This is a genomic window from Amycolatopsis deserti (genome assembly GCF_014653945.1).
GTDB classification, from domain to species: domain Bacteria; phylum Actinomycetota; class Actinomycetes; order Mycobacteriales; family Pseudonocardiaceae; genus Amycolatopsis_E; species Amycolatopsis_E deserti.
Genome location: NZ_BNAU01000004.1, coordinates 564,209 through 620,769, shown reverse-complemented (window position 1 = coordinate 620,769; position 56,561 = coordinate 564,209). Strand labels below are relative to the sequence as shown.

Here is a 56,561-nt window from a genome sequence, read left to right as displayed (position 1 = left end):
GCGCGGCCCGTCGGGACGTAGGAGTCGCGAGCTGGCCTATCGCCCTTGCCAAGTCAGGCACCATGATCGGCATGGCTGTCGTGGTGGAACCCGTCGTGACCCGCGAGAAGCTGCTCGCGTTGCTGGCCGAGCAGCACGAGCAGTCCGCGCTGGACTACAAGACCTCGCTCAATCTCGGCAAGGGACACGCTCGCGACGTTGTCGAGCTGGCCAAGGACTGCGCTGCGATGCGAGCAGAACCGCTCGGCGGCTACATCCTCATCGGCCGGACGACCACGGCAACCCTGTGCCTGACCTGACCCCTGAGCTAGCTCGCCATCTTGACGAGGCGGTCCTGCGCCCCAAGCTGGCGAAGTACATAGACGCTTCCGGCCTGCGCAGCGCTCGCCACGAGGTTGACGGCACGCAGCTGGTGCTGATCTACGTGCCACCCGCCGAACAAGGCTGGTGCACCTTCCGTGCTCCCGGGGAGTACGAGGACAGCAACGGTAAGAAGCAGTACGTCTTCCGCGTCGGAGATGTCTTCGTGCGCCACGGCACCAGCAGCGAACGTTGGACGGACGACGACGTGACCCGCCTGTTCGACCAGGTCGTCGACCGCCGCAAGGAAGCGTGGCGCCGGGAGATCGCCCACGAACTCGCCGAACAGACCCGGCTCACAGCGACCGTACAAGGCCTGCAGGAGCTGCCGGCTGCGGCGATGACCTGGCGCATCGACGGTGACTCATTCGAACAGCTGGTAACCGAGCTCCTGCGCAGCAACGACGACATCTCGCTTCGCACCCTGCTCACCCAGACCACACGCGATGCGGCCACCCTCATCAGCAACGGTAGCCGCGGCGAGCTCGGTCAGCTGCTGGATCGGGTTGCAGCGCTGGCCGCACTGAGCATCCACCACCAACGCCACGCCTGGTGGCAGCTGGCAGTGGACGCGCTTCAGCGCATCTATGAACTGGGCGTTGACGAGCATGGCAACGCCCGCGGCGCCGAGTCGGCTCGCCTGTGGCTAGACGTCATCACCCGCGTCTATGCGCTCGGTGCACTGGCTGTCCGGCTCAAGGACTGGGCGGTCGTGCGCTCGTTGGCCGAGCGTCGCCCACAGGGTGCGCCCTTCGACTACTTCGGCAGCTGGCTGCGGCACGCGCTGACTATGGCCTCGCGGGCCTACTTGTTCGAGACGGAGGACAGGGCCGGGCTGCTTGCGCGTGCGCACAACGTGGTTCGAGGCGTAGCGGCGTTGCGGCCGGACCGGGCAGCTGATGACCCGGCAATCCTGACCAGTCTCGCTCAGTTCGACGTGTACGGCGCGTTCGTTGTGATCGGCACTCGGGGCGGCGCCGACAGTCAGAACTTCTACACCAATTTCGCCCGTTACTACACGCAACGCAGCGCGCCGGCCTTCGTCACGATGGTCGACGACCCGGAGGTACGTCGCGTCCTCTTCGACGGCGATGACCGGCTGCTCGCGCACGCCATCGCTGAGTTGGACCGTATGGCGCAGAAGGAAGGATTTGAATACGACGGCTGGTCCGGCATCCGAGAGCCTTCTGTCGCCGGGTTTGTCCAGCGCAACCTAGATGCCACGTGAAGCACCACTTTCTACCGGCGGCATGCCGGCTAGTGGGCGTGCTGATCGACAGACGGGGGCATCAAGGCGCCGACTGTCAGAAGTAGCCGTTGAGCTGGTCGGCGACATCTCTCCGGATCTCGCATGTAGCGCGCCTTCATGGACGCCGTGGACCAGCCCATGAGGTCCATCACGGTCCCGTCGGGCACGCCGAGGATGAGCAGGACCGTCGCCGCAGTGTGACGCGCGTCATGGATCCGAGCTTCGCGGACGCCAGCTTCGGCGAGGAGCACCTTCCAATCGCCGTAGTTCGCGCGCGGATCGAGCGGCTTGCCGTTCGGCTGTGTGAAGATCCAGTCGCCCTCATGCCACTCGGTGCCGGCGCGCTCGCGTTCGCGCTCCTGCCGCTCCTTGTGGCGCATCAGCAGGCTGAACAACTCGTCGGGCAGCGGGAACGTGCGGCGGCCCGCCCTCGATTTCACGTCCACCTCAACAGGCGCCCCCTTGGCGGCGTTGGTTGGGGATCTGCTAGTGCTCGAAGCGATCAGCCGTGCCAGCCTTAGCCGCATGTCTCCTGATAGTGATCATTCCTTTGGGTCTGTCGGCAAGCTCGAAACGAACAACTACGACAGCTTCGCCGAGGCGTACGCTGCCGAAACTGAGTCCAACCTCATCAACGGCTACTACGCCCGGCCCGCTGTCCTGGATCTGGCAGGTGATGTGGCTGGGCGCCGGATCCTTGACGCCGGCTGTGGAGCCGGCGCCCTGCACGCGGCGCTGCGCGAGCGCGGCGCCATCGTGACCGGTGTCGACTCGAGCGCCAAGATGCTCGAGTTGGCCCGCAAGCGGCTCGGCGACGATGCGGACCTGCACCTAGCCGACGTGGGCAGCACGCTGCCGTTCCCGGACAAGTCGTTCGACGACATCGTCGCGTGCCTGCTGCTGCACTACTTGGAGGACTGGACGGCGCCGCTGGCCGAACTGAGGCGCGTGCTCGAGCCCGGTGGCCGGCTGATTGTGGCTGTCGACCACCCGCTCGTGCAGAAACTGGCCAATCCCGAGTGTGACTACTTCGCGACCAGCAAGCGGTCCGAGGAGTGGACGTTCGGTGGTCACAGTGCACTGATGAGCTTCTGGCACCGACCGTTGCATGCGATGAGTGATGCCTTCACAGCGGCTGGCTTCCGCATCTCCGTCATCAGCGAACCGCCCCCCGCGCCAGGCGCTCGGGAGCGGTTCCCCGAGAAGCTCGGGCACCGGCCTGCAGGGGCCGCATTCCTGTGCTTCCTGTTCTTCGTTCTCGAGGCCGCTTAGGGCGAGTGGGCGAACGTCGTGTCCTGGCTTCCCTTGACGACGAGACCGTCGTGGTTCCCGTCCGCGTCGGTGGCCTCTGGTTCTACGGTGTAGCAGCGCCAGCCGTACAGCTTCGGCTCATACGCCACCGGCCCCGCCGGACGGCGCGCTCGCGCGGGGAGCGGCGACTCCAGCACGGGTGCCACGAGCGTGACCGGTGGCTTCAGGACCGCCACACCCTCATCCTCAGCCCGCTTGCGCCGCCACGCCGGCAGCAGAATCGAATGAATGTTCGAGTATGTGTCCGCGCTGCCAACCAGGTCGCCGGTTCGACCCCGGCCCTGGCCACCGGTCGATGAACCGCTCCGATACAGATCGGGGCGGTTTTTTCACGTCTTGGGCCGGTTGGAGGTCTCGGCTGCCGGCCGGCTCGCAGGCTGCCCGGGCGGTCATCGTCCGTGGGGGTGCGCCGAGGGGTGCTGGCGGCTGAGTTGGTCGATCCGCTGGATGCGGCCGTCCGCGGCGAGTTGGCCGAACGTGTGGATCTCCGCCTCCATCCGCTGCCGGTCGATCTCGATGCCGTCGTTGCAGTAGACGAAGTCGGGCACGAAGTACCGGTCGAGGATCGCGCCCGGATCCTCCGGCGACAAGGCCATGTCGCGGGTGTAGGTGACCAGGAACTCAGGGACGTCGCGCTCGGAAGCTATCCCATAGGGGTACATCGTACGCCTACCGCGGCTTGGTCAGGAAGTCGCGACGAGGGAGGCCTGATTCTGTGATCCTCATCACTTGCACCGCACATTGATCGTCCGTATTGTGCTTCCTTGGCGCAGTGGATATCGAGCACATTCGACAGGAACTGGCCACCTTCGACAGCACCCGGATCGCCGAGGCGAACGGGGACCTCTTCGCCATCTACGACCCTCGCGGGGACCTTCCGCCGCAGCGTCAGATGCCGTGGGCGACCATCGTCACCTCGGACACCGAGTTCGACAACACCTCGAACCTCGACCGGCCCGGTGTCTTCCGTCTCAACATCGGCCTCACCCGGGACCGCTTCGCCGAAGTCGTGCCGCCGGGGGACTACGACGTCACCGCCCTGGACGTCCTCTTCCCGCACCCCGTGTACGGCGGGCAGCACTGGGTCTGCGTCATCAACCCGGACGAGACGTGGCCGCAAGCCCGGAAACTCCTCGACGAGGCCTACGCGTTCGCCGTGCGGAAGTTCGACAACGCCGAACGACGACGCCGGTAGCCTGCCGGGATGGACGTACGGCGCCGCCGGGTCGCGGCCCAGCTCCTGGACCGCCCGGCCAACCTGGGGCTCGTCGACGCCGTACGTCACCTCCTCGCCGTGCAGGCGCAGGAACCGACCGCCTTCCCGCTGGCGCTGCGCGCGCGGGTCCCCGGCCTGACCGCCGCCGAACTGGACAACGCCCGCCACGACCGGTCGATCGTCCGCTGCTGGGGTCCGCGCGGCACGCTGCACCTCATCGCCCGCGACGACCTGCCCTGGCTGTACCCGCTGGTCAAGCCGAACCCCGCGAACTCCCTGCGCCGCCTCGCGGAACTGGGCGTCAGCAACCCCGACGGCTCAAAAGCAGCGAAGGCCCTCGACGGCCAGGGGCCGCTCACCAAAGCCGAACTCGGCGAGCGAACCGGCACCGAGGGACAGGCGACCGTCCACCTGGCGATGCTCGCCGCCGCGCACGGGCTCGTCGTGCTCGGACCGGAACGCCGGGGCAAGCCCACCTACGTCCACGCCGGCGACTGGCTCGGCGCACCCCTGCCGACCGAACCCGAGGACACCGCCCTCGACCGGCTCGTCGCCCGCTACCGGGCCGCGCACGAACCGGCCGAGCCCGCCGACCTCGCCGCCTGGTCCGGAATCCCCGTCAGCCGCGTCAAACCCGCCTGGCGACCGACCACAGTGGACATCAAGGAAGCCGGCTCCACCGTCCGCCTGATCCCGGCCTTCGACGAGTACCTCCTCGGCTGGCGCACCCGGGACCACGCGGTCGCCCCCGAACACCGCAAGCTCGTCCACCCCGGCGGCGGCATCATCCGGGCGGCGGTGCTCGTCGACGGCCGCGTCGCGGGCACCTGGACCCGCACCGGGAACAGCGTCGAGGTCCAGCCCTTCGAAGAACTGCCCGATCTCACCGCGGAACTCGAAGACCTGCGCCGGTTCGGCGGAAAATGAGTCGATCACCGCGGCGGCGCCCGGTACTCTACGCAGCGTGAACAGCCCCGAGTCGGACAGAGGCCAGCGGATCACCCGCTGACCCCTGTTTCTCCGACTCGGGAGCTTTGTCATGCCCTTTGCCGTCTACCTGCTCGGGCTCGCCGTCTTCGCCCAGAGCACCTCGGAATTCATGCTGTCCGGCCTGGTCCCGGACATCGCGACCGATCTGCACGTCTCGATCGCCGACGCCGGCTACCTGACCTCGGCGTTCGCGGTCGGGATGATCGTCGGCGCGCCGCTGCTCGCCATCCTCGCCGGGCGCTGGCCGCAATGTCGGGCGGTCACCGCGTTCCTCGTCGTGTTCGCCGCCGCGCACGTCCTCGGTGCGCTCACCGACAGCTACGCCGTCCTGCTCGTCACGCGGATCCTCGCGGCACTGGCCAACGCCGGGTTCTGGGCGCTGGCCACCACGGTCGCCGTCGCGCTGGTCGCGTCGGACGCCAAGGGCCGCGCGATGTCCGTGGTGATGGGCGGGGTGACGCTGGCCTGCGTCGCCGGCGTTCCCGGCGGCGCGGTGCTCGGCCAGGCGTGGGGCTGGCGCTCCGCGTTCTGGGCCGTGGCCGCGCTCGCGGTGGCCGCGACCGTCGCCGTGGTGCGCACCATCCCGGTGTCCAAACCGGACACCGAGGCGACCGCCGTCCGGCCGCTCCTGCGTCGTCGCCTGCTGCTCACCTACGCCACCAACGCCCTCGTCCAAGGCGCGACGTTCTGCACGTTCACCTACCTCGCGCCGCTGGTCACCGAGGTGGCCGGGTTGTCCGAGGCGTGGGTGCCGGCCACGCTCGTGCTGTTCGGCGTCGGCGCGTGCGCCGGGATCGTGTTCGGCGGGCGCGTCGCCGACGCCCGGCCCCGCACCGTCCTGCTGACCGGGACGACTGCGCTGACCGTCGGCTGGATCGCGATCGCGCTGAGCGCGTCCAGCCCGGTCGTCACGCTCGTTCTCGTGTTCGTGCAAGGGATGCTGGCCTTCGGACTCGCGCCGGCGCTCACCGCGCGCGTGTTCTACCAGGCCCCGGGCAACGCGCTGGCCGGCGGCTTCACCACGGCCGCGTTCAACGTCGGCAACACGCTCGGCCCCGCGCTGGGCGGGCTCGCGCTCGACGCGGGCCTCGGGTTCCGGTCGCCGGTCGTGGTCAGCGCGCTGCTCATGGTGGTGTCAGTCGCGCAGGTGTACGGCCAGGTCCGACCGGCCCGGCGCGAGATCGGCGCGTAGCACCAGGTTCTCGTCGTACTCGCCGCGGTTCTGGTAGCGGAACGGGATCGGCTCCGCCGTCTCCAGCGTGCGGAGCCGGTCCCGCAGTCCCTCGACCGCCGCGGCGTACCCGGCCTCGTCCAGGCGGTCGGCGCCCAGCACGGCGAACGGGGGCAGCGGCGCGATGCCGGTGTACCAGAAGGTGCCGTGGTGCACGGGGAACAGCAGGTCGTTCAGTTCACCGTGGACACCGCGCGGCCCGATGCTGGACGGCCGCGCGCCGATCGTCGTCACCACCATCGCCCGCTTGCCGGTGAGCTTGCCGTCGCCGTAACGCAGCACCGTGCCGTCCGGCGCGGCGATCCCGTAGCCGAGGCCCTTCACGAAGACCCGGTCGAACCAGCCCTTGAGGATCGCCGGCAACCCGTACCACCACATCGGGAACTGCACGACGATCGCGTCCGCCCAGGCGAGCTTCTCCTGCTCGGCCTGGATGTCCGCGGGCAGGCGGCCGGACTCGTACGCCTCGTGCGACGCCGACGCGACCAGCATCCGCTCACGCGGGTCGTGGGCGAAGTCGTCGTAGTCGACCACCGGGTTCCACTTCATCGCGTACAGGTCCGACACGCGGTAGGAGTGGCCGAACTCCTCCAGCGCCTTCAGGCCCTCGTCGCGCAGGGCGGCGTTGAGCGAGCGTCCCTCGGGGTGAGCGAAGATCCACAACACGTTCATGACCTCCAGGCTCCGCCCGGATGGACGCGCCGACGAGTGGCCCGATGGTCAGCATGTGTCAGGATCGGGCCATGACGGTTTTCGCGAACGACGGTCGGCACCGGGTCGCCGTGCTGGTCCGCGACGGTCTGCTGCCGATCGAGCTGGGGATCGTGCACCGCCTGTTCGGGCAGGCCAGGGCCGACGGCGAGCTGCTGTACGAGGTGCGCACCTGCACCCTCCACCCCGGCGTGCTGCGCACCGACACCGACTTCACGGTCAACGTCGAGCACGGCCTGGACGCCCTCGCCGAGGCCGACACGATCGTCGTCTCCTCCTCGGACAACGACTACGGCCCGCAGCCCGGCGGCCCGCTGCAGGGCCCGCTCGCCGACGCGTTCGCCGCCATCGCGCCGGGCACCCGCATCGCCTCGATCTGCAGCGGCGCCTTCGTGCTCGCCGCCGCCGGGCTGCTCGACGGCCGCCCGGCCACCACGCACTGGCAGTCCGCCGACGACCTGCGCACGCTGTACCCGCGCGTGCAGGTCGACCCGAACGTCCTCTACACCGAATCCGGCAACATCCTGACCTCGGCCGGTGTCGCGTCCGGCATCGACCTGTGCCTGCACATGATCCGCCGCGACCACGGCGCCGCGGTCGCCAACGAGGTCGCGCGCGGCACGATTGTCGCGCCGCACCGCGAGGGCGGCCAGGCCCAGTACATCCCCCGGCCGGTGCCGCAGCCGACGGTGTCCTCGACCGGCAAGGCCCGGGCGTGGGCGCTGGAGAACCTGCACCGGCCGCTGACGCTGCGCCAGCTCGCCGCGCGCGAGTCGATGAGCGTGCGCACCTTCACCCGCCGCTTCCGCGAGGAGGTCGGCCTCTCGCCAGGGCAGTGGCTCACCCAGCAGCGCGTCGAACGCGCCCGCCAGCTGCTCGAGGAAACCGACCTGCCGATCGACCGGGTCGCCGAGGACGCCGGGTTCGGCAGCGCCGGATCGCTGCGCCAGCACCTGCAGGCCGCGCTCGGCGTCTCACCGAGCGGCTACCGCTACACCTTCCGCGGCACCCGGGCCGAGGATCAGGACCACAGCTCCGCGGCAGGCAGCGGCCTGCCCAGGTAGTAGCCCTGCGCCTGGTCGCAGCCGAGCCGCTTGAGGATCTCCAGCTGCTTCGCGTTCTCCACGCCCTCGGCGACGACGGTCAGGTGCACCGCGTGGGCCATCGCGATGATGCTGGTGACGATCACCTCGGCGTCGCCGGACTCGCCCAGCCCGGTGATGAAGGACCGGTCGATCTTCAACGTGTCCAGCGTCAGCCGCTGCAGCTGCGCCAGCGACGAGTACCCGGTGCCGAAGTCGTCGATCGCCAGGCACACGCCGAGGTCCCGCAGGGCGGCGAGCGTCTTGCTGGTGACCGTCGAATCCCGCATCAACGCGCTCTCGGTGATCTCCAGGCACAGCGCCTCCGCGGGCAGCCCGGTCACCGCCAGCGCCTCCTCGACGGCCAGGACCAGCGCCGGGTCGTCCAGCTGGCGGGTGGACAGGTTGATCTTCAGCCCGACCCGGGCGCCCTCCGCGCGCCGCCCGGCGACCTCGCGCGTGGTCTCCCGCAGCATGTGCGAGCCGAGCAGGTTGATCAGATCGCTCTCCTCGGCCAGCGGGATGAACTCCGCCGGTGAGATCGGCCCGTGCACCGGGTGCGTCCAGCGCAGCAGGCCCTCGACCGCGACCATCTCGTCCGTGCGCAGGTCGACCACCGGCTGGTAGGCGGCCCACAGCCGGCCGTGCCGGACGGCGTCGCGCAGGTCCTGCTCCAGCCGCAGCCGCCGCTGCATCCGCATCCGCAGCTCGACGTCGAAGAACTCGTAGCGGCCGCGGCCGAGCGTCTTCGCGTGGTACATCGCCACGTCCGCATCGCGCAGCAGCTCGTCGGCGTCGCGCTGATCGCCGGGGCCGGTCAGCACGATCCCGATGCTCGCGTCGACGTGCAGGCGGCGGCCGTCGACCGAGATCGGCGTGGTCACCGCGTCCCGGATGTGGTTGGTCAGCGCCCGCACGCCGGACTCGTCGTGCACGCCGAACGCGATCACCACGAACTCGTCACCGCCGAGGCGGCCCACCACGTCCCCGGCGCGCACCGCGTGCCGCAGCCGCTCACCGGCGATCTGCAGCACCCGGTCGCCGACCGTGTGGCCCAGCGAGTCGTTGATGACCTTGAACTTGTCCAGGTCGATGAACAGCACCGCGGTGGCGCCGTAGCCCTCCTCGTGCAGGGCCGCGTTGAGCCGCTGCAGCACGAGCGTGCGGTTGGCCAGGCCGGTCAGCGGGTCGTGGGTGGCGTCGTGCGCGAGCCGCTCGCCGATCGCCTTGCGCTCGGTGATGTCGGTGAACGACAGCACGAACGCCGACGACGGCATGTCCTCCGGGTTCATCGCCCGGCACGACACCGACAGCCACACGATCCGGCCGTCGGCGCGCTTGGCGCGCATCACCCGGCCCTGCTGCGGCTCACCGCCCCGGCGCAGCTGCGCCGACGGGTACTCCGACGGGTCGAGCCGCCGCCCGTCCTCGTCGTAGAGCGGCCAGTTGTCCGGCGGCGCGCCGATCAGCTCCGCCTCGGTGGCGCCGAGGATGAGCTCGGCCGCCGGGTTCGCCGACATGACCCGTCCGTTCGGGCCGATCACCAGCACACCCTCGTCGAGCGCCGCGACGACCGTGCTGAACTGGCGTTCCGCGCGGCGGCGGGCGGTCTCGTCCGCGCACACCAGCACGTAGCCGTCGTCCATTTCGGCCGCCGACACCCGCACCGCGAGCGCCGACCCGTCCGCGGCGCGGTGGGTGGCCTGCGCGACGCCGCCGTGGGCGAGCACGTCACCCGGGTCGAGCGGCGCCCCGACCAGCCGTCCGACGTCCTGGCCCAGCGCGTCCGCGGCGCGCCAGCCGTAGATCGTCTCGGCGGCCGGATTCCAGCTGGTCACCCGGCCCCGCGCGTCCGTGGCGATGATCGCGTCGCTGACGTGCTGCACGAGCGCGGCCTGGTAGCGCAGCGCGGCCTCGGCGGCCTTCTGCGCGCTGATGTCACGCATGATCACCTGGAAGGCCGGCTTGCCCTCCCAGGTGGTGCGCACCGACACCGACTCGACGGTGACCTGGCCGCCGTCCAGCCTGGTCAGCACCGCCTCCGCCGGCTCGGACGTGGCGCCCGGCTCGTTCAGCCCGGCGATCCGGCGCAGCATCGACGGCACCGACGGCGGATCGACGAAGTCGGTGATCGGGCGCCCGAGCACCTCGGAGACGGACTTGGCGCCGACGAACCCGAGACCGGCCGGGTTGGCGTAGGTCAGCACGCCGTACTGGTGCACCACGATCCCGTCCGGGCTCAGCTCGACCAGCAGCCGGTAGCGGTCGGCGAGGTCGGCCAGCTCGCGGCGGTCCTCGTGCCGGTCGGTCACGTCCGTGGCGATGCCGAGCAGCCCGCCCTCGAACGTGCGGGCGTGGAAGCGGAGCCAGCGCGCGTCGCCTGCCGGGGTCCGGTAGGGCTGCTCCAGCTCCAGGTCGTGCCAGACCGGCGCGGTGCGCGCGGCCACGACCAGCGGCTCGACCAGCTCGGACAGCGTCTTGCGGACGTCGGCCTCGGGGGCCCCGGGCAGGGCGAGCAGCCGGTCCAGACCGGAGCGCCAGGCCAGGACGTCGCCTTCGAACGCGAACGACCAGATCACCGCGCGGTCGGTGGACAACGCCAGGTCGATCAGCTGTTCGTGATCGACGGACAGGCCAGGGACGCCTTCCCCGTGGTTGGCGTTTGGCTCCATCTTCCGTCCGATCCGCCGAGCATCTTCTGCTGTTCGATTACACCATTCGGCCGGTTTCCCGTAGTCCGTCCGCACCAATCTCCGGTGGCGGACTTCGCTCGGTTATGCCCTTCCGGCCAGCCGACGTTGGCTTGGAACGAGTCCGTCCCTCGGGACGGATCGTAGAGGCAATGACGAAGGAGGGGCGAGTGCGATGGACTCGCGGGAAATGGCAATCTGCGGCATCGGGGCGGTCACCGGCTACGGCTGGGGCCGGGAACACCTGTGGGACGGGCTGACTTCCGGCAAGCCTGCGGCCGGGCTGGAAGCCGGCTACGGGGCCCAGCCGGAGGAGCCCGGCTGGGTCGCGAAGGTGGCCGACGGCGGCAACCCGGTGGACGGGCCGAGCCGGTTCGCGCGGGCGATGCGGGCCGCGGCCCGGGAAGCGATAGCCGATGCGGGGGAGCGCGGCTGGCAGCCCGGGAAGCGGGTCGGGCTGCTGCATGCGGTGGTGCTCGGCGAGGTGGACCTCTGGCGGGAGTTCTACCTCGATCGCGGAGGTGACGTGCGGCCCAGGGAGTACCTGGGCCTGATGCCGTCGACGCCGATGTCGACGTTCATGCAGGAGTACGGGTTCCACGGGCCGGCGATGAACGTGTCGGCGATGTGCGCCTCCGGCAACGCCGGGCTGCTCACCGCGAAGGCGTGGCTGGACGCGGGGATCGTCGACGACGTCGTGTTCGTGGCCACCGACGTGTCGGCGACGCAGGAGAACGTGCGGCACTTCGTGCGGCTCGGCGTGGCCGTCACCGACACCGAACCGCTCGAGGCGTGCCGTCCCTTCCAGGAGGGCAGCCGCGGGTTCCTCGTGGGTGAGGCGGCGGTGGCGTTCGTGCTGTCCCGCAACGCGACTCGTCCCTACGCGATGGCCCTGGGCGGCGCGATGTCGCACGACGGGTACCACGTGACCTCGGTCGACCCGGACCTGCGGCAGGTCCGCGGCTGCTTCCGGGACGCGCTGGCCAACGCCGGGGTGCCCGCGGCGGCGGTGCGCTACCTCAACGCGCACGGGCCGGGGACCAAGCAGTGCGACACGGCCGAGGCGACGATCCTGGAGCAGGAGTTCGGGGCCGCGACCGGGGTGTACTCGGTCAAGCCGCTGGTCGGGCACTGCCAGGGCGCGGCCTCGGCGGTCGAGGTGTCGGTCGCCGCGCTCGGCTACGACCGCGGGTACATCCCGGCGCCGCCCGCGGTGGCGCCCGGGCACCCGCAGCTGCTCACCGGCCGGGTGCCGGTCGGTGACGGGCTGACCGTCAAGTCGTCGCTCGGCATGGGCGGCCACAACTCGGTCGTCGTGCTCGGCCCGCCGGCCTGATCCGCGAGACCTTCCGTCCCGCGGTTGCCGAGGCGGTCGCCGCGGGACGGAAGGCGGGTTGTGCGCGGTGGTGCGGTGGCCGAAGATCGGGGCATGACTGTGCGCACGACACCGCCGTTCCGCGCCGATCACGTGGGCAGCCTGCTGCGGCCCGACGAACTGCACCGGGCCCGCGAGGACTTCGCGCGGGGCGCCATCAGCGCCGAGGACCTGAAGGCCGTGGAGGACAGCGCGATCCGCGACGTCGTCGCGATGCAGCGCGAGGTCGGGCTGCGCTCGGCCACCGACGGCGAGTTCCGCCGCGCCTCCTGGCACATGGACTTCATCTACTCCCTCGACGGCATCTCCCGCAGCGAGGAGAAGCTGCACGTCAAGTTCCACAACGCGGCCGGGGACATCGAGTTCAGCCCGGCCGGCCTGAAGGTGGACGGCAAGGTCGGGTTGTCCGGCACGATCTTCGGCGACCACTTCGCGTTCCTGAAGTCCATTGTGGACCCGTCGCAGACGCCGAAGCAGACCATCCCGTCGCCCAGCATGATCTACTACCGGGGCGGCCGCCGCGCCGTCTCCGAGCGGGTCTACCCCGACCTCGAGGAGTTCTACAGCGACCTCGCCGCGGCCTACGCCAAGGAGATCGCCGGGATGGCCGAGCTGGGCTGCACCTACCTGCAGCTCGACGACACCAGCCTGGCCTACCTCAACGACCCGGCGCAGCGGCAGCTGGTGGCCGAGATGGGCGGCGACCCGGACAAGCAGCACGTGCGCAACATCAAGACGATGAACGCCGCGCTGGCCGGCCGCCCCGCGGGGCTGACCGTGACGACCCACCTGTGCCGCGGCAACTTCCGCTCGTCGTGGGTGGCCTCCGGCGGGTACGACTTCGTCGCCGACGCGTTGTTCAACGAGCTGGAGGTGGACGGCTACTTCCTGGAGTTCGACGACGAGCGCTCCGGCGGGTTCGAGCCGCTGCGGTTCGTGCCGAAGGGCAAGTACGTCGTGCTCGGGCTGGTCACGACCAAGCGCGGGGAGCTGGAGCCGGTCGATTCGCTGCGGCGGCGCATCGACGAGGCGGCGCGGTACGTCGATCTCGACCAGCTGTGCCTGTCCGGGCAGTGCGGGTTCTCCTCCACCGAGGAGGGCAACGACCTCACGCAGGACGAGCAGAAGGCGAAGCTGGAGCGGATCGTCGAGACCGCCGAGCTGGTGTGGGGCCGTTAGCCTGAGCTGATGCGGCACACATCGGCGCAGGCACCCTCGGTCGTCGACCGCGTGCTGGACGTGCTGGCCGCGTTCACCCCGGAGCGCCCGGCGATGACGTTGTCCGAGCTGAGCCGCCGCACCGGGCTGCCGCTGTCGACGACGCACCGGATCGTCGGCGAGCTGGCGCGGCGCGGGGCGCTGGAACGGCAGGACGACGGGCAGTACCGGGTCGGGTTGTGGCTGTGGGAGGTCGCGTCGCTGTCGCCGCGCGGGCTGGTGCTGCGGGACGCGGCCATGCCGTTCCTGGAGGACCTGTACGAGGCGACGCACGAGAACGTGCAGCTCGCGGTGCTGGACGTGCCGGACGTGGTGTACGTGGAGCGGATCTCCGGGCGGAACGCGGTGAGCATCGTGTCCCGGCCCGGCGGACGGCTGGCCGCGCACGCGACCGGGGTCGGGCTGGTGCTGCTGGCGCACGCGCCGGCCGAGGTGCAGGAGCAGGTGCTGGCCGCGCCGCTGCGCCGGTACACGCCGAAGACGATCACCTCGGCGGACGAGCTGCGCCGTGTGCTGGCCGACGTGCGCCGCGACGGGTACGTGATCAGCGACCGGCAGGTGGAGATGGTGTCCCTGTCGGTGGCGGCGCCGGTCCACGGCGCCGACGATGGGGTGGTGGCGGCGATTTCGATCGTGATCCCGGCCGCGGGGCCGGACCCGCGCTCGATGGTGCCCGCGGTGCGAGCCGCGGCGCGGGGGATTTCGCGGACGCTGGGCGCGCCTCGGGCATTGCGGCAGCCGAGTTGAGATGGGGGCGCTTGGCGGGGTGGCCGTGGCCGGCTGCGCCCGCCTCGCGGGCCGCGTGATTGGCGCCGGGTGTGCCCGGTGACGGCGGTGCCCGTCTGGCGGGCTGCCCACGCTGGGCGCTGTGGCGGCCGCGTTGAGTCGGAGGGCCGGGGCCGCTCGCCGCGGCGAGCACCAGCGCTGCGCGGGCCGGCTGCGCCGGGGTTGCCCTCGCGGCTGCGTTGGGGCTCAGCTCGATCGGCGCGCGGGGCTGGTCTCGTTCAGCAGACGCCGGGTCCGTTGCGGTGCCCACTCCGGCAGCTCGGCGAGGACATCGCCCAGGGACTCGGTTCTCAGGCGCTCCCGCCAGGCCTCGTGGGCGCTCGCCATCTTCGCCGCCAGCAGGCACGTCTCGCGGCACTCCTCGGGTGGTAGGGCGCCCCGGCCCTGCTGCCGGATCTCCCGGCACTCGTACGGCGCGGACGCCCCGTCGACCGCCTCGACGATCTCCAGCAGCGTGATCTCCGCCGCGGGCCGGGCCAGCCGGAAGCCGCCGCGGGGGCCCGTCGTGGCGGTCAGCACCCCGGCCCGGACCAGCGCCTTCAGCTGCTTCGCGAGGTAGGGCGCCGGCAGGTCGAAGTACTCCGCGAGCTGCGCCGTCGAGGCCGTCCCGCCCGGCTCCAGCTGCGCCAGCGTCGTCGCGCAGTGCAGCACCCACTCCGTGCTCGATGGCAGCTTCACACGGACCAGTGTATCTGCGATATTATGGACCTATTAAGTCCATAAAAGGAGGAGAACATGCGCATCGCAGTCCTCGGGGCCACCGGCAACATCGGGCAACGCACCGTCGCCGCCCTCGAGCGGGACGGGCACGAGGTCGTGCGGATCAGCCGTTCGCTCGGCGTGGACCTCGCCACCGGCGCGGGCCTGGAGGAGGCGCTGACCGGGGTGGACGCGGTCGTCGACGCCTTGAGCGCCCCGCCGATGGACAGAGACGAAACCGTCGCCTACTTCGGCGGCACCACGCGGAACCTGCTGGCCGCGGAGGAGCGCGCCGGGGTGCGGCACCACGTCCTGCTGTCGATCCTCGGCGTCGACCGCGTCGAGGGCAACGCGCACTACGCGGGCAAGCGCGAGCAGGAACGACTCGTCGCCGGCGGGCCGGTGCCGTGGTCGATCGTCCGCGCCGCGCAGTTCCACGACTTCGCCGGGATGGTCGCCGGCTGGGGCGAGCAGGACGGCGTCGTGTCCATCGCGCCGTTACTCGTCCAACCGGTCGCGCCGGACGACGTGGCCGACGTGCTCGCCGAGATCGCCACCGGGGAACCGCTGCGCGACCGCCTCGACCTCGCCGGCCCGGAGCCGCAGGACCTGGTCGACATGGCGCGCCGCACCTACGAGGCGCGCGGACGGTCGGCGAAGTTCGCGCCGACCTGGTCCGGGTTGTTCGGCCCGGACATGGCCGGCGAGGTGATGCTGCCCGGCGACGGCGCCCGGCTCGCACCCACCACGTTCGACGACTGGCTCGCCGGGCAGCGGGGATGAGCTTCCACTGAATGGAAGCAGTGCTGGCCTCGGGCCCGGCCCGACCGCATCCTGGGTGCCGGAACAGCGAAGGTTGGAGGTCGCAGTGACGCGCACACAGGTCGGGATCATCGGCGCCGGGCCGGCAGGTCTGCTGTTGTCGTACCTGCTGCACGCCGAGGGTGTCGACGCCGTGGTCCTCGAGACGCGCAGCCGCGCCTACGTGGAGAAGCGGGTGCGCGCCGGGGTCTGCGAGCACCCGACGGTCGAGCTGCTGCGGGAGATCGGCGTCGGCGCGCGGCTGGACGCCCAAGGCCTGCCGCACCACGGGTTCTCGCTGCGGTTCGACGGCCAGGACCACCGCATCGCGCTCACCGAGCTGACCGGCAAGTCGATCACCGTGTACGGGCAGCAGGAGATCGTCAAGGACCTGATCGCCGCGCACGAGGCCAAGGGCTACCCGATCCACTTCGAGGTCACCGACGTCGAACTGCACGACGTGGACACCGAAAACCCGCGTGTCACCTACCGCGACGCCGACGGGGAGGCGCGCACCCTGGAGTGCGACGTGATCGCGGGCTGCGACGGCTTCCACGGCGTCAGCCGCCCGACGATCCCCGCGGACCGGATCAAAACCTTCGACCGCGAGTACCCGTTCGCGTGGCTCGGTGTGCTGGCGCAGACCCCGCCCTCGCACGAGGAGCTGATCTACACCCACCACGAGCGCGGGTTCGCCCTGCACAGCATGCGCTCGCCGGAGATCACGCGGCTCTACCTCCAGGTGCCCAGCGACGAGAAGATCGAGAACTGGTCCGACGACCGCATCTGGTCCGAACTGGACGTCCGGCTCACCACGAACGCGCACGATTTCGTGCTGCGCGAGGGGCCGATCCTGGACAAGGGCATCACGCCGATGCGCAGCTTCGTGACCGAACCCATGCAGTACGGCCGCCTGTTCCTCGCCGGCGACGCCGCGCACATCGTCCCGCCGACCGGTGCCAAGGGCATGAACCTGGCGGTCGCGGACGTCCGCGTGCTGTCCCGCGCCCTGGTGGAGTTGTTGCAGCACAAGCGAAGCGAGCTGGCGGAGTCCTATTCGGACACCTGTCTGCGGCGCGTGTGGCGGGCCGAGCACTTCTCCTGGTACATGACCTCGATGCTGCACGTGGACCCCGCGGCGGACGACTTCACCCGGCGGCTGCAGCTGTCGCAGCTGCGGTACACGGCGACGTCCCGCGCCGCGGCGACGAGCATCGCGGAGAACTACGTGGGGCTGCCGTTCGCCTGAAGCGCGGGGCCGCGGAGGCGCACGGGGCTGACGGCTTCGAGTTGGACCCCGACGGACCGTCGCGGTCACCTCGGCGTCCACCGGGCCGAACGCGGGCTCGCTCGCCCAGCTCACGCGGATCCCGCTCGGCTCCGGCGGGTCGTTCTGCGACGGGCTGTACTGGACATGGCCGTCCACGCCGTCCGGCCCGGCGAGGATCCACAACGCGGCGGCGATGTCGCGCACGCTGCGCGCCATCGGCCCGACGTGCCAGCGGCGGCCGGGCGCGTCGGGCCAGTGCCCGGTGATCGGGATCCGGCCGCGGGTGGCCTTCAGTGCGACGATCCCGGTGTCGTGAACCGGGCCGCGCACCGAGATCGCCACGTCGCTGCCCAGCCCCAGTGGTGACATGCAGGCGGCGATCGCGGCTGATTCCCCGCCGCTGGACCCGCTGCCCTTATCGTCAACCCAGGGTTGACGCTGCCGCATCGTCAACCTACAGTTGACGCATGACCAGTTCAGTTCGCCTCGACGACTTGATCGAGGCCATCAAGCGGCAGCACCCGGACTCCGATCCCCTCCAGCAGCTCTCCGACGCGGTCATGCTCGGCGAGCACCTCGGCGACGTCGCTGACCACCTGATCGGCCACTTCGTCGACCAGGCGCGGCGAAGTGGCGCGTCGTGGACGGAGATCGGCGCCAGCATGGGCGTTTCGAAGCAGGCGGCGCAGAAACGGTTCGTCCCCAAGGAATCCCCGGGCGCCGGCATGGAGGCCTTCAGCCGGTTCACCGAACGCGCGCGCCGCGCGATCGTCAACGCCGAGAAGGTGGCGCGGGGCGCGGGCAACGAGCAGATCGACACCGGCCACATCCTGATCGGCGTGATCGGCGAGCGGGACGGCCTGGCGGCGAAGGCGGTGGAAAACCTCGGCGTGACACCGGAAACGGTGGGCGACCGGGTCACCGCGACCCTCCCGCCGCCGGTGGACGACGAACTGCCCGCGCACATCCCGTTCAGCGGCGCCGCCCGCAAGATCATCCAGCTGACCGTGCGGGAGGCGTTGCGGCTGGGGCACAACTACGTCGGCACCGAGCACATCCTGCTCGCCCTGCTCGACCTGGCCGAGGGGCCGGCCTACGACGTGCTCACCGAACTCGGCATCACGAAGGACGCCGTCGAGGGGCAGATCCGCGAGATGCTGCGGGGCATGTTCCCGGACGCGTGACGGGCGCCGCGCGGGCGCCCGTCACGCGTCCGGCTATGACTCGACCTCGGGGCGGCCGTTCTCGGCCCAGCGGGTGTGGAACGAGCCCTCCCGGTCGACCCGGCGGTAGGTGTGCGCGCCGAAGAAGTCGCGCTGCCCCTGCACCAGGGCGGCCGGGAGCCGCTCGGCGCGCAGGCCGTCGTAGTAGGCCAGCGCGGTTGAGAAGCCCGGCGTCGGGATGCCCAGCCGCACCGCGGTGGAGATCACCGAGCGCCACGCGTCCTGCGCGTCCTCCACGGCCTTGCGGAAGTCGCCCGCGGTGAGCAGCGTCGGCAGGCCCGGCTCGGCGGCGTAGGCGGCCCGGATGTCGTCCAGGAACTTCGCCCGGATGATGCAGCCGCCGCGCCAGATCGCCGCCAGCGCGCCGAGGTCGATGTCCCAGCCGTACTCCGCGCCACCGGCCTGGATCTGGTTGAAGCCCTGCGCGTAGGCGACGATCTTCGACGCGTACAGCGCGCGCTCGACGTCGTCGGCGAAGGTCTCCGCCGCCGCACCGGTCAGCGGGGCGCGCGACGGGCCGGGCAGGCCGCGGCTGGCCTTGCGCAGGTCCGCGCTGCCGGACAGGGACCGCGCGAACACCGCCTCCGCGATGCCGCTGATCGGCACGCCGAGGTCCAGGCCGATCTGCACGGTCCAGCGGCCGGTGCCCTTCTGCTCGGCCTGGTCGGTGACGATGTCGACGAACGGCCTGCCGGTCGCGGCGTCGGTGTGCGCCAGTACCTCGGCGGTGATCTCGATCAGGTACGAGTCGAGCCGCCCGGTGTTCCAGGTGCGGAACACCTCCGCGATCTGCGCCGGCTCATACCCGAGCGCGCCGCGCAGCAGGTCGAACGACTCCGCGATCAGCTGCATGTCGGAGTACTCGATGCCGTTGTGCACCATCTTCACGAAGTGCCCGGCGCCGTCCGGGCCGATGTGGGTGCAGCACGGGTCGCCGTCGACCTTGGCCGAGATGCTCTCGAACAGCGGCCCGAGCGACTCGTAGGACTCCTTCGACCCACCGGGCATGATGCTCGGCCCGTGCAGCGCGCCCTCCTCGCCGCCGGAGACGCCGGTGCCGACGAAGTGCAGCCCGCGCTCGCGCAGCGCCGCCTCGCGGCGCCGGGTGTCGGCGAAGTGCGCGTTGCCCGCGTCCACGATCACGTCGCCCTCTTCGAGCAGCGGCGCGAACTCCTCGATGACCGCGTCCGTAGGGGCGCCGGCCTTGACCATGATCACCAGCTTGCGCGGCCGCTCGAGCGCGTCCACGAACTCCTGCGCGGAGTAGGTGGGGATGAATTCGCCTTCGTCGCCGAACTGCTCCACCAGGTCGCGAGTGCGCTGTTCCGAGCGGTTGTGCAGGGCGACGGTGTGCCCGTGCCGCGCCAGGTTGCGCGCCAGGTTCCGGCCCATGACGGCCAGGCCCGTGACGCCGATGCTCGCCTTCTTGCTCATGCGCAGCCTTCCCTCTCGAAGCTCTCACCGCACCCTAGCGCGGCGCCCTGTTCCCGCAGGTGAACGCGTGAGTAACTAGCGTTGGATCACTTTTCCTGCCAAACTCCATCCGGTCACTGCCGCGTCACGGTGCGGCATGGAGTACGGTCGTGGGTTCCACTACCAGGGACGAAGCGGGACGAGGTGCCGTGGAGCGGGTGAGGGCGCGGAAATAGGCAATGGCGAGCACCGTTACTTCCCGTCGCAAGCAACTCGGCAATGAGCTCCGGCACGCGCGGCTGGCCGCGAAGATGACCCAGCAGCAGGTCGCCGAGGTCCTCGGCTGCACCCAGGGCAAGGTCAACAAGATCGAATCCGGCGCGGTGGGCGTCAAGCTCGGCGACGTGCGCACCATGCTGGAGGCGTTCGGCGTCAACGGTGACGAGTCGGAGGCGCTGATGAGCCTGGCACGCGCGGCGGCGGGTCAGCGGGGCGCGTGGTCGGGCTACCGGTCGGTGGTGCCGCACTGGTTCCGGACGTTCACCGACCTCGAGCCGGCCGCCGTGGAGATCATGACCTGGCACGGCGAGCGCATCCCCGGCCCGCTGCAGTCCGAGCACTACATGCTCAAGCAGTTCACCGAGTTCGGCGCGACGGACGTCACGTCGCTGGTGCGCAACCGGCTGGACCGCAAGGCCGTCTTCGACCAGCCGCAGCCGCCGTACTACCGGTTCATCATCAGCGAGGCCGCGCTGCACCGCGCGCCCGGCGGCCGGGCGCCCGCGGTGATGCTGGACCAGATCGAGCACCTGCTGGAGCTGGACCGGCGGCAGCGCGTGTACATCCACGTCCTGCCGTTCGGGGCCCGGCTGGCCGCGGTGCCCAACGACTTCACGATCATGCGCTTCCCCGACCGCACCCGGGACTTCGTCTACATCGAACACTCGGCGGGCGGGATCTACCTGGACGACCAGAAGGACTTCCAGCTGTTCGTCGACGCGTGGGACCGCCTGCGCGGCGCGGCGCTGGAACGGCAGGAGACGCGCGAGTTCCTGAAGAACATGGCCGATCAGTACCGGGTGGCGATGGGGGCCTAGGCTCCGGTCAAGATCAACTTGTCGGGGGTTGGGCGTGACCGAACCGGATCACGACGGTGTGGACCTGGACCGTCCCAACGCCGTCCGCATGTACGACTACTACCTGGGCGGCACCGGGAACTGGGCGATGGACCGCGCCCTCGGCGACCGTGTGCTGGCCGAGGTGCCGGTAGCGCCCCTGATCGGCCGCGCCAACCTGGAGTTCCTGGAACGCGTCGTGCGGTTCTGCGTGCGCAACGGGATCGACCAGTTCCTCGACGTCGGCTCCGGCGGGCCCGCCGTGGGCACGGTCCACCGGATCGCCGACTCGCTCGACCCGGCCAGCCGGTGCGTGTACGTGGACCGCGAGCAGGTCGCCGTCGCCCACGGGCAGTTGCTGCTGGAGCGCGAGGGCGACCCGGAGCGGCACGCGATCGTGCGCGCGGACCAGCGGGACCCAGACGCGGTGTGGCGGGCGGCGCTGGGCACCGGCGTGCTCGACCGGACGCGGCCGATCGCGTTGATCTTCTGCGCGGCGCTGCACTTCATCCCCAACGACGAGCCCGCGGACGAGATCGTGGCCGGCTACCGCAAGCGGCTGCCGGCCGGCTCGTACCTGGCGATCTCCCACGCGACGTACGACGACCTCGACGTGCCCGCGGACTACGCGGCGAGCATCCGCGCGGCGTTCGAGCTGTACGAGAGGTCCGGCACGCCCGCGTTCTCCCGCCGGTACGACGAGATCGCCTCCTTCTTCGGCGACTTCGAGATGGTGGAGCCGGGTGTGGTGTGGCTGCCGCAGTGGCGGCTGGACGAAGCGCCGTCCCCGGTGACGCAGAAGTTCGTGGCCAGGCCGTCGATATCCATCGGCTGGTGCGGGGTGGGCCGCAAGCCCTGACCGGTCTCAGGCGGCGTCGGCCGCGCTCAGCTGGTCGTCCAGGAACGCGGTGATCGTCCCGAAGAACTCGCCGGGGTTCTCGGCGTGCGCGCCGTGCCCGGCGTCCACCTCGGCGTAGCGGGCGCCCGCGATGCCCGCGACCAGGGCACGCTGCTGAGCTGGGGCGATGATGCGGTCGTGGGCGCTGGCGAGCACCAGCGTCGGTGCCGTGACGCGACCGAGCAGCGGGCGCAGGTCGACCGTGCGGTCCACTTCGGTCTGCCGGTCCGTGCCGGGCGCCAGCGTGGCGGCCAGTCCGGTGACCAGGGCTTCGCTCGCTTCGGCGGTGGTCTGCGCCCAGAACCGGGGGCCCAGCGCCGACAGGGCGATCGAGCGCGCGAACAGCGCGGGGTCGGTGCGCAGCAGGTGCAGCCACAACCGGAACTCGGCGTCCATGCGGGCGTCCGTGTGGGCCCACCCGGCGTGCAGCACCAGCGAGCGGACGAGAGCCGGGCGGGTGCCGGCGATGTGGGTGGCGACGGCGGCGCCCAGCGAGTGCCCGACGAGGTGGAAGCTCTCGAGTCCGGCGTGCCCGGCGGCCGCGGTCACCTCGGCCGCGAGGTCGGCGAGGGTCACCGGGCCGCCGTGGTCCCGGGTTCGGCCGGAGCCCGAGTAGTCCGGCACCACCACGGTGAACCGGTCGCGCAGCAGCTCGGTCAGCGGCTGCCACTGTTCGCCGGACGCGCCGGTGCCGTGCACCAGCACCACTCCTGGGCCGTGACCGGCGACGTCGTAGTGCACGGACGCTTCGCCGCCGGTGATCGGGACGGTGACGTGAGGCATGGGTCTTCCTTTCACAGCACCGCGCGCAGCGCGGCGTTGAACTCGGCGGGACGTTCCTGGTGCGGCATGTGACCGGCGCCGGCGATCACGACGACCTTCGAGCCGGGGGTGAGCGAGGCGCATTCCTCCGCGACGGGCAGCGGGATCTCGGTGTCCCGCTCGCCGTGCAGGAAGACGACGGGCACGCGTGCCGAAGGCAGCGCCGGACGCGGGTCGTAGGCCGCGGCCTCGGCGAAGTGGTCGTCGATGTAGACGCCGGAGTCGAGGATCTGGCGCACGGTCCAGTCGATCAGCGCGGGCGCGGTGCCCGGCGCGTACCAGTGGGGCACCCAGGAGGCGAGCGTGCCGGCCCGGTCCTCGCGCAGGCCCCGGCGCAGGTCGTCGATCGGCATCCCGGTCGACGGCCAGTGCAGCGGACCGTCGACCGACACCACCCGGGCGACCCGGCCGGGGTGGCGCAGGGCGAGTTCGAGCGCGAACGTCGCCCCGATCGAGGAGCCGACCAGCGTCGGTGACTCGACGCCGAGTTCGTCGAACAGGGCGAGGAGATCGGCGAGCACGGTGGCGGTGTCGTTGCCGTGGACGGGTTTCACCGACCGGCCGCAGCCCCGCCAGTCCACGGTGAGCACGCGGTGGTCGCGCACGAACTCCGGCAGCTGCGCGTGCCACACCCGGCCGCTCGTGCCCCAGCCGTGCAGGAACACCAGGGCCGGGCCGGTGCCCGCGTCTTCGTAGTACAGGTCGGTCATGGCACCAGCAAATCGCCGGGCGGCGGGCCGACCAAGGAGCAGATCGCTCCTACACTGATCACGACTGGTGATGAATGGGGTCCGATGGAGCTGCGGCAGTTGCGGTACTTCCTCGCGGTCGCGGAGGAGCTGCACTTCGGGCGCGCGGCGGAGCGGATGCACATCGTGCAGTCCGCGGTGAGCCAGCAGGTGCGGCGGCTGGAACGTGAGCTGGGCGTGGATCTGTTCGACCGCACCACCCGGACGGTGCGCCTGACCGAGGCCGGTCACCGGTTCCTGCCGCACGCTCGCGAAGTGGTCGCGGCCGAGGAGCGCGCGCTGGACGCGATGCGGTCGGTGCGCGCCGAGCGGGACGCCACGCTGCGGCTGGGCACCAGCGACGGCCTGGGCGAGCGGCTCGACCGCCTGCTCGCCGAGTACGCGCGGCGGGCTCCGCGGTCGCAGCTCGAACTCGTGCACGCCTCGACCGAGGAGCGCCTGCGCCGGGTCCGGTCGGGCGAGCTGGACGGCGCGATCGTGCGGGGCCGGTGGACCTGGCCGGGGCTGCGGATGATCGAGGTGTGGACCGACGAGGTGCTGGCCGCGCTGCCGGCGGGGCTGTTCGCCGGAGCGGATGTCGCTCTGGCCGAGCTGGCCGGTTTGCCGCTGCGGCTGTCCGGGCGGGCGCGCAACCCGAGGCTGTACGACCTGGTGGTCGGCGCGTGCCACGAGGCGGGGTTCGAGCCGGTCTTCGGGCCGGAGTTCACCACCGCGCAGGACACGCTCGCGGCGATCGCTTTCGGGCGCGGGGCGTGGACCGTGTTCTACGAGCCGCACGCGAGCCAGCTGCCGATCCCGGGTGTGGAGTTCCGGCGGTTGCGGCCGGCGCTGCGGATGCCCGCGTTCCTCGCCGTGGCCGCGTCGAGGCCCGCACCGAAGGCCCTGATCGCGGCGGCGCGCGGTTAGCTGCGCGTGCCGCGTTGGGGCGGTTGCTGGGCACTAGGTCCGCGGCGGGGCTGTGTGGGCGCCGGTGCGGGTGGTGCCCGCCCGTCGGGCGGGCGGCAGGCCGCGGATCGGCTGGTGTCGATCAGTTGCGCGGGCGGCGGTGCCGGGGTGGTGCCCGCCCGCTGGCCGCTAGCTGCGCGGGCGCGGGAGTGCCAGTTCCGCGCTGTGGCGCCACGCGTGCCAGTGTCGGCGGAACGAGCGTGGCAGCAGTGTCCACCTGCGACGGTCGCGGGGGGCCGCCGGTTCGGCGCGGTGCGGCCTGGTCGGCTCGGTCAGGATTCGGACGGTCATCGCCGTCCCCCTTCCGGTCGCGGCCGGGGATTCCGGCAGGCCGCCGCGGGGCGTTCCGTGACATCTCCGAGCACCGTCGAACCTCCCCCAAGGACGGAACACGGGCCGTGTGATCGACCCGACCGACGGGAATAATCCTACTCCTGGAATAATCCCAGTGTCGAGTGATCAACGATCGCCTCACCCGACTGGACCCACGTGGTTCCAACGAAAGGACCAGGCTCGCCCCGCTTCGCTACGCGACGGGATCGGGCCTCAGGCACGGAGGTAGGGACTGATGCCGGAATACCCGCGACCGGTGGATTACGACCCGCACGAGGCGGTGCACCTGTTCGACGAGTCGAAGTGGCAGAAGTCCTTCGCCAGCGAGCCCAACGGCGGCAACTGCGTGGAGGTCAACATGGCCGCGCCGGGGCTGGTCGGCGTTCGCGACACCAAGCTGGCGAGCAGCCCCGTCTTCGTGTTCGACGCGGGCGAGTGGGCGGCCTTCCTGGAAGGGGTCAAGGCGGGCCAATTCGACCTGCGCTGACGCCGATTATCGAAACTCGTGTGTTATTCCCCACACGGCCCGGTGGTCAGGGCCGCCCGCCGCCCGGCCCCTGACCACCGGGAACGCCAGGCCCCTGACCACCGGGGAAGCCACCCTGCTGCCGGGCCGAACCCTCAGTGATCGACGTCGCGGTGGCGGTGTCGCCGGAGACCTTCGCCAGCACGGTCACCGTCGAACCGCTCGCCACGTTGGCCGCCTTCTCCGTCGACGAGTCGATGACGTAGGCCTGGGTGTAGCCGTCCTCGCTCCGCACCGTGATCGAGGTGGCGCTCAGCGCGCTCACCTCGCCGGTCTGGAACCGCTCGACCGCGTACCCGCCGTCGGCGGACACCGTGAAGTCGCCGTGCAGCGCCTCCCGCAGGATCGACGCCGTCCCGCCCATCTGACGGCCGCCCGGGAACGTGCCGCCCCGCTGGTTCGCCTCGGACGAGGTCCCCGCGTAGATCGCGACCCCGCCGACGGCGGCGATGACGACCGCCACGGCCGCGGCGATCGCGGTCTTCCTGCCGGACCACTTCGGCGCGGGCGGCTGCGGGTCTCCCCACGCGGTGGCAGGTGCCTCGGTGGTCGGCGGCTCCGTGCTCATCGTGTCCCTTTCGCTGTCGGTCGCGGCAGGGGCCACCCCTGCCACCCCACAGGTTCGGCAGTCCGGCTGTGTGCGAGCTGTGCGGGGCATGGGCGGACGCTGTGCACGGCGAGCGCTCACAGGAAACGCACAGGCGGGTCACAGGAAGGACCCACCGGCGCGGCCCAGGATGAGACCATGACCAGCATGAACGCCGCGACGGCCGGTGCGGGCAAGGCCGACCTCAAGCACCCCGACGGCTCGGCGGTGCGGGTTCTCGTCGTCGACGACGAGGAGACCCTGGCCGAGCTGGTGTCGATGGCCCTGCGCATGGAGGGCTGGGAAACCCGCAGCGCCGGCACCGGCACCGAGGCGGTCCGCGTGGCCCGCGATTTCCGCCCGGACGCGGTCGTGCTCGACGTCATGCTGCCCGACTTCAGCGGCTTGGAGGTGCTGACCAAGCTGCGCGCCGAGACACCGCACCTGCCGGTGCTGTTCCTCACCGCGCGGGACGCGGTGGAGGACCGCATCGCCGGCCTGACCGCGGGCGGCGACGACTACGTGACCAAGCCGTTCAGCCTGGAAGAGGTCGTGCTCCGCCTGCGTGCGCTGCTGCGCCGCTCGCGGGTGGTCTCCGCCAGCGAGGGCTCGACCCTGACGGTCGGCGACCTGACCCTGGACGAGGACAGCCGCGAGGTGTTCCGCGGCGGCGACCCGATTTCGCTGACCGCCACCGAGTTCGAACTGCTCCGCTTCCTGATGCGCAACCCCAAGCGGGTGCTGTCCAAGGCCCAGATCCTGGACCGGGTGTGGAGCTACGACTTCGGCGGCCAGGCCAACATCGTCGAGCTCTACATTTCCTATCTGCGGAAGAAGATCGACGCCGGCAGGGAGCCGATGATCCACACGATGCGCGGCGCGGGGTATGTCCTCAAGCCGGCAGGCTGAGCACGCCCGCCCCCGGCGGCTCCTGCCCTCGTCCCTGCGCGGCAAGCTGATCGCGCAGGTCATCGCGCTGCTCGCGCTCGTGTGCCTGGTCGTCGGTCTGGTCACCGAGATCGCCCTGCGCAGCTTCCTCTACCACCAGCTCGACGACCGGCTCGTCGCGGCGAGCGAGCGCGGCACCCGCCAGCCGCCGCCCGGCGCGTGGAACGGCGCGCCGAACCAGCCGCCGCCGGACTCGCTGCGGGTCCCGGGTCAGGGCATCGGCACGCTGGCCGTCGCCGTCTTCCCGGACGGCGCCGTCCGGGACGGGATCCTGCGCGGCGGCGGCTCGGGGAACCCGTTCCCCAGCGATCCGGTGCCCGCCGAGCAGCTGCGCACCCTGCTCGCGCTGCCCGCGGACGGCAAGCGGCGCAGCGTCGACCTCGGTGACCTCGGCGATTACCGCGTCGTGTCGGTGCGCGCCCAGGACGGCGCGCTGCTGATCACCGGCCTCCCGCTGGCCGAGGTGACCGACACGCTGTGGCGGCTCGGGTTCATCTTCGGCGGGGTCGCGCTCGGCGGCCTGCTCATCGCGGGCGGGCTCGGCGCGATCACCATCCGTCGCACCATGCGCCCGCTGGACCGGCTCGCCGAAACTGCGTCCAAGGTGTCCCAGCTGCAACTCGACCGCGGCGAGGTCGCGTTGTCGATCCGGGTTCAACCGGTCGACACCGACACGCGCACCGAGGTCGGCAAGGTCGGGGCCGCGTTCAACCAGATGCTCGGGCACGTCGGGGCCGCACTGACCGCGCGGCAGGCCAGCGAGAGCCGGGTGCGGCAGTTCGTCGCCGACGCCAGCCACGAGCTGCGCACGCCGCTGGCGGCCATCCGCGGCTACGCGGAGCTGGCCCGGCGCAGCGGTGACGCGGTGCCGCCGGACATCGCGTTCGCGCTGGGCCGCGTCGAGTCCGAATCGGCCCGGATGACCACCCTGGTCGAGGATCTGCTGCTGCTCGCGCGCCTGGACTCCGGGCGGCACCGCGTCTACGAGCCGGTCGACTTCTCCCGGATCGTGGCCGACGCGGTGTCCGACGCCACCGTCGCCGGGCCGGACCACCGGTGGCAGCTGGACGTGCCCGCCGAGCCGATCACCGTCGTCGGTGACGCCGACCAGCTGCACCAGGTCGTGCTCAACCTGCTCAACAACGCCCGCACCCACACCCCGCCGGGCACCGTGGTCACCACCCGGCTGTCCACCGCGGACACCGAGGTGGTGTTGCGGGTGACCGACAACGGGCCGGGCATCGCGCCGGAGGTCCTGCCGACGGTGTTCGAGCGGTTCGTCCGCGGCGACACCTCCCGCTCCCGCGCGGCCGGCAGCACCGGTCTCGGGCTGGCGATCGTGGCCGCCGTCGTCGCCGCCCACCGCGGCCGCGCCGGCGTCGAAAGCAGGCCGGGTCACACCGAATTCACGGTGCGTTTTCCCAGGTAACGCGGCCGGGAGCCGCTCACAGGCTGCGCACAGCTCGGGCACATGATCGCCACAACGCGGCGGGTCACCGTCGGTGTCATGACGACCTCCGCCGACGCCTCTCCCGCACCTCGGCCGGCCGACCCACCGCAACGGAGCACGTCCCCGGTCCTCGACGTCGTCGTCCCCGTGTACAACGAGGAGACCGACCTCGCGCCCTGCGTGCGCCGCCTGCACGCGTACCTGTCCGACGCGCTGCCCTACCCGTTCCGCATCACCGTCGCCGACAACGCGAGCACGGACTCGACGCTGGACATCGCGCGGGCACTCGCCGCCGAGTTGCCCGGGGTCGAGGTGCGGCACCTGGACCAGAAGGGCCGCGGCCGCGCGCTCAACGCCGTCTGGTCCGCCTCCGACGCCCACGTGCTGGCCTACATGGACGTCGACCTGTCCACCGACCTGGCCGCGCTCTTCCCGCTGGTCGCGCCACTGATCTCCGGGCACTCCGACCTGGCGATCGGCTCCCGGCTGGCCCGCGGCGCCCGGGTCGTGCGCGGACCGAAGCGCGAGTTCATCTCGCGTTGCTACAACCTGATCCTGCGCGGCGCGCTGGCCGCGCGGTTCAGCGACGCGCAGTGCGGGTTCAAGGCCATCCGCGCCGACGTCGCGCGCCGGCTGCTGCCGCTCGTCGAGGACACCGGCTGGTTCTTCGACACCGAGCTGCTCGTCCTCGCGCAGCGCTCCGGCCTGCGGATCCACGAGGTGCCGGTGGACTGGGTCGACGACCCGGACTCGTCGGTGGACATCGTCGCCACCGCCACCGCGGACCTCAAGGGCGTCGCCCGGATGATCCGCGGCTTCGCGCGCGGCACCCTGCCCGTCAGCCAGATCCGCGCCCAGCTGGGGAGGCACCCGATCGCCGTCACCGAACCCGGCGTCCCGCCGAAACTGGCCAGGCAGCTCGTCCGGTTCGCCGCGATCGGCGTCGGCAGCACGCTGGCCTACCTGGTGCTCTACGTCCTGCTGCGCACCGGGATCGGCGCGCAGGCGGCGAACCTGATCGCGCTGCTGGTCACCGCGGTCGCCAACACCGCGGCCAACCGGCGGTTCACCTTCGGCGTCCGCGGGTCGAAGGGCGCCGGGCGGCACCAGTTCGAAGGCCTGATCGTGTTCGGCCTCGGGCTGGCGCTGACCAGCGGATCGCTGGCGCTGCTGCACGCCGGCGGCGAACCCGGGCGGTTCGCCGAGCTGGCGGTGCTCGTCCTGGCCAACCTGGCCGCGACCGTCCTGCGGTTCCTGCTGTTCCGCAACTGGGTCTTCCGAAAGAACCGATAGGAGAACCGACTCGACATGTCGACTGCGGCTGTTTCCTCCGACCCGGCCCGCCTCGGGCCGGTCCCCGCCGCGGCGCGTACGCGGACAGCCGGCCGGCCCCCGTGGGTGCGGCCCTCGGTCGCCGTCCTGCTGGTCGCGACCGCCGGGCTGTACCTGTGGAACCTGAGCGCGTCCGGATACGCCAACGACTTCTACGCGATGGCCGTGCAGGCCGGCACGAAGAACTGGGAGGCCATGTTCTTCGGATCGCTGGACCCGGGCAACGTGATCACGGTCGACAAACCGCCCGCGTCGCTGTGGCTGATGGCGTTGTCCGGACGACTGTTCGGGTTCTCCAGCTTCAGCATGCTGCTGCCCAACGCGCTGTGCGGCGTGGCTTCGGTGGCCCTGCTGTACGCGGCCGTGCGGCGCACCTCGGGGCCGCTGGCCGGGCTGCTCGCCGGTTCCGCGCTCGCGCTGACCCCGGTCGCGGCGCTGATGTTCAAGTTCAACAACCCGGACGCGCTGCTGGTGCTGCTGATGGTGGCCGGCGCGTACTGCACGGTGCGCGCGCTCGACCGGGCGAGCACCGGCTGGCTGCTGCTCGCCGGCGCCGCGCTCGGGTTCGGGTTCCTCACCAAGATGCTGCAGGCGTTCCTGGTGCTGCCCGCGTTCGCGCTGGTGTACCTGGTCGCGGCGCCGGCCGGGCTGGGCAAGCGGCTGCTGCAGCTCGCCGGGGCCGGTGTCGCGGTCGTGGTCGCGGCGGGCTGGTGGATCGTGGCGGTCGCGTTGTGGCCCACCGAGTCCCGGCCCTACATCGGCGGGTCCACCGACAACACGCCGCTGGAGCTGGCCTTCGGCTACAACGGGCTGGGCCGGATCTTCGGCGGCGACGGCAACGGCGGTGGCGGCATGGGCGGCAACACCATGTTCGGCGGCGAGACCGGGCTGCTGCGCATGTTCGGGTCGGCGTTCGGGCTGGAGATCTCGTGGCTGCTGCCCGCCGCGCTGATCGCGCTGGTCGCCGGGCTGTGGTTCACCCGGTTCGCGCCGCGGCTGGACCGCACGCGGGCCGCGCTGTTGCTCTGGGGCGGGTGGACGGTCGTCACCGCGCTGGTGTTCAGCTTCATGAGCGGCACGATCCACTCGTACTACACGGTGGCGCTGGCGCCGGGGATCGCCGGGCTGGCCGGCATCGGCGCGGTCGAGCTGTGGCGGGGGCGGCACAACTTCGCCGCGCGGATCGTGCTGGCGCTGATGCTCGCGGCGACCGGGGTGTGGGACTTCATCCTGCTCGACCGGACGCCGTCTTGGCAGCCGTGGCTGCGGTGGGTGCTGCTGGTGCTGACCGCGCTGGTGGTCGCCGGGCTGCTGTTCGGGCTCGACCGGCTCCGGCGGGCCGGTGTCGTGCTCGCGGTGGTGGGGGTCTGCGCCGGGCTGCTCGGGCCGGGGGCGTACGCCGTGGAGACCGCGAGCCAGGGGCACACCGGGTCGATCCCGACGTCCGGGCCGTCCGGCAACTCGATGGGCGGCTTCGGCGACCGGGCCGGCACGGAGTCGAGCGAGCTGATCGCGCTGCTCAAGCAGACCACGACGAAGTGGTCCGCGGCGACGAACGGTTCGCAGTCCGCGGCCGGGCTGGCGCTGAACTCGGACACCGCGGTGATCGCGATCGGCGGGTTCAACGGCGGCGACCCCGCGCCGACGCTGGAGGAGTTCAAGCAGTACGTCGCCGACGGGCAGATCACGTACTACGTCGAGGGCGGCATGGAGCGCGGCGGCTCCGGCGAGATCGCGACGTGGGTGGCCGAGAACTTCACAGCTCAGACGGTGGGCGGCACGACGGTCTACGACCTGACGTCAGGTGCCGGCGCGGCTTGAGTACACTGACGGTGGACCCCCGCGGCGTCCATCCTGTGAACCTCCCCAGGGCCGGAAGGCAGCAAGGATAAGCAGGCTCTGACGGGTGCGGGGGTCCCCTTCGTCAAGGGCCCCGCCCTTGCACGAAGGGGACTTCGTCCGCTGTGTTTTTCGGGGGGCGACCCCCCGGACCCCCCACGGTGCGAGCTCCTCGCCTTGGCGGGCGCTGGGCGCGTGTGGCGTGGACCAGCTCAGGTTTTGGCCGTGAGGATCGGCTGGAAGAAGCCGGTGTCCGTCGGCTCTCGCCACACCGCTTCGGAGAAGCCCGCCTCTTCGGCGAGATCCCGCAGCTCACGGTGTGGCCGAGCGTGGCCAGGCCGAGTGCCTGCGTGCCGATGCCGCACGCGCAGTCCAGCGCCCGCCGCGGGTCTCCACCGAGCAGGCGGTGCAGCGCTTCACCCTGGCGGCGGACGCTCGCGGGCCAGTCCGCGTAGATGCGGTGGTAGTCCGCGGCCAGCCGGTCGTAGAAGCGCCGGGTCACGCCCAGCAGGCTAGTCCGAGCTTGTCGGTGGGTGCCGGTACTCTCGCGTCGTGGCTCTGGCTCTCTACCGCAAGTACCGTCCGGCGACCTTCGCCGAGGTCGTCGGGCAGGAGCACGTCACCGAACCGCTGCGCGCCGCCCTCACCGCGGGCCGCATCAACCACGCGTACCTGTTCTCCGGGCCGCGCGGCTGCGGCAAGACCTCCAGCGCGCGCATCATGGCCCGCTCGCTGAACTGCGTCGAAGGCCCGACCCCGGACCCGTGCGGCAAGTGCGACTCGTGCCGCGCGCTGGCGCCCGAGGGCCCCGGCAGCATCGACGTCACCGAACTCGACGCGGCCAGCCACGGCGGTGTCGACGACGCCCGCGAGCTGCGCGACCGCGCCTTCTACGCGCCGGCCGAGTCGCGCTACCGGGTGTTCATCATCGACGAGGCGCACATGGTCACCACGCAGGGCTTCAACGCCCTGCTGAAGATCGTCGAAGAGCCGCCGGAACACCTGATCTTCATCTTCGCCACCACCGAGCCGGACAAGGTGCTGCCCACCATCCGGTCGCGGACCCACCACTACCCGTTCCGGCTGATCCCGCCCAGCGCGATGCGGGACCTGCTGGAGCGCAACGTCGCGGCCGAGGGCATCCACGTCGACCCGGCGGTGTACCCGCTGGTGATCCGCGCGGGCGGCGGTTCGGCGCGCGACACGCAGTCGGTGCTGGACCAGCTGCTGGCCGGCGCGGGCCCGGACGGCGTGACCTACGACCGGGCGATTTCGCTGCTCGGCGTCACCGACTCGGCCCTGATCGACGACATGATCGACGGCCTGGCCGCGGACGATTCGGCCGCCGTGTTCGGCACGGTCGACCGGCTGGTCGAGGCCGGCCACGAGCCGCGCCGCTTCGCGAGCGACCTGCTCGACCGGCTGCGCGACCTGGTGCTGCTGCGGTCGGTCCCGGACGCGGCGGCGCGCAACCTGGTGTCGGCGCCCGCGGACGAGCTGGACCGCATGACGGCGCAGGCCGAGCGCGCCGGCCTGGCAACGCTGACCCGGTACGCGGAGATCGTGCACAACGGCCTGCTGGAGATGCGCGGGGCCACGGCGCCGCGGCTGCTGCTGGAGTTGCTGTGCGCGCGGATGCTGCTGCCGTCGGCGTCGGAGAGCGAAGCGGCGGTGCTGCAGCGGCTGGAGCGCCTGGAGCGGCGGGTCACGGTCAGCGGTGGGGGCAGTCTGCCTGCCGCCGACGGGCAGGTGGCGGCTGCTCCCGAACGGTTCCAGCGGCCTTCGCAGCGTGCGGCCGCGCCGTCTCGCCCGGCTGCCGAGGCCGCTGCGCGTCCGGCGCCGGAAGCTCCGGTCCGCCGGGCCACGGAACCGACCGCCGCGCCGGAGCGGAGTGCCGCGGCGGAGGAAGCCGCACGCCCAGGCGAGCCGCCTTCCCGCCCGGCCCCAGCGGGGGAAGCTGCGCGCCCGGCAGGCGAGGCCGCTGGGTGGTCGGCGGCGGAGGGAGCTGCGCGCCCGGGGGCTGGTTCGCCCGCGGGCGAAGGAGCTGCTCGCCCCGCGGCCGAGGCGGCCGCGCCGGAGGCGCCGGTGCGTCGCCCGACCGAGCCGGCGGCCGCGGAGCCGGCGCCCGGTGGGATCGACGCGGCCGCGATCCGGCGGGTGTGGCCGGATCTGCTGGCCGCCATCCGCAAGACGAGCCGCAGCACCGAGGCGATGATGATCAACGCCACGGTGCAGAGCGTGGAGGGCTCGCTGGTCGTGCTGGCGCACAGCGCGGAGCCCCTCGCACGGCGGTTGTCGGAGCCGCGCAACGCGGACTTCATCGCCGGCGCGCTGCACGAGGTGCTCGGCGGCACGTGGCAGGTGCGGTGCGTGCACGGCGGCGGCGGAGGCGGCGGTTCGGCCCGCCGCGACGGCCCGGGCCCGCGCCCGAACCCGCCCCAGCGCGAGGCCCCGCAGCAGCGGACCTTCCAGCGCCCGACCCCGGCCCCGCAGGCCGCGCCCCCGGCCGAGCCGCCCGCGCGGGCGCCGAAGCCACCGCCGGAGCCCGCCGACGACATCCCCCTCCCGCCCGAGCCGGAGGACGAGGAAGCCATGATGGCCGAGGCGGGCGGCCCCGTGCCGGACAGCGCGCCCGCCCCGCAGAACGACCCGGAGGAACTGGCGCGCCGCCTGCTGGCCGAGCACCTGGGCGCCCAGCCGATCGACTGATCGGCCCGGCCCGGCGCGTGCGGTGGGTCGGGAGAGCTGGCGCGCCGCTGCCGGCAGGGCTCGGGGCCGCGCCGAGCGGCTGGTCCGCCAGGCAGCACCGCCTGCGCGGCGAGCCAACCGCCGCGTGCTTCAGAAACCTCCGTGCTCCCTCAGGAACGACACCACCCCGGCGGCGATCCCCGCCGCATATCGCTGCCTGCCGTCCGCACTGGACATCACCGCGGCCTCCGCCGGGTTTCGCATGTTTCCGCACTCCACCAGGACCGCGGGGCGCTCCGAGAGGTTCAGCCCGGCGAGGTCGTCGCGCGGGGCGAGGCCCTTCGAGCCCAGGTAGTTCGACACCGGGAACGACGACAGCCCCGCGCGCACCGCCCGGGCCAGCTCCACCGACGGCTCACCCTGCGCCTCGTTCAGCGGCGGGCTCGAGTACGCGACGTGAAACCCCCGGGCCCCCGCCGCCGTAGAGCCGTCCGCGTGGATCGACACCACCGCCGCCGCACCGGCTCGATTCCCGACCGCCGCTCGTTCGTTCACGCACGGGCCGACCCCGGAATCGTCCGGGCGCGTGTAGATCACCCGCACCCCCTGCGCCTCCAGCAGCGAACCCACCCGCTGCGCGACATCCCAGTTGAACGCGTGCTCGGCATACCCCCGGTCGGTCGCGGTGCCCGTCGTATTACACGGCTTCGTCTTGCCGCGTCCGGCCGGCACCGGCGCGTTGATCACGTCCGGCCGCAGCGCGTTGCCGCCGTTGTGCCCGGGGTCCAGCACCACCGTCACCGGCTCGCGCGCGGCCGACGACGAAACCGGCGGAGCGACCGAAGACACCCGGCTCATCCCGGACGGCACCGGCGGGGGCGACGAGCACCCCGCGACCAGCAGCACCCCGCTCAGCACCAACCCCACAAGACTGCGCACGGCGAACACGGTGCCACAGCCGTCCGAGCTACGCTGGGACCCACAGGACAGCACGACGAAACGGGGATCATGGTGCAACCCGGCGGTGGAATGCCCGACATGCAGGCCATCCTGCAGCAGGCGCAGCAGATGCAGCAGCAGCTCGTCGCCGCGCAGGAGGAGCTCGCCCGCACCGAGGTGACCGGCACGTCCGGCGGCGGCCTGGTCAAGGCCACCGTGACTGGCGGCATGGAGCTGAAGTCCCTGCAGATCGACCCGAAGGCGGTCGACCCGGAGGACACCGAGACGCTCGCCGACCTGGTGGTCGCCGCGGTGCGCGACGCGATGAGCAGCGCCCAGAAGCTCACCGAGGAAAAGCTCGGCCCGGTGGCCGGCGCCCTCGGCGGCGGTGGCGGCGGCATGCCCGACCTCGGCGGACTCGGTCTGCCCGGCCTGAAGTAGCGGGCCCCGTTGTACGAAGGGGTAGTCCAGGACCTGATCGACGAGCTGGGACACCTGCCCGGCATCGGTCCGAAGAGCGCGCAGCGGATCGCGTTCCACCTGCTCGCCGCCGACCCGGCCGACATCGCCCGGCTGCAGGACGTGCTCGGCAAGGTCCGCGAAGGCGTGCAGTTCTGCGAGATCTGCGGCAACGTCTCCGAACAGCAGCAGTGCCGCATCTGCCGGGACGTCCGGCGCGACACGTCGCTGATCTGCGTGGTCGAGGAACCCAAGGACGTGCTCGCGGTCGAGCGCACCCGCGAGTTCAAGGGCCGCTACCACGTGCTGGGCGGCGCGCTCGACCCGCTGTCCGGCATCGGCCCGGACCAGCTGCGCATCCGCGAGCTGCTGGCCCGGCTCGGCGCGGAACAGGTCACCGAGGTGATCATCGCGACCGACCCGAACACCGAGGGCGAGGCCACCGCGACCTACCTGGTGCGGATGCTGCGCGACTTCCCCGGCCTGACCGTCACGCGGCTGGCGTCCGGCCTGCCGATGGGCGGCGACCTCGAGTTCGCCGACGAACTGACCCTCGGCCGCGCCCTCTCCGGCCGCCGCGCCCTTTGACGCTGGTCGACGACGTGCTGGCCGGCCCGCCCCGCTGCGGGCGGGTCCGGCTGGTCGCCGTCGACGGCCCCTCCGGCGCCGGCAAGACCACCTTCGCCGGCGAACTCGCCGACGCCTTCCGCGCGCGCGGCGCGACCACCGCGCTCGTCGCCACCGACCACTACGCCACCTGGGACGACCCGGTCGCCTGGTGGCCGCGGCTCGTCGCCGAGGTCCTCGACCCCCTCGCTGCCGGCCGCCCCGCCGTCTACCGCCCACTGGACTGGACCACCGGCGAGCCGCGGCCAGGGCCGGTCCGCACGGTTCACCCGGTCGACGTAGTCGTCCTGGAGGGTGTGTCCGCCGGCCGGGCCTCGATCCGGCCGCGCCTGTCCGCCCTGTGCTGGGTCCCCGGCCCGGACCCGGAAAGTCGGCTCGAACGGGCAGTCTCCCGGGACGGCGAGGGCATCCGTGGCCCGCTCACCGCGTGGCAGAAGTTCGAATGTGGTTGGTTCGCCGTTGACCTTACCCACGAGTACGTACACCCGAACGGCCTAGTACTTTCGTCCGCCCTCACGCAAAGTGACCACTGAACGTAACCATATAAGCCAAATGTGGCCGTGCGTGCGTTCTTACGTAGCGCGATCGTAACCTTACGCGCTTAACGAAATCCCAACATGCGGACTAGGGTCGTCGATCACGTACCCGAACTTCTTCAAGGAGTGCCACCATGCTCCCAACGCGGGCAGTTGGGTTGCGCCGCATCGCCCTGATCGGGCTTGCCGGCGCCCTCGCGGTCACGACGGCCGCTTGCGCTTCCGAGCGCGGCTCGGGCGGTAGCGCCAGCGACACCTTCATCTTCGGCGCGGCCGGTGCCCCGAAGAACTTCGATCCGATCTTCAACGACGACGGCGAGAGCTTCCGTCCCGCCCGCCAGATGTTCGACACCCTGGTCACCTACAAGCCGGGCACCACCGAACTGGAAGGCGGCCTGGCCACGGCCTGGACGCCGAGCAACGGCAACACCACCTGGACCTTCACCCTGCGCCAGGGCGTCAAGTTCCACGACGGCACCCCGTTCAACGCCGCGGCGGTCTGCTTCAACTTCGACCGCTGGTACAACATGAAGGGCGCCGCCGCCCAGAGCCAGATGATCTACTACGGCGATGTCTTCGAGGGCTTCGCCCACAACGAGGGCGACATCAGCGGCGAGCCGGTCTACAAGTCGTGCGAGGCGAAGGACGACCACACCGCGGTCCTCAACCTGAACAAGGCCAAGGGTGCGTTCCCGGACGCGTTCGGCCTGACCTCGCTGTCCATGTCGAGCCCCGACGCGTTGAAGAAGTGGGACGCCGACACCGTCACGCAGAGCGGTGAGGCGTTCACCTACCCGGCCTACGCCACGGACCACCCGACGGGCACCGGGCCGTACAAGTTCGACAGCTTCGACAAGGCCAACAACACCATCACCCTGGTCCGCAACGAGGACTACTGGGGCGAGAAGGCCAAGACCGCCAAGCTGATCTTCAAGATCATCCCGGACGAGAACGCCCGCAAGCAGGAGCTCGCCGCCGGCACCATCGACGGCTACGACTTCCCGAGCCCGGCGGACTACAACTCGCTCAAGGACGCCGGCAACCAGGTCCTGATCCGGCCCGCGTTCAACATCCTGTACCTGGGCATCAACCAGAAGAACAACCCGAAGCTGCAGGACGTGCGGGTCCGCCAGGCGATCGAGTACGCGATCAACAAGGACCAGCTGGTGAAGAACCGGCTGCCGCAGGGCGCCTACGCGCAGGACCAGTTCCTGCCGAACAACGTCCCCGGCCACACCGACGCGGTGGCCAAGTACAGCTACAACCCGGACACCGCCCGGCAGCTGCTGGCCCAGGCGGGCGCGTCCGACCTGACGCTGAACTTCTACGTGCCGACCGAGGTCACGCGGCCCTACATGCCCAACCCGGTGGACATCGCCGCCGCGATCACCGACGACCTCAAGGCCGTCGGCATCAAGGTCAACGTCGTCCAGGAGCCGTGGAACGGCGGGTACAAGGACTCCGTCCAGAAGGCCGGCAAGCAGGACCTGCACCTGCTCGGCTGGACCGGTGACTACGCCGACGCGGGCAACTTCGTCGGCACGTTCTTCGGCCGACCCAAGCCGGAGTTCGGGTTCGACAACCCGCAGATCTTCAACGCCCTGTCCACCGCGGACGCGCAGACGACCCCGGATGCCAAGAAGGCGGCCTACGAGAACGCCAGCGTGCTGATCTCGCAGTACGTCCCCGCGGTGCCGCTCTCGTCGTCGCCGCCGGGGATCGTGGTCCGGTCCGACGTCCAGGGGCTGGTCCCGACCCCGCTGACCGACGAGCGCTTCTACACGGTCACCAAGGGCAACAAGGGCTGAGTTCCGCCATCGACGGCGGGAAAGCGCGCCGCGCGTGCTTTCCCGCCGTGGTGCGGAGTCAAAGGCACAACACATGCTCCGATTCGTGATTCGTCGGTTGCTGCAAGCGATCCCGACGCTCCTCGTGCTCTCCATCCTGGTCTTCGCCTGGCTCCGCCTGCTGCCCGGTGGCCCCGCCACCGCGCTGCTCGGCGACAAGGCGACGCCGGAGAAGGTCGCGTCCCTGAACTCGGTGCTGGGCCTGGATCAACCGATCTTCGTCCAGTACTTCAAGTTCCTCGGCCGCGTTCTCACCGGTGACTTCGGCTCGTCCCTGATCAGCGGCGACACGGTGCTCACCGAGATCGGGCGGGCCTTCCCCGCGACCGTCGAACTGTCGCTGGCCGCACTGGTCCTCGCGGTCGGGTTCGGCATCCCGATGGGCTACCTCGCCGCGCGTTACCGGGGCCGGCTCCTGGACAACGCCACCGTGCTCACCACGCTGGTCGGCGTCGCGGTCCCGGTGTTCTTCTTCGGTGTGCTGCTCAAGTACGTGTTCGCGCAGAAGCTGGGCGTCCTGCCGCCGTCCGGGCGCCAGGACGTCACCATCGACGCCACCCACATCACCGGGTTCTTCACCCTGGACGGCCTGCTCACCGGCGAGCTGGACGCCACCTGGGACGCGATCAAGCACCTGATCCTGCCCGCGATCGCGCTGGCCAGCATCCCGTTCGCGGTGATCGTGCGGATCACCCGCGCCTCGGTGCTGGACGTGCAACAGGAGGACTTCGTGCGCACCGCGGAGTCCAAGGGCCTGACCACCGGCACGATCCGCCAGCGGCACGTGCTGCGCAACGCGCTCCTGCCGGTGTCCACCACGATCGGTCTGCAGACCGGTCTGCTGCTCGCCGGGGCCGTGCTCACCGAGAAGGTGTTCAACTGGAACGGCGTCGGCGCGCTGCTGGCGCAGGGCATCGAACGCCGGGACTACCCGCGGCTGCAGGCGTTGCTGCTGCTGGCCGCCGTGGTGTACGTCCTGGTGAACCTCCTGGTCGACATCTCGTATGCGATCATCGATCCGAGGGTGCGGGTGCGATGACCTCCATGTTGCGGCGCAAGGCCGAACGCATCGACGACCTGGCCGAGGCCGGCGGCACCAGCCTCGCGGCGGACGCGGTCCGGCGGATGGCGCGCAGCCCGGTGGCGATCACCGGCGCGGTCATCACCGTCCTGTTCGTGCTGCTGGCGATCCTGGCCCCGTTCCTGGCGCCGAAGAACCCCTACGTCCCCTACGACGAGCTGCGCGTGAACCTGCGGCCGGACTTCATCCCCGGCCCGATGGACGGGTTCGTGATGGGCAGCGACCACCGCGGGTACGACTTCTTCTCCCGCCTGCTGGTCGGTGCGCAGCAGACGCTGATCGTCGGTGTGGTCGCCACCCTGATCGGGCTGACGGTCGGCATGCTCATCGGCGGGCTGGCCGGCGCGCTGGGTGGCTGGGTGGACACGCTGTTGATGCGGTTCACCGACATCCTGCTCGCGATCCCCTCGCTGCTGCTGGCGATCTCGATCGCGGCGCTGTTCTCGCAAGGGACACAGTGGACGGTCATCATCGCGGTCGCGGTGGTGAGCGTGCCGATCTTCGCCCGGCTGCTGCGCGGCGCGATGCTGTCGCAGAGATCCAGCGACCACGTGCTGGCGGCGACCGCGCTGGGCGTCCGGCGCAGCACGATCGTGTTCCGGCACATGCTGCCGAACTCGCTCGGGCCGGTGGTCGTGCAGGCCACGCTGACGCTGGCGACGTCGATCATCGACGTGGCGGCGCTGTCGTTCCTCGGCCTCGGCGACAACGATCCCAGCCGCGCCGAGTGGGGGCTGATGCTGGCCCAGGCCCAGAACCTGCTGGACGTCAAACCGAGCCTGGCGTTCTACCCGGCCATCGCGATCGTCGTGGTGGCGCTGGGGTTCACGCTGCTCGGCGAGTCGCTGCGCGAGGCGCTCGACCCGAAGAACAGGCGGTAGCGCGTTGAGTCTCCTGCAAGTACGCGACCTGTCGGTCGTCTTCTCCCGCAAGGGAACCCGGCCGTTCACCGCGGTGGACGGGGTCAGTTTCGACGTCGAGCCGGGCCGCACGGTCGGCCTGGTCGGCGAGTCCGGCAGCGGCAAGTCGGTGACCGCGCTGGCGATCATGGGCCTGCTGCCCAAGCGCGGCGCGCGGGTCACCGGCGAGGTCATGTTCGAGGACACGGACCTGCTCCAGTTGTCCGACCGGCAGCTGCGCGACCGGCGCGGCCGCGACCTCGGCATGGTGTTCCAGGACCCGCTGTCGTCGCTGAACCCGGTGATCCCGATCGGTCTGCAGATCACCGAGGTCCTGGAACGGCACCGCAAGATGGAACGCAAACAAGCCCGGGTGGAGGCAGCGGACCTGCTGGACCGCGTCGGCATCCCGGACCCGAACCGGCGGCTGTCGGAGTACCCGCACCAGCTCTCCGGCGGGATGCGCCAGCGCGCGCTCATCGCGATCGCGCTGGCCTGCCGTCCGCGGTTGCTGATCGCGGACGAGCCGACCACCGCGCTGGACGTGACGATCCAGGCGCAGATCCTGGCGCTGCTGTCCGAGCTGGTGCGCGAGACCGGCACCGCGCTGATCATGATCACGCACGACCTCGGCGTCGTCGCCGGGCTGTGCGACGAGGTCAACGTCATGTACGGCGGCCGGGTGGTCGAGCGGGCGGAGCGGCACGCGTTGTTCGCCTCCGCCCGGCACCCCTACACGCACGGGCTGCTCGCCTCGATCCCGCGGCTGGACGCGCCGCGCGGCGAGAAGCTGGTGCCGATCAAGGGGTCGGTCTCCGACAACATCCCGTGGTCGCAGGGGTGCGCGTTCGCGCCCCGCTGCCCGAACGCGCTCGAGCTGTGCCGCGAGGTCACGCCGGAGCTCGAACCCGACACGGGCGGGATGCTGCGGTGCCACAATCCGGTGGACCGTCCGGTCGCGGCGGGCGAGGGGGTGCGCTGATGTCCGAACCGCTGGTGCGCGTGGAAGGCATGCAGGTGCACTTCCCGATCAAGCGGGGCTTGGTGCTGGACCGCACGATCGGTCACGTCTACGCCGTGGACGGGGTCGACCTGGAGATCCAGCGTGGCGAGACCTACGGCCTGGTCGGCGAGTCCGGGTGCGGCAAGACGACGCTGGGCCGCAGCCTGCTGCGGCTGGTCGAGCCGACCGGTGGCCGCGCGGTGTTCGACGGCGTGGACCTGTCCACGCTCAAGGGCGAGTCGCTGCGGAAGATGCGGCGGCGGATGCAGATGGTGTTCCAGGACCCGCTGTCCAGCCTCGACCCGCGGCAGTCGGTCGAGTCGATCCTCATCGAGGGCATGCGGGCGCACGGCCTGGACCGGGACCGGGACAGCACGCGCAAGCGCTTGCGTGAGCTGCTCAACGCGGTCGGCCTGCCGGAGAGTTCGCTGCGGAAGTACCCGCACGAGTTCTCCGGCGGCCAGCGCCAGCGCATCGGCATCGCGCGGGCGCTGGCCGTGGAACCGGACCTGATCGTCGCCGACGAGCCGGTGTCCGCGCTGGACGTCTCCGTGCAGGCGCAGGTGATCAACCTGCTCGAGGAGCTGCAGGACTCGCTGGGCCTGACCTACCTGGTGATCGCCCACGACCTGGCGGTCGTCCGGCACATCTCCGACCGCATCGGCGTGATGTACCTGGGCTCGCTGGTCGAGGAGACCGACTCGGAGACCCTGTACGACGAGCCGCTGCACCCGTACACGCGGGCGCTGCTGTCGGCGATCCCGGTGCCGGACCCGGTGGTGGAGGACGGCCGGGAGCAGATCCTGCTCGCCGGCGACCTGCCCTCGCCGGCCAACCCGCCGTCGGGCTGCCGGTTCCACACCCGCTGCCCGTGGCGGCAGGAGACCAAGTGCGACACCGAGCGGCCCGCGCTGCGGGAGCTCGGCGCCGGGCACCGGGTCGCCTGCCACTGGGCGGAGGACATCCAGGCCGGCCGGATCACCCCGCACGAGGTGAAACCGGAATTGGTCACCGCGCAGTTGTCACCCGATACGGCTATTCCGCAGGCCGCTTCCGTGGCCGAAATGCTGGAGCCCTGACCGGGGTACCCTGGCGGCAATTCCGCCGGGGTACCCGAGGGGGTTTTTCGTGCACATCGACGCGTGGCTGGAGACGATCCCGCCGCTGGCCGTCTACCTCGCGGTCGGGCTGGTGATCGGGTGCGAAAGCCTGGGGATCCCGTTGCCGGGAGAGGTCGTGCTGGTCAGCGCGGCTCTCCTGGCCTCGCACCACGACGGGCTGAACCCCTGGCTGATCGGCGCCGTCGGCAGCGGCGGCGCCATCGCCGGGGACAGCATCGGCTACCTGATCGGGCGCAAGGGCGGGCAGCGCCTGTTCGACTGGGCCGGGCGGAGGTTCCCCAAGCATTTCGGACCGTCGCACGTGGCGGCCGCCGAGCGAATGTTCCGGAAACGGGGGATGTGGGCGGTTTTCTTCGGCCGCTTCGTCGCGATTCTGCGCATCCTGTGCGGTCCGCTCGCCGGGTCGCTGCACATGCACTACCCGCGGTTCCTGCTCGCCAACGCGCTCGGCGGCATCGTCTGGGCGGGCGGCACGACGGCGCTGGTGTACTCGCTCGGCGTGGTCGCGGAGAAGTGGCTGTCCCGGTTCTCCTACCTCGCGCTGGCGGTCGCCGTCGTCGTGGGCGTGGTGGTCAGCCTGGTGATCAAGAAGCGGATGGCCCGCCGTCACGAGGAGACCAGCTCGGCGGAGAGCGCGCCGGCCGACCGCTGACGCCTCGGCAGCGAGCCGAACAGCACCCCGGCCACCACCACCAGGCCGGCCAGCACCTCGACCAGCGCCGGGGTCTCGCCGAGCACGAAGAACGCCGCGGACATCCCGACGACCGGCACGAGCAGCGAGAACGGCGCCACCACGTTGGCCGGGTTGCGGCGCATCAGCACGGTCCAGATGCTCGACCCGAGCACCGTGCCGACCAGCACGACGTAGGTGAACCCGGCCAGCCCGAGCAGGCCCTCGCCGGTGCCCAGCGTGGCCAGCGAGTGCCACTGCACGGCCGGGCCCTCGAAGACCGTGGACAGGGCGAACATCGGGATCGGCGGGATGACCGACATCCACAGGGTGAGGTGGATCGGGTTCTCCGGCTTCGCTTGACGCGAGCAGATGTTGCCGATCGCCCAGCACAACGCGCCGAGCAGGGTGAGCACGACCGGCAGCAGCACGGCGTTCTCCGCGCGGTGCCAGGCGATCACGCCCATGCCGGCGACCGCGGCCAGGATGCCGGTCAGCTGCCGCGCGGACAGCGGTTCACGCAGGAAGATCCCGCCGAGCAGGACGGTGAACGGCGCCGAGGCCTGCAGCACCAGCGACGCCAGGCCGGTCGGCATGCCGTTGGTCAGCGCGAGGAACAGGAACGCGAACTGCCCGGTGCCGAACCCGAGCCCGAAGCCGATCAGCCAGCGCAGCTTCACCTTCGGCCGCGGGATGAACAGGATCGTCGGGACCGCGATCACCGCGAAGCGCAGCGCGCCGGCGAACAGCGGCGGGAAGTGGTCGAGCATCGGGTGCATCGCGATGAAGTTGAGGCCCCACAGGACGACGACGAACAAGGCGAGGAGGCGGTCGCGAGTAGGCACTTGTTCAGCTTGCCTGCCACAACTATGAAGGACAATCGAGATTGTTTGCACCTACTGTGTAGCGTTGCTTCATGGACATCGGCCGGTTGCGGGTACTGCGCGAGTTCGCCGATCGCGGCAGCGTGACGGCCGCGGCGAAGGCCCTGCACTGCACGCCGTCCGCGGTGTCGCAGCAGCTCCGGGCGCTGCAGGCGGAGGTCGGGCTGGTCCTCACCGAACCGGCCGGTCGCGGGCTGCGGCTCACCGACGCGGGCCGGGCGCTGGTGGTGCGGGCGGACGAGGTCATCGCCGCGATGGATCGCGCCGAGGCGGAGATGGACGTGTTCCGCAGCCTGCCACGCGGCCGGGTGCGGGTGGCGATCTTCCCGTCCGCCGCGTTGATGTTGCTGCCCGGGCTGCTGCACCGGTTCGCCGAGGTCGAGGGCCTGGACGTGGAGGTGCGCGACGTCGACATGACGCCGGCCGAGGTGCCGGAGCTGGTCGCCGACTTCGACATCGTGGTCACGCACCGGGACGAGCACGCCGAGCCGTTCCCGTCCGCCCGGCTGGACGTGGTGCACCTGCTGCGCGAGCCGTTGGACGTGGCGCTGCCGCTCGGCCACCACCTCGCGCGGCGCCGCCGCGTGGACCTCACCGAGCTGGCCGGGGAGCAGTGGATCTCGGTGGACGTCGGCTTCCCGGTCGACGACGTGCTGCGGTCGCTCGCGGTGCGCACCGGGGTGCGGCCGCGGGTCAAGCAGCGCATCAACGACTTCCGGATCATCGAGGCCCTGGTCGCGGCCGGGCACGGCATCGCGCTGCTGCCGCGCTACACGCTGGCCGGGACCTGGTCGCGGCGGATCGTGCGGCGGCCGCTGGCCGGTATCCGCGCGGCGCGGCTGATCGAGGCCGTCCTGCGCACCGGCGCCGGCACGCGCCCGCCGGTCGCCACGGTGCTGGAGCTCCTGCACGCCGAGGCCGCCGCGGTGACGACCAAGCCGTGACGGCCGTCACTGTCACATCCGGCGCGCGGCCGGTGCCTTGTGGTCGTACGAGAGCGACTCCGAGGAGGACGAAGTGGTGGAAACCCGGTTCAACCTGATGGCCAACGAGGTCGGGGCGAAGCTGGCGAAGCGGTTCGCGGGGGTGGCCGCGGTGCTGCAGTCGACGGCGCTGCCGCAGTCCACGCAGGAGCTGGTGTCGTTGCGGGCCAGCCAGATCAACGGGTGCGCGCTGTGCGTCGACATGCACACCAAGGAGGCCGCGGCCGCCGGGGAGACCGCGACGCGGCTCAACCTGGTCGCGGTCTGGCGCGAGGCCACGGTGTTCACCGAGGCCGAGCGGGCGGCGCTCGCGCTGGCCGAGGAGGGCACCCGCCTCGCCGACGCGCACGAGGGCGTGTCGGACGAGACGTGGGCCCAGGTGCGCAAGCACTACGACGACGACCAGACCGCCGCGCTCATCACCCTGGTGGCGATGATCAACGCGGCCAACCGGATGAACGTGATAGTCCGCAACCAGGGCGGCTCCTACCAGCCCGGGATGTTCTCGGCCGCGGCGCACTGAACGAAAAAGGCCGGCCGCCCCCGTGGGGAGCGGCCGGCCTTCGTGCGTCAGCGGTGCGCGCGGTTCACCGCGGAGACGACCGCTCGCAGCGACGCCGTCACGATCGACGGGTCGATGCCGATGCCCCAGAACACCTTGTCGCCGATGGCGCATTCGATGTACGAGGCCGCGCGGGCGTCGTCGCCGGGGGTCAGGGTGTGCTCGCTGTAGTCCAGCAGCCTCAGGTCGTACCCCACGGTCGACAGGGCGTCGAAGAACGCGGCGATCGGGCCGTTGCCGGAGCCGGTGATCTCCTGTTCCTCGCCGTCCACCCGCACCGTCGCGCGCAGCTGGTAGTCGCCGTTCGCGGTGACGTGCTGGCTGATCAGCTGCAGCGGCGTCTGCGGCTCCAGGTACTCCTTCGCGAACGCGTCCCACATCGTGCGCGGGTCGACCTCGCCGCCCTCGCTGTCCGTGTAGCGCTGGATGACCTGCGAGAACTCGATCTGCAGGCGGCGCGGCAGGTCGAGCTGGTGCTCGGTCTTCATGATGTAGGCGACGCCGCCCTTGCCCGACTGCGAGTTGACCCGGATGACGGCCTCGTAGCTGCGGCCGACGTCCTTCGGGTCGATCGGCAGGTACGGCACCTCCCACGGGAACTCGTCGACCGGCACCCCGGCCTTCTCCGCGGCGCGGTGCAGCGCGTCGAAGCCCTTGTTGATCGCGTCCTGGTGGCTGCCGGAGAACGCGGTGAACACCAGGTCGCCGCCCCACGGCGTGCGCTCGTGCACCGGCAGCTGGTTGCAGTACTCGACGGTGCGCTTGATCTCGTCGATGTCGGAGAAGTCGATCTGCGGGTCGATGCCCTGGCTGAACATGTTCATGCCCAGCGCGACCAGGTCGACGTTGCCGGTGCGCTCGCCGTTGCCGAACAGGCAGCCTTCGATGCGGTCCGCGCCGGCCTGGTAGCCCAGCTCGGCGGCGGCGATGCCGGTGCCGCGGTCGTTGTGCGGGTGCAGCGACAGGATCACCGCGTCCCGGCGGTCCAGGTTGCGGCCCATCCACTCGATCGAGTCGGCGTAGACGTTCGGCGTCGCCATCTCCACCGTCGCCGGCAGGTTCAGGATCACCGGGCGATCCGGGGTCGGCTGCCAGATGTCGGTGACCGCGTTGCACACCTCGGCCGCGTAGGACAGCTCGGTGCCGGTGTAGGACTCCGGCGAGTACTGGAAGCGGAAGTCGGTGTCGGAGTACTTCTGCGCGTACTCCACCACCAGGTCGGCGGCCTGCAGCGCGATCTTCTTGATGCCCTCGCGCTCCTCGCGGAACACCACGCGGCGCTGCAGGATCGAGGTCGAGTTGTAGATGTGCACGATCGCCTGCGGCGCGCCCTCCAGCGACTGGAAGGTGCGCTCGATCAGCTCGGGACGGCACTGGGTCAGCACCTGGATGCGTACGTCGTCCGGGATCGCGCCGTCCTCGATGATCTCGCGGACGAAGTCGAAGTCGGTCTGGCTCGCGGCCGGGAACCCGACCTCGATCTCCTTGTAGCCCATGCGCACGAGCAGCTCGAAGAACTTGCGCTTGCGGGCGGGCGACATCGGGTCGATCAGGGCCTGGTTGCCGTCGCGGAGGTCGACCGCGCACCACAGCGGGGCGCGCTCGATGCGCTTGTCCGGCCAGGTGCGGTCGGGCAGCTCGATGTTCTCCACCAGCTTGTACCAGGGCTGGTAGCGGTGGACCGGCATCGAACTGCCGCGCTGCGGGTTCCACGCGGGCTGGTCGGCGGGGGCGGGACGCGACGGCTTGCGGATACGGCTCGCGGTGGGATCGGAGCTGGTCATTGCTGGGAAACTCTCCTGCCGGGTGATCGGGCGACCGGCGGCGTGACGAAGCCCCGCGACGGGGGGCCGGTCAGGATCAGGCCCCGTCGCGGCAGCGAAGCAGGAGAGCACGCGCCACGGATCCACTGTAGCCCGGTCGTGATGATGTTGAAAAGTGACCCGGTCGATACCCCCTCGGTTACTGGCAGGTAGCCAAGCGCGGCCGGGCGTGGGAAACTCGGCGGCATGGCCGAGCACGCCGAGAAGCGCAAGAGCGACGTCGACGAAGACGAGCCGCCGCGCCCCAAGCGGCAGGTGCCGTGGGGGCGCGTGAAGGACCAGGCGATCGGGCTCATCGCGGGCATCGTCCGCTGGGTCGGCCTGATCTTCGCGCTGATCCTGGTGCTGCACGTGATCTTCGTGGTCGGCGGCGCCAACCCGGACAACGGGATCGTCTCGTTCGTGCGCGACTGGTCCGACGGTCTGGCGCTGGGCTTCAAGGACCTGTTCGAGCCGGCCGACGAGAAGCTGCGGGTCCTGGTGAACTACGGCATCGCGGCGATCTTCTGGCTGGTGGTCTCGTCCATCGTCACCCGGATCATCCGCCGCATCGGCGGCAGCTCGGTCTGAATTTCGTTCGCGTCAAGCCAAAGCGGACCCTAAGCGGAGACTAAGGCGACCGGAAGACCTGCCACCTAGCTTGTGCCCGGCGGTGCCGTGGCGACCAAGCGAGGTGGCATGGACGAGTACGAGCGATTCTGCATGGCCGACTCGTCGTTCTACGACGCCATGCACTCCGAGCGCACCGCCGGCCCGTCCTTCGCCACCGCGCGGCTGCCCCTGCCCGACGGCTGGCGCCGGTACGAGCAGGACGACTGGTTCGTGCTCGACCCGGGAGCCACCGGGCTGCCCGCGCAGGGGTGGAAGATCCACGTCTCCGCCACGCCGGGCAACGCCGAGAAGATCCTCGACGCGGTGTGGGACTACTGCGTGCCGCGGCGGATCGAGTTCAAGTTCCTGCGCTCGCCCGCCGCGCTGACCGCCCGGGTCTCCAAGTACGCGCCGCGCGGGTACAGCGGCAAGCTGGTGACGATCTACCCGCCCGATCTCGGCGCGTGCGAGACGATCCTGCGCGAACTCGGCGAGACGCTCGACGGCGAGCCGAACCCCTACATCCTGAGCGACCTGCGCTGGGGGCGCGGGCCGCTGTTCGTGCGCTACGGCGCGTTCGTCAACCGGTACATGGTCACCGAAAACGGTGACGTGGTGCCGGCCATCGCGGACGGCGAAGGCCGGCTGGTCCCGGACCGCCGCGGGCCGGTGTTCCACGTGCCGCCGTGGGTGACGCTCCCCGACTTCCTCGCGCCGCACCTGGAAGCCCGCAACGCGGTCACCGTCGCCGGCCTGCCCTACACGATCGAGCGAGTCGTGCACTTCTCCAACGGCGGCGGGATCTACGTCGGCCGGGACAACCGCACCGGCGCCCAGGTGGTCCTCAAGGAGGGCCGCCCGCACGCGGGACTCGACGCGTGGGGCCACGACGCGGTGCGGCGCGTCGAGCACGAGCACGACATCCTGCGGCGGCTGGCGGGCATCCCGGGGATCCCCGAGGTGCACGACCTGTTCTGGCTCGGCGAGCACCGGTTCCTGGTGATGGAGTACGTCGAGGGCGACGTGCTGGGCAAGGCGATCGTCCGCCGGTACCCGCTCATCGACCCGAGTGCTGGACCGGAGGACTACCGCGACTTCACCGACTGGGCCATGGGGATCCAGCGGCAGATCGAAGAGACGATGCGTGCGGTGCACGAGCGCGGGATCGTCTACGGCGACCTGCACCTGTTCAACGTCATGGTGCGCGCGGACGGCACGATCCGGCTGCTCGACTTCGAGGTGGCCGCCCCGGTCGCGGAGGCGGCCCGGCCGGGCCTGGGCAACCAGGGGTTCGCCGCGCCGCGCAGCGTCACCGGTTTCGACATCGACCGCTACGCGCTCGCGTGCCTGCGCCTGGCGCTGTTCCTGCCGATGACCTACCTGTTCGGCCTGCACCGGGTGAAGGCGCGGCAGTTCGCCGAGATCATCGCCGAGCACTTCCCGGTGCCGCGGAGCTACCTCACCGAGGCGGTCGACGTGATCGTGCCGCCGGGTACCCCGCACCTGCCGCACCCGCGGATCGAACCGGACCCGGCGGATTGGCCCGAGCTGCGCGACGACCTGGTGCGCGCGATCGTGGCGAGCGCGACGCCGGAGCGGGACGACCGGCTCTTCCCCGGCGATCCGGAGCAGTTCGCCACCGGCGGCATCGGCCTGGCCCACGGCGCCGCCGGGGTGCTCTACGCGTTGTCCGCGACCGGTGCGGATCCCAGCCCCGTCTTCGAGAAGTGGCTCGTCGACCGCGCGACCAACCCGCCGGGCGGCACCCGGCTCGGCCTGTTCGACGGGCTGCACGGCGCGGCCTTCGCCCTGGACCACCTCGGATACCGGCAGCAGGCGCTGGACGTGCTGGACATCTGCCTGCGCGAGAACTGGGAAGCGCTCGGGCCGGACCTGGGCGGCGGGCTGGCCGGCGCCGGCCTGAACCTCCTGCACTTCGCCGGCCGCACCGGCGATCCGACGCTCCGGCGGGCCGCGCACCGGGCGGTGGAACTGGTCGCCGAGCGGGTCGGTGACGCCGCCGACGGCCCGGAGATCAGCGGCCGGGACGGCTCCTTCGCGGGCCTGATGCGCGGCGGCGCGGGCAAGGCGCTGCTGCTCCTGCGGGCCTACGACGACACCGGCGACACCGCCCTGCTCGACCGCGCCGCGATCGCGCTGCGGCAGGACCTCCGGCAGTGCGTCGTCCGCGACAGCGGCGCGCTGGAGGTCAACGAGGGCTGGCGCACCATGCCCTACCTGGACGTCGGCAGCGTCGGCATCGGCCTGGTGCTCGACGAGTTCCTCGCGCGCCGCGACGACGCCGAGTTCGCCGAGGCGAACCGGCGCATCCAGCTCGCCGCGCAGTCGCCGATGTACATCCTGCCCGGGCTGTTCTCCGGCCGCGCCGGGATCCTGCTCTACCTCGCCGGGCGCTCGCCCGATCCGCCGCGCGACCCGTCGGTCGCCAGGCAGGTGCGCGCGCTGGCCTGGCACGCGCTTCCCTTCGGCGGTGGCACGGCGTTCCCCGGCACCGGACTGCTGCGCCTGTCGATGGACCTCGCCACCGGCACCGCCGGGGTGCTCCTGGCGCTGGGCTCGGTGCTGGCCGACCCGCCGGTCCACCTGCCGCTGCTCGCGCCCGCCCCGGCCCCACAGACCTCCGCGCCGGCAGTCGGCGCGGCAGGGTGATCCCCGTCCAACCCACTCTCCAAGGAGGAGAAATGGCCCTTCTCGACCTGCAAGGCATGGAAAGCGCGGCCCCGGAGTGGGGCGGTGGCGGCAGCAGCGCGAGCGGCAAGAGCTGCCCGAGCAACCTGAGCGTCACCCTCTGCGGCGGCACCAGTGGCCTGAGCGTCCTGATCTGCCACTGATCCCGGGTGCAGCCGCGGTCCCGGACGACTGGCGTTCGTCCGGGGCCGCGGCCTTGAGGAGGAGGGTACGTGTCCACGACCTTCGGTGCGATCGTGCGGCGAGGGGGCGCATGGCTGCCGGTGATCGGTTTCGCCGCGCTGGCCGGCACGCTGAGCACGCTGGCGCTGCCCGCGGTGCTCGGGCGCGCGGTCGACGCGATCGTGGCCGGGGACGACAGCGGCCGCTGGCTGCTGCTGGCGGCCGCCCTCGTCGTGGTGGGCATCCTCGCCGACCTGATCGACGCCTCCGCGGGCATCGCCTGCGTCGCGGGCACGACCGCGTGGCTGCGCAACCGCCTGGTGCGGCAGGTGCTCCGGATGGGGCCGGACCGCGCCCGCCGCTTCGACACCGGTGACCTGGTGAGCCGGATCTCCGGCAACGCCGTCGACGCCGCACAGGCCGGACCGAGCGTGGTGACCGTGGTGGCCGCCGTACTGCCGCCGGCCGGGAGCCTGGTGCTGCTGGTCGTCATCGACCCGTGGCTGGCGGTCGCGTTCGTCGCCGGGCTCGCGGTCGTCGCCGCGGTGCTGCGTGCCTTCACCGTCCGCAGCACCGCGGTCTTCACCGCCTACCAGCGGACCCAGGGCCGGATCGCGGCCCGGCTCGCGGAGTCGCTGGCGGGGGCGCGGACCATCGCGGCCGCCGGCACGGCCGGGCGGGAGGAGAGCCGGGTGCTCGAACCGCTTCCCGAGCTGCACGGCCACGGCAGGCAGACCTGGCAGGTGCTCTCCCGGGCGGCCGCGCAGGGCGCCGTCGCGGGCCCGCTCGTCCTGGTCGCCGTCCTCGCGGTCGGCGGGCTGGCGCTGGTGGATGGCCGGATCACCGCCGGGGACCTGTTCGCGGCCAGCCGGTACGCGGTGCTCGGCGCGGGGCTCGGCGGGCTCGCCGGGGTGTTCGGGCAGCTCGCCAGGGCGCGGGCCGGCGCCGCCCGCGCCGCCGAGGTGCTCACCGTGCCCGCGGTCGAGTACGGCTCGCGGGCGCTGCCCGAGGGCACTGGCCGGCTGGAATTCCGCCACGTCACCGTCCGGTCGGACGGGACCACCCTGCTCGACGACGTCGACCTGACCGTGCCCGGTGGCGCGACCGTGGCGGTGGTCGGCCACTCCGGCGCCGGCAAGTCGGTGCTCGCGGCGCTCGCCGCGCGGCTGCGCGACCCGGACGAGGGCGAGGTGCTGCTCGACGGCGTTCCCCTGGGGGAGCTGAGCCACGAAGCGTTGCGCGCCGCGGTGTGCGCCGCGTTCGAACGCCCGGTGCTGGTCGGCGCGACCGTGGCGGACGCGATCGGGTCGGGACGGGACCGTGCCTCGGTGTTGACCGCCGCCCGCGCCACCCACGCCCACGACTTCGTGAGCCGCTATCCGGAGGGCTACGACACCCCGCTGGCCGACGCGCCGATGTCCGGTGGTGAAGCCCAGCGCCTCGGCCTGGCCCGGGCCTGGCACGCGCGGCGCCTGCTCGTGCTGGACGACGCGACCTCCAGCCTCGACATGGTCACGGAGATGCAGATCAGCCGCACCTTGACCGACGACGGCGGCCGCACCCGCCTGATCGTCACCCACCGCGTCTCGACCGCCGCCCGGGCCGACTGCGTCGTGTGGCTCGACGCCGGCCGCGTGCGGGCCGTCGCGCCGCACCACCGGCTCTGGCAGGACGCGGGCTACCGGGAGGCGTTCGGATGAAGCGGGAGATCCGGTTCGGGCTGCGGGCGCTGCACCGGCGGCCGCTGCTCGCGCTCCTCGCCTGGTCGGTCCCGGAAGCGCTGCCCACGACGATCTCCGGTCTGGCGATCGCGAAGGCGATGGACGACGGGTTCCTCGCGGCGCGGCCGGTGACCGGGCTGGCCTGGCTGGGCGCGTTCCTGCTCGCGGCCTGCGTCGGGGCGTGGGGATCGCGGCAGGTGTTCCGCCGCCTCGGCGATCTGGTCGAGCCGTTCCGCGACGACCTCCTCCGCCGGGTGGTCGGCGGAGCGCTCGCGCACGCCGTCGCCGGCCACCGCGACGACGGGGCGATGGCCCGGGTGACGCGTCAGGTGGAGATCGTGCGCGACTCCTTCGCCGGGCTCATCGTGGTGACCCGCGGGTTCGCCGTCACCGTGGCCGGCGTGGTGCTGGGGCTGCTGTCCATCGACCCGGTGATCGTGGGCCTGATCCTCCCGCCGTTCGCACTCGGGTTCGGCGCGTTCGTCGCCACCCTGGGGCTGGCCGCCGCACGCGAGCGGGCGACGGTGCTGGCCGAGGAACGGGTGGGCGACACGGCGAACGCGGTGCTGTCCGCCACCCGGGACGTGGTCGCGACCGGCGCCGAGGGGCACGCGGCCGCGCTCGCCGCGGAGCCCATCGAGGAGCAGGCGGCCGCCGAGCGCGCACTCGCCTGGGTCGCGGTGCTGCGCACCTTCTGCTTCGCCGCCGGGGTGTGGCTGCCGCTGATCGTCCTGCTGTTCGCCGCGCCGTGGCTGGTCGGCCGCGGGCTCACCACCGGCGCGATCATGGGCGGCCTGACCTACATCCTGATGGGACTCAACCCGGCCCTGCAGACGCTGGTCACCGGCGTCGGCAGCAGCGGGCTGCAGTTCGTGGTGACGCTGGGCCGCATCCTCGACGCCACCGCCCCACCGGAACGGCCCGGCCCGCTCGTCTCCACCACGCCGTGCGGGCACGACATCGCCCTCGACGGCGTCACGTTCGCCTACGGGCCGCACGCCGAGCCGGTGCTCGACGATCTCGACCTCGTGGTGCCGGAAGGGGATCACCTGGCGATCGTCGGGCCGAGCGGAATCGGCAAGTCCACCCTGGCCGGCCTGGTGTGCGGACTGCTGCGGCCCGGGTCCGGTTCGATCCGGCTCGGCGGCGCGTCCGTCACCGGCCTGACCCCGGCCCAGCTGGCCCGGCTGCGGGTGCTGATCCCGCAGGAGGCGTACGTGTTCAGCGGCTCGGTGTGGGACAACCTGGTCTACCTGCGGCCGTCGGCCGAGGTGTCCCAGGTGGACCGTGCGGTGGCCGAAGTCGGCGCGGAACACCTGCTCGCCCGCCTCGGCGGATACCCGGCCGCAGTGGTACCGGCCGAGTTGTCGGCCGGGGAACGGCAGTTGATCGCCCTCGTGCGCGCGTACCTGTCCGACGCGCCGGTCGTGATCCTGGACGAGGCGACCTGCCACCTGGACCCGATCGCCGAGCGGCGCGCCGAGGAGGCGTTCGCGGCCCGCGGCGGCACGGTGGTGGTCATCGCGCACCGGATCAGTTCCGCCTTGCGCGCCAAGCGGGTTCTGGTGCTCGACGGGACCGACGCGGTGGACGGCGATCCGGTGGCGCTGCGGTCGGTCTCGCCGCTGTACCGGGAGCTGCTCGGGTACTGGCACGCCGAGCCGCCGGTCCCGGTGAATTGAAAACCGGGCGCGCCCTGCGAGTGTATTTCCACCCGCGCGGCAGGCGGGAAAATCGCTCGTCGATTTGATTCCGGCCCTCGCCGCAGAATAGAATCGTCCGGGGCCATTCGTTTTCGATCTCGGATTATCCGGTGAATTCCACGGATGTGATCGCGGCGAATTCGGCGGTGGTTCGTGGCCGGGCAGAGGGAGGACCAGCCGTGACGACAGGGGGGCGACCGGGCGGGGTGCGCAGTCTGCTCGACGAGGCGTCCGCGCGGCGATTGGTGGTCGTGATCGGCGCCGCCGGCTGGGGAAAAACCAGTGCGGTGGCGGCGTGGGCGGAGTCGCGGCCCGCGGTGTGGGCCCGCGCCGGGGAGCACGACCGGCTGCTGCGCCCGATCGCCCGGGACCCGGAACAGCTGCGCCGATCGGGCGCCGGGGAGCTGTTCCTGATCATCGACGACGTTCAGGCATTGAGTGCGGAAAACGGTTCCGCCGCGGTTGTCGAAACGATTTGCCAGAACGCGCCGGAATGGTTGCACGTGATGCTGTTGTCCCGCGCGGAACTGCCGTTCTCGCTCGCCCGGCTCCGCGGCCGCGGGATGGTGGCGGAGATCGACGCGACGCACCTGGCCGTCCGCCCGGCCTGGATCGAGGCGCTGGTCCAGGCCACCGTGGGCGACGATCCGCCCGGGCTGGCCGCCATGATCCACCAGTGCACCGCGGGCTGGCCGGTCGCGGTGCGGACGGTCGTGGAGATGATGCGGGACGTCGCGCCCGGGCAGCGCGCCGCGGTGCTGCGGCGGCTGACCGCGCCCGGCGAGCGGTTCCACGGGTTCCTCACCGAGGAGGTGCTCGGCCAGGAGCCGCCGGCCGCCCGCGCGGCACTGCGCCGGCTCGCCGTGCTCGGGGAGATCAGCGCTCCGGGGCCGGAGCAGGAACGGCTGCTGACCGAACTGACCCGCCGGGGCCTGGTCACGCGCACCGCGGGCGATGTGCTCCGCTGGTCGCTGATCCGTCCCCTGGCGCACTACTTCTCCCACGAGGCCGTGCTGTCCACCCGCGAACGGGTCGAGCTGCACCTCGAAGCCGGGCGGCGCTACCTCAGCCAGGGGGCGCCGGCCGACGCGCTGCGGCACCTCGCGTCGGCGGGCGCGCACTCCGCCTGCGCCGCGTTGCTGGTCGAGCACGGCGACGCCCTGGTGATGAGCGGCCACGGCGACGCGGTTCTGGAGGCCGCCGGGCTGCCCACCGAGTTCCTCGACGATCCCCGCATCCACCAGGTCCTCGGTGAGGCGCAACGGACGGCGGGCCACTGGGCGGCGGCCATGGAGAGCTTCCGCCGCGCGAGCCGGTTCCACGAGGAGCCCGACGCCGCGCTCGGCTGGCGCATCGGCATGCTCGCCTTCACCCAGGGCGAGTTCGGCAACACGCTGGACGTGCTGGGCCGCACCCGGCTGGGCGAGGAGGACACCGAGGACGAGGCCAGGGCACTGGCGCTGCTGGCGACGACGTGCCGGATGGTCGGCGAGACCGGCCGGGCGCGGCAGGCGATGGCGCGCGCGGAAGCCGCCGCCACACGGTCGGGCACCCCGGGCGCGCGGGCGGCGATCCACCAGGTGCTGGCGATGCTCGCGGCCGCCGAGCCGGACCGGCGCGAAGCCGACGTGCAGTGCCTCAACGCGTTGCACAGCGCGCAGGCGCTCGGCGACCTCCTGCAGGTCGGCTGGATCCGGGTCTGCCACGCCTTCCACGCGTGCGACATGGGGTCACCGCGGCAGGCGCTCGCCGAGGCCAAGCTCGCGCTCCGCACGAGCGAGCAGTGCGGGTGCCCGTTCCTCACCGGGCACGCCCACACCGTCCGCGCGCGGGCGCACCTCATGCTCGGCGCACTGGACGAGGCGGCGGCCGACCTCCACACGGCCGTGGACACCTTCCAGCGCCTCGGATCCCGGTTCCTGGCCTGGCCGCTGTGCGTGCTCGGCGACCTGCACCGCACGCGCGGACAGCTGGTCCGCGCAACCGCGGACTACGAGGAAGCGCTCGCGGTGGCGCAACCGCACCACGACCTGTTCGCCCTCGGGCACGCGCTGATCGGGCTGGCCCGCGTCCGGGCCGCCGACGACCTCGCCACGGCCCGCACGCTGGCGGACCGCGCGCTCGCGTTTGGCGAGGGGCTGTTGGAGATCCCGGGGCGCCTCACCAGCGGCTGGGTCGCGCTGCTGGCCCAGGACCGGGACCGGGCCGCCGCCGACGCGGCGCGGGCGGCGAAGGCCGCGCGGCTCCGGCGGGACGGCCCCGGCCTCGCCGAGGCGATCACGCTCGGCGTGTTGTCGTCGCCGGACCCGGCCGCCAGGGCGGACCTGCTCGACGAGGCGGTGGACCTCTGGCACGAGCACGGGTGCCGCCTGGAGGAGGCGGTGA

General features: G+C 71.7%; 51 protein-coding genes, 1 other RNA gene and 2 pseudogenes (1 of these 54 cut by a window edge). 40 read left to right on the top strand and 14 right to left on the bottom strand.

The genetic code is table 11. The features are described 5' to 3' along the window. The first annotated feature begins 71 nt into the window (after positions 1-71). A complete protein-coding gene (locus IE290_RS20960; RefSeq protein WP_191246282.1) occupies positions 72-299 on the top strand; it encodes a hypothetical protein in 228 nt (75 codons plus the stop codon). Then, the gene (locus tag IE290_RS20955; RefSeq protein ID WP_191246281.1) at positions 287-1,588 is read left to right on the top strand and encodes a hypothetical protein; all 1,302 of its coding nucleotides are present in this window, start codon (positions 287-289) and stop codon (positions 1,586-1,588) included. The genes IE290_RS20960 and IE290_RS20955 overlap by 13 nt, the downstream gene beginning before the upstream one ends. 76 nt (positions 1,589-1,664) lie before the next feature. Here IE290_RS20955 and IE290_RS20950 read toward each other — a convergent pair. Beyond that, positions 1,665-2,070 (bottom strand): annotated as a pseudogene (locus IE290_RS20950) (tyrosine-type recombinase/integrase); the annotation flags it as partial. Between the two features lie 64 nt (positions 2,071-2,134). On the opposite strand from IE290_RS20950, the gene IE290_RS20945 reads away from it, so the two are divergent. Beyond that, positions 2,135-2,881, top strand: coding sequence for a class I SAM-dependent methyltransferase (locus IE290_RS20945; RefSeq protein WP_191246376.1), 747 nt, complete (start codon positions 2,135-2,137; stop codon positions 2,879-2,881). On the opposite strand, the gene IE290_RS20940 is transcribed toward IE290_RS20945, so the two are convergent. Then, positions 2,878-3,096, bottom strand: a complete 219-nt coding sequence (locus tag IE290_RS20940) for a hypothetical protein (protein WP_191246280.1) — start codon at positions 3,094-3,096, stop codon at positions 2,878-2,880. The two genes, IE290_RS20945 and IE290_RS20940, sit on opposite strands and share 4 nt — an antisense overlap. A 213-nt stretch (positions 3,097-3,309) precedes the next feature. After that, the gene (locus IE290_RS20935) at positions 3,310-3,516 is read right to left on the bottom strand and encodes a hypothetical protein (protein ID WP_229874626.1); all 207 of its coding nucleotides are present in this window, start codon (positions 3,514-3,516) and stop codon (positions 3,310-3,312) included. 176 nt (positions 3,517-3,692) lie between these two features. On the opposite strand from IE290_RS20935, the gene IE290_RS20930 reads away from it, so the two are divergent. From IE290_RS20930 to IE290_RS20920, 3 genes are all read left to right on the top strand, one after another. Further along, complete coding sequence (locus IE290_RS20930; protein ID WP_191246278.1) at positions 3,693-4,115, top strand: DUF6194 family protein; 423 nt, start codon at positions 3,693-3,695, stop codon at positions 4,113-4,115. Between the two features lie 9 nt (positions 4,116-4,124). Continuing rightward, complete coding sequence (locus IE290_RS20925) at positions 4,125-5,063, top strand: winged helix DNA-binding domain-containing protein (RefSeq protein WP_191246277.1); 939 nt, start codon at positions 4,125-4,127, stop codon at positions 5,061-5,063. Positions 5,064-5,175: 112 nt separating this feature from the next. Further along, complete coding sequence (locus IE290_RS20920; protein ID WP_191246276.1) at positions 5,176-6,318, top strand: Cmx/CmrA family chloramphenicol efflux MFS transporter; 1,143 nt, start codon at positions 5,176-5,178, stop codon at positions 6,316-6,318. On the opposite strand, the gene IE290_RS20915 is transcribed toward IE290_RS20920, so the two are convergent. Further along, entirely contained in the window at positions 6,262-7,029 is a 768-nt protein-coding gene (locus IE290_RS20915; RefSeq protein WP_191246275.1) for an NAD(P)H-dependent oxidoreductase, read from the bottom strand. The two genes, IE290_RS20920 and IE290_RS20915, sit on opposite strands and share 57 nt — an antisense overlap. Before the next feature lie 71 nt (positions 7,030-7,100). Between IE290_RS20915 and IE290_RS20910 the strand changes: the two genes are divergently transcribed. Further along, positions 7,101-8,132, top strand: coding sequence for a GlxA family transcriptional regulator (locus IE290_RS20910; protein WP_229874625.1), 1,032 nt, complete (start codon positions 7,101-7,103; stop codon positions 8,130-8,132). On the opposite strand, the gene IE290_RS20905 is transcribed toward IE290_RS20910, so the two are convergent. Beyond that, positions 8,090-10,822: a sensor domain-containing protein gene (locus tag IE290_RS20905; RefSeq protein ID WP_191246273.1), complete on the bottom strand. Its 2,733-nt coding sequence runs from the start codon at positions 10,820-10,822 to the stop codon at positions 8,090-8,092. The genes IE290_RS20910 and IE290_RS20905 overlap by 43 nt on opposite strands. A 193-nt stretch (positions 10,823-11,015) precedes the next feature. On the opposite strand from IE290_RS20905, the gene IE290_RS20900 reads away from it, so the two are divergent. The 3 genes from IE290_RS20900 (at position 11,016) to IE290_RS20890 (ending at position 14,180) form a co-directional block, all read left to right on the top strand. Continuing rightward, positions 11,016-12,176: a beta-ketoacyl synthase N-terminal-like domain-containing protein gene (locus IE290_RS20900; protein ID WP_191246272.1), complete on the top strand. Its 1,161-nt coding sequence runs from the start codon at positions 11,016-11,018 to the stop codon at positions 12,174-12,176. 93 nt (positions 12,177-12,269) lie between these two features. Beyond that, a complete protein-coding gene (locus IE290_RS20895) occupies positions 12,270-13,394 on the top strand; it encodes a 5-methyltetrahydropteroyltriglutamate--homocysteine S-methyltransferase (protein WP_191246271.1) in 1,125 nt (374 codons plus the stop codon). A gap of 9 nt (positions 13,395-13,403) precedes the next feature. Next, entirely contained in the window at positions 13,404-14,180 is a 777-nt protein-coding gene (locus IE290_RS20890; RefSeq protein ID WP_191246270.1) for an IclR family transcriptional regulator, read from the top strand. A 225-nt stretch (positions 14,181-14,405) separates the two neighbouring features. Here IE290_RS20890 and IE290_RS20885 read toward each other — a convergent pair whose 3' ends face one another. Further along, complete coding sequence (locus IE290_RS20885; RefSeq protein WP_191246269.1) at positions 14,406-14,897, bottom strand: RrF2 family transcriptional regulator; 492 nt, start codon at positions 14,895-14,897, stop codon at positions 14,406-14,408. 57 nt (positions 14,898-14,954) lie between these two features. Here IE290_RS20885 and IE290_RS20880 point away from each other — a divergent pair, with 57 nt between their 5' ends. Then, on the top strand, positions 14,955-15,701 hold the full coding sequence (locus IE290_RS20880) for an SDR family oxidoreductase (RefSeq protein ID WP_191246268.1): 747 nt from the start codon (positions 14,955-14,957) through the stop codon (positions 15,699-15,701). 85 nt (positions 15,702-15,786) lie between these two features. Beyond that, positions 15,787-16,968: a 4-hydroxybenzoate 3-monooxygenase gene (gene pobA, locus IE290_RS20875; RefSeq protein ID WP_191246267.1), complete on the top strand. Its 1,182-nt coding sequence runs from the start codon at positions 15,787-15,789 to the stop codon at positions 16,966-16,968. 117 nt (positions 16,969-17,085) lie between these two features. Here the strand turns inward: pobA and IE290_RS20870 are convergent. Beyond that, positions 17,086-17,436: pseudogene (locus IE290_RS20870) on the bottom strand (amidase family protein); the annotation flags it as partial. A 20-nt stretch (positions 17,437-17,456) separates the two neighbouring features. Between IE290_RS20870 and IE290_RS20865 the strand changes: the two are divergent. Continuing rightward, a complete protein-coding gene (locus IE290_RS20865) occupies positions 17,457-18,173 on the top strand; it encodes a Clp protease N-terminal domain-containing protein (RefSeq protein WP_191246266.1) in 717 nt (238 codons plus the stop codon). A gap of 33 nt (positions 18,174-18,206) precedes the next feature. Here IE290_RS20865 and gnd read toward each other — a convergent pair whose 3' ends face one another. After that, the gene (gene gnd, locus IE290_RS20860) at positions 18,207-19,646 is read right to left on the bottom strand and encodes an NADP-dependent phosphogluconate dehydrogenase (protein WP_191246265.1); all 1,440 of its coding nucleotides are present in this window, start codon (positions 19,644-19,646) and stop codon (positions 18,207-18,209) included. Positions 19,647-19,864: 218 nt separating this feature from the next. On the opposite strand from gnd, the gene IE290_RS20855 reads away from it, so the two are divergent. Both IE290_RS20855 and IE290_RS20850 read left to right on the top strand, forming a co-directional pair. Beyond that, entirely contained in the window at positions 19,865-20,722 is an 858-nt protein-coding gene (locus IE290_RS20855; protein ID WP_191246264.1) for a helix-turn-helix domain-containing protein, read from the top strand. A 34-nt stretch (positions 20,723-20,756) separates the two neighbouring features. Next, positions 20,757-21,599, top strand: a complete 843-nt coding sequence (locus tag IE290_RS20850) for an SAM-dependent methyltransferase (RefSeq protein ID WP_229874624.1) — start codon at positions 20,757-20,759, stop codon at positions 21,597-21,599. 6 nt (positions 21,600-21,605) lie between these two features. On the opposite strand, the gene IE290_RS20845 is transcribed toward IE290_RS20850, so the two are convergent. Next, positions 21,606-22,421, bottom strand: a complete 816-nt coding sequence (locus IE290_RS20845; RefSeq protein WP_191246263.1) for an alpha/beta fold hydrolase — start codon at positions 22,419-22,421, stop codon at positions 21,606-21,608. 11 nt (positions 22,422-22,432) lie between these two features. Beyond that, entirely contained in the window at positions 22,433-23,170 is a 738-nt protein-coding gene (locus IE290_RS20840; RefSeq protein ID WP_191246262.1) for an alpha/beta fold hydrolase, read from the bottom strand. Positions 23,171-23,254: 84 nt separating this feature from the next. Between IE290_RS20840 and IE290_RS20835 the strand changes: the two genes are divergently transcribed. Both IE290_RS20835 and IE290_RS20830 read left to right on the top strand, forming a co-directional pair. Further along, complete coding sequence (locus IE290_RS20835; RefSeq protein WP_191246261.1) at positions 23,255-24,115, top strand: LysR family transcriptional regulator; 861 nt, start codon at positions 23,255-23,257, stop codon at positions 24,113-24,115. A 607-nt stretch (positions 24,116-24,722) separates the two neighbouring features. Further along, positions 24,723-24,974, top strand: coding sequence for a DUF397 domain-containing protein (locus tag IE290_RS20830; protein ID WP_191246260.1), 252 nt, complete (start codon positions 24,723-24,725; stop codon positions 24,972-24,974). Positions 24,975-25,020: 46 nt separating this feature from the next. Here the strand turns inward: IE290_RS20830 and IE290_RS20825 are convergent, their stop codons facing one another. Then, positions 25,021-25,581 (bottom strand): hypothetical protein, encoded by a 561-nt coding sequence (locus IE290_RS20825; RefSeq protein WP_191246259.1) that lies wholly within the window; start codon positions 25,579-25,581, stop codon positions 25,021-25,023. A 177-nt stretch (positions 25,582-25,758) separates the two neighbouring features. Here IE290_RS20825 and IE290_RS20820 point away from each other — a divergent pair, with 177 nt between their 5' ends. The 6 genes from IE290_RS20820 to IE290_RS20795 all read left to right on the top strand — a co-directional run bounded on the left by IE290_RS20820 (position 25,759) and on the right by IE290_RS20795 (position 33,877). Next, positions 25,759-26,508: a response regulator transcription factor gene (locus IE290_RS20820; RefSeq protein WP_308431367.1), complete on the top strand. Its 750-nt coding sequence runs from the start codon at positions 25,759-25,761 to the stop codon at positions 26,506-26,508. Continuing rightward, positions 26,486-27,976: a sensor histidine kinase gene (locus IE290_RS20815; protein WP_229874623.1), complete on the top strand. Its 1,491-nt coding sequence runs from the start codon at positions 26,486-26,488 to the stop codon at positions 27,974-27,976. Before IE290_RS20820 ends, IE290_RS20815 begins: the two co-directional genes overlap by 23 nt. Positions 27,977-28,054: 78 nt before the next feature. Continuing rightward, entirely contained in the window at positions 28,055-29,290 is a 1,236-nt protein-coding gene (locus IE290_RS20810; RefSeq protein WP_191246258.1) for a bifunctional glycosyltransferase family 2/GtrA family protein, read from the top strand. Between the two features lie 15 nt (positions 29,291-29,305). After that, positions 29,306-31,150 (top strand): ArnT family glycosyltransferase, encoded by a 1,845-nt coding sequence (locus IE290_RS20805; RefSeq protein ID WP_191246257.1) that lies wholly within the window; start codon positions 29,306-29,308, stop codon positions 31,148-31,150. A gap of 8 nt (positions 31,151-31,158) precedes the next feature. Further along, an RNA gene (ffs, locus tag IE290_RS20800) (signal recognition particle sRNA small type) lies at positions 31,159-31,255 on the top strand. Positions 31,256-31,720: 465 nt separating this feature from the next. Next, positions 31,721-33,877 (top strand): DNA polymerase III subunit gamma and tau, encoded by a 2,157-nt coding sequence (locus IE290_RS20795; protein ID WP_191246256.1) that lies wholly within the window; start codon positions 31,721-31,723, stop codon positions 33,875-33,877. Between the two features lie 129 nt (positions 33,878-34,006). Here the strand turns inward: IE290_RS20795 and IE290_RS20790 are convergent, their stop codons facing one another. Next, positions 34,007-34,804 carry an N-acetylmuramoyl-L-alanine amidase gene (locus IE290_RS20790; RefSeq protein WP_191246255.1) on the bottom strand — a complete coding sequence of 266 codons (798 nt, stop codon included), beginning with the start codon at positions 34,802-34,804 and terminating at the stop codon, positions 34,007-34,009. Positions 34,805-34,864: 60 nt separating this feature from the next. Here IE290_RS20790 and IE290_RS20785 point away from each other — a divergent pair, with 60 nt between their 5' ends. From IE290_RS20785 to IE290_RS20745, 9 genes are all read left to right on the top strand, one after another. Beyond that, a complete protein-coding gene (locus IE290_RS20785) occupies positions 34,865-35,236 on the top strand; it encodes a YbaB/EbfC family nucleoid-associated protein (RefSeq protein WP_123684583.1) in 372 nt (123 codons plus the stop codon). 9 nt (positions 35,237-35,245) lie between these two features. Then, the gene (gene recR / locus IE290_RS20780) at positions 35,246-35,842 is read left to right on the top strand and encodes a recombination mediator RecR (protein ID WP_191246254.1); all 597 of its coding nucleotides are present in this window, start codon (positions 35,246-35,248) and stop codon (positions 35,840-35,842) included. Positions 35,843-35,856: 14 nt separating this feature from the next. Next, complete coding sequence (locus IE290_RS20775; protein ID WP_191246368.1) at positions 35,857-36,414, top strand: uridine kinase family protein; 558 nt, start codon at positions 35,857-35,859, stop codon at positions 36,412-36,414. Between the two features lie 137 nt (positions 36,415-36,551). Beyond that, the gene (locus IE290_RS20770) at positions 36,552-38,225 is read left to right on the top strand and encodes an ABC transporter substrate-binding protein (RefSeq protein ID WP_191246253.1); all 1,674 of its coding nucleotides are present in this window, start codon (positions 36,552-36,554) and stop codon (positions 38,223-38,225) included. Between the two features lie 73 nt (positions 38,226-38,298). Then, positions 38,299-39,303: an ABC transporter permease gene (locus tag IE290_RS20765; RefSeq protein WP_191246252.1), complete on the top strand. Its 1,005-nt coding sequence runs from the start codon at positions 38,299-38,301 to the stop codon at positions 39,301-39,303. Next, positions 39,300-40,226, top strand: a complete 927-nt coding sequence (locus IE290_RS20760; RefSeq protein ID WP_191246251.1) for an ABC transporter permease — start codon at positions 39,300-39,302, stop codon at positions 40,224-40,226. Before IE290_RS20765 ends, IE290_RS20760 begins: the two co-directional genes overlap by 4 nt. Positions 40,227-40,230: 4 nt before the next feature. Then, a complete protein-coding gene (locus IE290_RS20755; protein ID WP_191246250.1) occupies positions 40,231-41,226 on the top strand; it encodes an ABC transporter ATP-binding protein in 996 nt (331 codons plus the stop codon). After that, a complete protein-coding gene (locus IE290_RS20750) occupies positions 41,226-42,326 on the top strand; it encodes an ABC transporter ATP-binding protein (RefSeq protein WP_191246249.1) in 1,101 nt (366 codons plus the stop codon). Before IE290_RS20755 ends, IE290_RS20750 begins: the two co-directional genes overlap by 1 nt. Positions 42,327-42,375: 49 nt before the next feature. Continuing rightward, positions 42,376-43,020, top strand: a complete 645-nt coding sequence (locus tag IE290_RS20745; RefSeq protein WP_191246248.1) for a DedA family protein — start codon at positions 42,376-42,378, stop codon at positions 43,018-43,020. Here IE290_RS20745 and IE290_RS20740 read toward each other — a convergent pair. Continuing rightward, positions 42,975-43,883 (bottom strand): EamA family transporter, encoded by a 909-nt coding sequence (locus IE290_RS20740; protein ID WP_191246247.1) that lies wholly within the window; start codon positions 43,881-43,883, stop codon positions 42,975-42,977. The genes IE290_RS20745 and IE290_RS20740 overlap by 46 nt on opposite strands. A gap of 71 nt (positions 43,884-43,954) precedes the next feature. Between IE290_RS20740 and IE290_RS20735 the strand changes: the two genes are divergently transcribed. Further along, entirely contained in the window at positions 43,955-44,866 is a 912-nt protein-coding gene (locus IE290_RS20735; RefSeq protein ID WP_191246246.1) for a LysR family transcriptional regulator, read from the top strand. A gap of 76 nt (positions 44,867-44,942) precedes the next feature. After that, complete coding sequence (locus IE290_RS20730; RefSeq protein ID WP_191246367.1) at positions 44,943-45,428, top strand: carboxymuconolactone decarboxylase family protein; 486 nt, start codon at positions 44,943-44,945, stop codon at positions 45,426-45,428. Positions 45,429-45,475: 47 nt separating this feature from the next. Here IE290_RS20730 and leuA read toward each other — a convergent pair whose 3' ends face one another. Next, complete coding sequence (gene leuA / locus IE290_RS20725; protein WP_191246245.1) at positions 45,476-47,251, bottom strand: 2-isopropylmalate synthase; 1,776 nt, start codon at positions 47,249-47,251, stop codon at positions 45,476-45,478. Positions 47,252-47,476: 225 nt separating this feature from the next. Between leuA and IE290_RS20720 the strand changes: the two genes are divergently transcribed. The 6 genes from IE290_RS20720 to IE290_RS38285 form a co-directional block, all read left to right on the top strand. After that, positions 47,477-47,860, top strand: coding sequence for a hypothetical protein (locus tag IE290_RS20720; RefSeq protein ID WP_191246244.1), 384 nt, complete (start codon positions 47,477-47,479; stop codon positions 47,858-47,860). 108 nt (positions 47,861-47,968) lie between these two features. Continuing rightward, positions 47,969-50,551 carry a class III lanthionine synthetase LanKC gene (gene lanKC / locus IE290_RS20715; RefSeq protein ID WP_191246243.1) on the top strand — a complete coding sequence of 861 codons (2,583 nt, stop codon included), beginning with the start codon at positions 47,969-47,971 and terminating at the stop codon, positions 50,549-50,551. A 32-nt stretch (positions 50,552-50,583) separates the two neighbouring features. Beyond that, positions 50,584-50,733, top strand: a complete 150-nt coding sequence (locus IE290_RS20710) for a SapB/AmfS family lanthipeptide (RefSeq protein ID WP_191246242.1) — start codon at positions 50,584-50,586, stop codon at positions 50,731-50,733. Positions 50,734-50,802: 69 nt separating this feature from the next. Then, positions 50,803-52,452, top strand: a complete 1,650-nt coding sequence (locus IE290_RS20705; RefSeq protein WP_191246241.1) for an ABC transporter ATP-binding protein — start codon at positions 50,803-50,805, stop codon at positions 52,450-52,452. Then, positions 52,449-54,155, top strand: coding sequence for an ATP-binding cassette domain-containing protein (locus tag IE290_RS20700; protein ID WP_191246240.1), 1,707 nt, complete (start codon positions 52,449-52,451; stop codon positions 54,153-54,155). The genes IE290_RS20705 and IE290_RS20700 overlap by 4 nt, the downstream gene beginning before the upstream one ends. Before the next feature lie 200 nt (positions 54,156-54,355). Further along, positions 54,356-56,561, top strand: partial view of a BTAD domain-containing putative transcriptional regulator gene (locus IE290_RS38285; protein WP_191246239.1) — the 5' portion only. Its footprint extends 884 nt past the window's final position; only the first 2,206 of its 3,090 coding nucleotides appear in the window; its start codon is at positions 54,356-54,358; the stop codon falls past the right edge of the window.

Coding starts and splice junctions, on each gene's coding strand:
- IE290_RS20815 (WP_229874623.1), top strand. CDS start 26,486: ATGTCCTCAAGCCGGCAGGCTGAGCACGCCCGCCCCCGGCGGCTCCTG.
- IE290_RS20900 (WP_191246272.1), top strand. CDS start 11,016: ATGGACTCGCGGGAAATGGCAATCTGCGGCATCGGGGCGGTCACCGGC.
- IE290_RS20895 (WP_191246271.1), top strand. CDS start 12,270: ATGACTGTGCGCACGACACCGCCGTTCCGCGCCGATCACGTGGGCAGC.
- IE290_RS20710 (WP_191246242.1), top strand. CDS start 50,584: ATGGCCCTTCTCGACCTGCAAGGCATGGAAAGCGCGGCCCCGGAGTGG.
- IE290_RS20830 (WP_191246260.1), top strand. CDS start 24,723: ATGCCGGAATACCCGCGACCGGTGGATTACGACCCGCACGAGGCGGTG.
- IE290_RS20945 (WP_191246376.1), top strand. CDS start 2,135: ATGTCTCCTGATAGTGATCATTCCTTTGGGTCTGTCGGCAAGCTCGAA.
- IE290_RS20750 (WP_191246249.1), top strand. CDS start 41,226: ATGTCCGAACCGCTGGTGCGCGTGGAAGGCATGCAGGTGCACTTCCCG.
- IE290_RS20765 (WP_191246252.1), top strand. CDS start 38,299: ATGCTCCGATTCGTGATTCGTCGGTTGCTGCAAGCGATCCCGACGCTC.
- IE290_RS20835 (WP_191246261.1), top strand. CDS start 23,255: ATGGAGCTGCGGCAGTTGCGGTACTTCCTCGCGGTCGCGGAGGAGCTG.
- IE290_RS20925 (WP_191246277.1), top strand. CDS start 4,125: ATGGACGTACGGCGCCGCCGGGTCGCGGCCCAGCTCCTGGACCGCCCG.
- IE290_RS20735 (WP_191246246.1), top strand. CDS start 43,955: ATGGACATCGGCCGGTTGCGGGTACTGCGCGAGTTCGCCGATCGCGGC.
- IE290_RS20840 (WP_191246262.1), bottom strand. CDS start 23,170: ATGACCGACCTGTACTACGAAGACGCGGGCACCGGCCCGGCCCTGGTG.
- IE290_RS20845 (WP_191246263.1), bottom strand. CDS start 22,421: ATGCCTCACGTCACCGTCCCGATCACCGGCGGCGAAGCGTCCGTGCAC.
- IE290_RS20770 (WP_191246253.1), top strand. CDS start 36,552: ATGCTCCCAACGCGGGCAGTTGGGTTGCGCCGCATCGCCCTGATCGGG.
- IE290_RS20720 (WP_191246244.1), top strand. CDS start 47,477: ATGGCCGAGCACGCCGAGAAGCGCAAGAGCGACGTCGACGAAGACGAG.
- IE290_RS20785 (WP_123684583.1), top strand. CDS start 34,865: ATGGTGCAACCCGGCGGTGGAATGCCCGACATGCAGGCCATCCTGCAG.
- IE290_RS20825 (WP_191246259.1), bottom strand. CDS start 25,581: ATGAGCACGGAGCCGCCGACCACCGAGGCACCTGCCACCGCGTGGGGA.
- IE290_RS20760 (WP_191246251.1), top strand. CDS start 39,300: ATGACCTCCATGTTGCGGCGCAAGGCCGAACGCATCGACGACCTGGCC.
- IE290_RS20855 (WP_191246264.1), top strand. CDS start 19,865: ATGGCGAGCACCGTTACTTCCCGTCGCAAGCAACTCGGCAATGAGCTC.
- IE290_RS20935 (WP_229874626.1), bottom strand. CDS start 3,516: ATGGCCTTGTCGCCGGAGGATCCGGGCGCGATCCTCGACCGGTACTTC.
- IE290_RS20865 (WP_191246266.1), top strand. CDS start 17,457: ATGACCAGTTCAGTTCGCCTCGACGACTTGATCGAGGCCATCAAGCGG.
- IE290_RS20700 (WP_191246240.1), top strand. CDS start 52,449: ATGAAGCGGGAGATCCGGTTCGGGCTGCGGGCGCTGCACCGGCGGCCG.
- IE290_RS20920 (WP_191246276.1), top strand. CDS start 5,176: ATGCCCTTTGCCGTCTACCTGCTCGGGCTCGCCGTCTTCGCCCAGAGC.
- IE290_RS20810 (WP_191246258.1), top strand. CDS start 28,055: ATGACGACCTCCGCCGACGCCTCTCCCGCACCTCGGCCGGCCGACCCA.
- IE290_RS20805 (WP_191246257.1), top strand. CDS start 29,306: ATGTCGACTGCGGCTGTTTCCTCCGACCCGGCCCGCCTCGGGCCGGTC.
- IE290_RS20910 (WP_229874625.1), top strand. CDS start 7,101: ATGACGGTTTTCGCGAACGACGGTCGGCACCGGGTCGCCGTGCTGGTC.
- IE290_RS20915 (WP_191246275.1), bottom strand. CDS start 7,029: ATGAACGTGTTGTGGATCTTCGCTCACCCCGAGGGACGCTCGCTCAAC.
- IE290_RS20890 (WP_191246270.1), top strand. CDS start 13,404: ATGCGGCACACATCGGCGCAGGCACCCTCGGTCGTCGACCGCGTGCTG.
- leuA (WP_191246245.1), bottom strand. CDS start 47,251: ATGACCAGCTCCGATCCCACCGCGAGCCGTATCCGCAAGCCGTCGCGT.
- IE290_RS20960 (WP_191246282.1), top strand. CDS start 72: ATGGCTGTCGTGGTGGAACCCGTCGTGACCCGCGAGAAGCTGCTCGCG.
- IE290_RS20820 (WP_308431367.1), top strand. CDS start 25,759: ATGACCAGCATGAACGCCGCGACGGCCGGTGCGGGCAAGGCCGACCTC.
- gnd (WP_191246265.1), bottom strand. CDS start 19,646: ATGAGCAAGAAGGCGAGCATCGGCGTCACGGGCCTGGCCGTCATGGGC.
- lanKC (WP_191246243.1), top strand. CDS start 47,969: ATGGACGAGTACGAGCGATTCTGCATGGCCGACTCGTCGTTCTACGAC.
- IE290_RS20880 (WP_191246268.1), top strand. CDS start 14,955: ATGCGCATCGCAGTCCTCGGGGCCACCGGCAACATCGGGCAACGCACC.
- IE290_RS20905 (WP_191246273.1), bottom strand. CDS start 10,822: ATGGAGCCAAACGCCAACCACGGGGAAGGCGTCCCTGGCCTGTCCGTC.